General features: G+C 68.2%; 53 protein-coding genes and 2 tRNA genes (1 of these 55 only partly in view). 26 read left to right on the top strand and 29 right to left on the bottom strand.

Annotated elements, in window-relative coordinates; all coding sequences use genetic code 11:
* The 4 genes from glpX to LR948_RS17815 all read right to left on the bottom strand — a co-directional run.
* Window positions 1-377: the start of a class II fructose-bisphosphatase gene (glpX, locus tag LR948_RS17830; RefSeq protein ID WP_232755446.1), read on the bottom strand. It extends 589 nt beyond the left edge of the window; the window shows 377 of its 966 coding nt (coding positions 1-377); the start codon lies at window positions 375-377; the stop codon falls past the left edge of the window.
* A 59-nt stretch (window positions 378-436) separates the two neighbouring features.
* The gene (locus LR948_RS17825; RefSeq protein WP_232755445.1) at window positions 437-862 is read right to left on the bottom strand and encodes an NUDIX hydrolase; all 426 of its coding nucleotides are present in this window, start codon (window positions 860-862) and stop codon (window positions 437-439) included.
* Window positions 863-865: 3 nt separating this feature from the next.
* Entirely contained in the window at window positions 866-2152 is a 1287-nt protein-coding gene (locus tag LR948_RS17820) for a homoserine dehydrogenase (RefSeq protein WP_232755444.1), read from the bottom strand.
* Between the two features lie 359 nt (window positions 2153-2511).
* The gene (locus LR948_RS17815) at window positions 2512-2796 is read right to left on the bottom strand and encodes a hypothetical protein (protein ID WP_232755443.1); all 285 of its coding nucleotides are present in this window, start codon (window positions 2794-2796) and stop codon (window positions 2512-2514) included.
* Window positions 2797-2903: 107 nt separating this feature from the next.
* On the opposite strand from LR948_RS17815, the gene LR948_RS17810 reads away from it, so the two are divergent.
* Window positions 2904-3491 (top strand): TetR/AcrR family transcriptional regulator, encoded by a 588-nt coding sequence (locus LR948_RS17810; RefSeq protein ID WP_232755442.1) that lies wholly within the window; start codon window positions 2904-2906, stop codon window positions 3489-3491.
* Window positions 3492-3494: 3 nt separating this feature from the next.
* Here LR948_RS17810 and LR948_RS17805 read toward each other — a convergent pair whose 3' ends face one another.
* Window positions 3495-3965: a cytochrome c gene (locus tag LR948_RS17805; protein WP_232755441.1), complete on the bottom strand. Its 471-nt coding sequence runs from the start codon at window positions 3963-3965 to the stop codon at window positions 3495-3497.
* A gap of 810 nt (window positions 3966-4775) precedes the next feature.
* Here LR948_RS17805 and LR948_RS17800 point away from each other — a divergent pair.
* The gene (locus tag LR948_RS17800) at window positions 4776-5210 is read left to right on the top strand and encodes a DMT family transporter (protein ID WP_232755440.1); all 435 of its coding nucleotides are present in this window, start codon (window positions 4776-4778) and stop codon (window positions 5208-5210) included.
* A 13-nt stretch (window positions 5211-5223) separates the two neighbouring features.
* Here the strand turns inward: LR948_RS17800 and LR948_RS17795 are convergent, their stop codons facing one another.
* The 4 genes from LR948_RS17795 to LR948_RS17780 form a co-directional block, all read right to left on the bottom strand.
* Window positions 5224-5886 carry a DUF3047 domain-containing protein gene (locus LR948_RS17795; RefSeq protein WP_232755439.1) on the bottom strand — a complete coding sequence of 221 codons (663 nt, stop codon included), beginning with the start codon at window positions 5884-5886 and terminating at the stop codon, window positions 5224-5226.
* A 274-nt stretch (window positions 5887-6160) separates the two neighbouring features.
* Window positions 6161-6946 carry a calcium-binding protein gene (locus LR948_RS17790; protein WP_232755438.1) on the bottom strand — a complete coding sequence of 262 codons (786 nt, stop codon included), beginning with the start codon at window positions 6944-6946 and terminating at the stop codon, window positions 6161-6163.
* A 176-nt stretch (window positions 6947-7122) separates the two neighbouring features.
* Window positions 7123-7809 (bottom strand): ABC transporter ATP-binding protein, encoded by a 687-nt coding sequence (locus LR948_RS17785; RefSeq protein WP_232755437.1) that lies wholly within the window; start codon window positions 7807-7809, stop codon window positions 7123-7125.
* The gene (locus LR948_RS17780) at window positions 7802-9088 is read right to left on the bottom strand and encodes a lipoprotein-releasing ABC transporter permease subunit (protein WP_232755436.1); all 1287 of its coding nucleotides are present in this window, start codon (window positions 9086-9088) and stop codon (window positions 7802-7804) included. The genes LR948_RS17785 and LR948_RS17780 overlap by 8 nt, the downstream gene beginning before the upstream one ends.
* 122 nt (window positions 9089-9210) lie before the next feature.
* On the opposite strand from LR948_RS17780, the gene LR948_RS17775 reads away from it, so the two are divergent.
* The 4 genes from LR948_RS17775 (at window position 9211) to LR948_RS17760 (ending at window position 11685) form a co-directional block, all read left to right on the top strand.
* A complete protein-coding gene (locus tag LR948_RS17775) occupies window positions 9211-9852 on the top strand; it encodes an NAD(P)-dependent oxidoreductase (protein WP_232755435.1) in 642 nt (213 codons plus the stop codon).
* Between the two features lie 74 nt (window positions 9853-9926).
* Entirely contained in the window at window positions 9927-10253 is a 327-nt protein-coding gene (locus LR948_RS17770; RefSeq protein ID WP_232755434.1) for a DUF1992 domain-containing protein, read from the top strand.
* Between the two features lie 39 nt (window positions 10254-10292).
* Window positions 10293-11414, top strand: a complete 1122-nt coding sequence (locus LR948_RS17765) for a pyridoxal phosphate-dependent aminotransferase (RefSeq protein ID WP_232755433.1) — start codon at window positions 10293-10295, stop codon at window positions 11412-11414.
* A 91-nt stretch (window positions 11415-11505) separates the two neighbouring features.
* Window positions 11506-11685 (top strand): hypothetical protein, encoded by a 180-nt coding sequence (locus tag LR948_RS17760; protein ID WP_232755432.1) that lies wholly within the window; start codon window positions 11506-11508, stop codon window positions 11683-11685.
* Window positions 11686-11690: 5 nt separating this feature from the next.
* On the opposite strand, the gene LR948_RS17755 is transcribed toward LR948_RS17760, so the two are convergent.
* Window positions 11691-12887, bottom strand: a complete 1197-nt coding sequence (locus LR948_RS17755; RefSeq protein WP_232755431.1) for an alanine--glyoxylate aminotransferase family protein — start codon at window positions 12885-12887, stop codon at window positions 11691-11693.
* Window positions 12888-13065: 178 nt separating this feature from the next.
* Between LR948_RS17755 and LR948_RS17750 the strand changes: the two genes are divergently transcribed.
* Genes LR948_RS17750 through LR948_RS17735 form a run of 4 tightly spaced genes read left to right on the top strand, consistent with a single transcriptional unit; the run spans window position 13066 to window position 17174 of the window.
* Window positions 13066-13776 carry a tyrosine-protein phosphatase gene (locus LR948_RS17750; RefSeq protein ID WP_232755430.1) on the top strand — a complete coding sequence of 237 codons (711 nt, stop codon included), beginning with the start codon at window positions 13066-13068 and terminating at the stop codon, window positions 13774-13776.
* Entirely contained in the window at window positions 13776-15575 is a 1800-nt protein-coding gene (locus LR948_RS17745; RefSeq protein WP_232755429.1) for an ABC transporter ATP-binding protein, read from the top strand. The genes LR948_RS17750 and LR948_RS17745 overlap by 1 nt, the downstream gene beginning before the upstream one ends.
* 58 nt (window positions 15576-15633) lie before the next feature.
* Window positions 15634-16377, top strand: a complete 744-nt coding sequence (locus LR948_RS17740) for a folate-binding protein YgfZ (protein WP_232755428.1) — start codon at window positions 15634-15636, stop codon at window positions 16375-16377.
* Window positions 16374-17174, top strand: a complete 801-nt coding sequence (locus LR948_RS17735) for a fructosamine kinase family protein (protein ID WP_232755427.1) — start codon at window positions 16374-16376, stop codon at window positions 17172-17174. The genes LR948_RS17740 and LR948_RS17735 overlap by 4 nt, the downstream gene beginning before the upstream one ends.
* Before the next feature lie 478 nt (window positions 17175-17652).
* On the opposite strand, the gene efp is transcribed toward LR948_RS17735, so the two are convergent.
* Window positions 17653-18216, bottom strand: coding sequence for an elongation factor P (efp, locus tag LR948_RS17730; RefSeq protein ID WP_232755426.1), 564 nt, complete (start codon window positions 18214-18216; stop codon window positions 17653-17655).
* A gap of 214 nt (window positions 18217-18430) precedes the next feature.
* Between efp and LR948_RS17725 the strand changes: the two genes are divergently transcribed.
* Window positions 18431-18751, top strand: coding sequence for a DUF6280 family protein (locus LR948_RS17725; RefSeq protein ID WP_232755425.1), 321 nt, complete (start codon window positions 18431-18433; stop codon window positions 18749-18751).
* Between the two features lie 238 nt (window positions 18752-18989).
* On the opposite strand, the gene LR948_RS17720 is transcribed toward LR948_RS17725, so the two are convergent.
* The 6 genes from LR948_RS17720 to LR948_RS17695 all read right to left on the bottom strand — a co-directional run bounded on the left by LR948_RS17720 (window position 18990) and on the right by LR948_RS17695 (window position 24566).
* Entirely contained in the window at window positions 18990-20402 is a 1413-nt protein-coding gene (locus LR948_RS17720; RefSeq protein ID WP_232755424.1) for a hypothetical protein, read from the bottom strand.
* Window positions 20403-20474: 72 nt separating this feature from the next.
* On the bottom strand, window positions 20475-21881 hold the full coding sequence (locus LR948_RS17715; protein WP_232755423.1) for a TolC family outer membrane protein: 1407 nt from the start codon (window positions 21879-21881) through the stop codon (window positions 20475-20477).
* A gap of 57 nt (window positions 21882-21938) precedes the next feature.
* Window positions 21939-22592, bottom strand: a complete 654-nt coding sequence (locus tag LR948_RS17710; RefSeq protein ID WP_232755422.1) for a protein-L-isoaspartate O-methyltransferase — start codon at window positions 22590-22592, stop codon at window positions 21939-21941.
* A gap of 121 nt (window positions 22593-22713) precedes the next feature.
* A complete protein-coding gene (locus LR948_RS17705) occupies window positions 22714-23790 on the bottom strand; it encodes an AI-2E family transporter (RefSeq protein WP_232755421.1) in 1077 nt (358 codons plus the stop codon).
* Between the two features lie 73 nt (window positions 23791-23863).
* Window positions 23864-24205: a hypothetical protein gene (locus LR948_RS17700; protein ID WP_232755420.1), complete on the bottom strand. Its 342-nt coding sequence runs from the start codon at window positions 24203-24205 to the stop codon at window positions 23864-23866.
* A gap of 1 nt (window position 24206) precedes the next feature.
* A complete protein-coding gene (locus tag LR948_RS17695) occupies window positions 24207-24566 on the bottom strand; it encodes a YqjD family protein (RefSeq protein ID WP_232755419.1) in 360 nt (119 codons plus the stop codon).
* Window positions 24567-25138: 572 nt separating this feature from the next.
* On the opposite strand from LR948_RS17695, the gene LR948_RS17690 reads away from it, so the two are divergent.
* The 7 genes from LR948_RS17690 (at window position 25139) to LR948_RS17660 (ending at window position 32437) form a co-directional block, all read left to right on the top strand.
* Window positions 25139-26137, top strand: coding sequence for a C4-dicarboxylate ABC transporter substrate-binding protein (locus LR948_RS17690; RefSeq protein ID WP_232755418.1), 999 nt, complete (start codon window positions 25139-25141; stop codon window positions 26135-26137).
* 26 nt (window positions 26138-26163) lie between these two features.
* Window positions 26164-26670, top strand: coding sequence for a TRAP transporter small permease (locus tag LR948_RS17685; RefSeq protein ID WP_232755417.1), 507 nt, complete (start codon window positions 26164-26166; stop codon window positions 26668-26670).
* Window positions 26671-26682: 12 nt separating this feature from the next.
* The gene (locus tag LR948_RS17680) at window positions 26683-27999 is read left to right on the top strand and encodes a TRAP transporter large permease (protein WP_232755448.1); all 1317 of its coding nucleotides are present in this window, start codon (window positions 26683-26685) and stop codon (window positions 27997-27999) included.
* On the top strand, window positions 27996-30299 hold the full coding sequence (locus LR948_RS17675; protein WP_232755416.1) for a xanthine dehydrogenase family protein molybdopterin-binding subunit: 2304 nt from the start codon (window positions 27996-27998) through the stop codon (window positions 30297-30299). Before LR948_RS17680 ends, LR948_RS17675 begins: the two co-directional genes overlap by 4 nt.
* Window positions 30296-31516, top strand: coding sequence for an NAD(P)/FAD-dependent oxidoreductase (locus LR948_RS17670; RefSeq protein ID WP_232755415.1), 1221 nt, complete (start codon window positions 30296-30298; stop codon window positions 31514-31516). The genes LR948_RS17675 and LR948_RS17670 overlap by 4 nt, the downstream gene beginning before the upstream one ends.
* Window positions 31513-32262, top strand: a complete 750-nt coding sequence (locus LR948_RS17665) for an Asp/Glu racemase (RefSeq protein ID WP_232755414.1) — start codon at window positions 31513-31515, stop codon at window positions 32260-32262. Before LR948_RS17670 ends, LR948_RS17665 begins: the two co-directional genes overlap by 4 nt.
* A 101-nt stretch (window positions 32263-32363) precedes the next feature.
* Window positions 32364-32437 (top strand) — tRNA-Cys (locus LR948_RS17660).
* Window positions 32438-32665: 228 nt separating this feature from the next.
* Here LR948_RS17660 and LR948_RS17655 read toward each other — a convergent pair.
* The 4 genes from LR948_RS17655 to LR948_RS17640 form a co-directional block, all read right to left on the bottom strand.
* The gene (locus tag LR948_RS17655) at window positions 32666-34234 is read right to left on the bottom strand and encodes a GMC family oxidoreductase (RefSeq protein WP_232755413.1); all 1569 of its coding nucleotides are present in this window, start codon (window positions 34232-34234) and stop codon (window positions 32666-32668) included.
* 18 nt (window positions 34235-34252) lie between these two features.
* A complete protein-coding gene (locus LR948_RS17650) occupies window positions 34253-34777 on the bottom strand; it encodes a Twin-arginine translocation pathway signal (protein ID WP_232755412.1) in 525 nt (174 codons plus the stop codon).
* 77 nt (window positions 34778-34854) lie between these two features.
* A complete protein-coding gene (locus LR948_RS17645) occupies window positions 34855-35250 on the bottom strand; it encodes a VOC family protein (protein WP_232755411.1) in 396 nt (131 codons plus the stop codon).
* 104 nt (window positions 35251-35354) lie between these two features.
* Window positions 35355-35654 carry a ribbon-helix-helix domain-containing protein gene (locus LR948_RS17640; protein ID WP_232755410.1) on the bottom strand — a complete coding sequence of 100 codons (300 nt, stop codon included), beginning with the start codon at window positions 35652-35654 and terminating at the stop codon, window positions 35355-35357.
* 243 nt (window positions 35655-35897) lie between these two features.
* Here LR948_RS17640 and LR948_RS17635 point away from each other — a divergent pair, with 243 nt between their 5' ends.
* The 4 genes from LR948_RS17635 to rfbA all read left to right on the top strand — a co-directional run bounded on the left by LR948_RS17635 (window position 35898) and on the right by rfbA (window position 39841).
* The gene (locus tag LR948_RS17635; RefSeq protein WP_232755409.1) at window positions 35898-36992 is read left to right on the top strand and encodes a DUF1972 domain-containing protein; all 1095 of its coding nucleotides are present in this window, start codon (window positions 35898-35900) and stop codon (window positions 36990-36992) included.
* Between the two features lie 100 nt (window positions 36993-37092).
* A complete protein-coding gene (gene rfbB / locus LR948_RS17630; RefSeq protein ID WP_232755408.1) occupies window positions 37093-38133 on the top strand; it encodes a dTDP-glucose 4,6-dehydratase in 1041 nt (346 codons plus the stop codon).
* Window positions 38130-38972 carry a dTDP-4-dehydrorhamnose reductase gene (gene rfbD / locus LR948_RS17625; RefSeq protein WP_232755407.1) on the top strand — a complete coding sequence of 281 codons (843 nt, stop codon included), beginning with the start codon at window positions 38130-38132 and terminating at the stop codon, window positions 38970-38972. Before rfbB ends, rfbD begins: the two co-directional genes overlap by 4 nt.
* Entirely contained in the window at window positions 38969-39841 is an 873-nt protein-coding gene (gene rfbA / locus LR948_RS17620) for a glucose-1-phosphate thymidylyltransferase RfbA (protein WP_232755406.1), read from the top strand. The genes rfbD and rfbA overlap by 4 nt, the downstream gene beginning before the upstream one ends.
* A 166-nt stretch (window positions 39842-40007) precedes the next feature.
* Here rfbA and LR948_RS17615 read toward each other — a convergent pair whose 3' ends face one another.
* The 5 genes from LR948_RS17615 to LR948_RS17595 all read right to left on the bottom strand — a co-directional run bounded on the left by LR948_RS17615 (window position 40008) and on the right by LR948_RS17595 (window position 45448).
* Window positions 40008-41300: a M10 family metallopeptidase gene (locus LR948_RS17615; RefSeq protein ID WP_232755405.1), complete on the bottom strand. Its 1293-nt coding sequence runs from the start codon at window positions 41298-41300 to the stop codon at window positions 40008-40010.
* 127 nt (window positions 41301-41427) lie between these two features.
* A complete protein-coding gene (locus LR948_RS17610) occupies window positions 41428-42147 on the bottom strand; it encodes a peptidase (RefSeq protein ID WP_232755404.1) in 720 nt (239 codons plus the stop codon).
* A gap of 97 nt (window positions 42148-42244) precedes the next feature.
* Complete coding sequence (locus LR948_RS17605) at window positions 42245-43081, bottom strand: transglutaminase family protein (protein WP_232755403.1); 837 nt, start codon at window positions 43079-43081, stop codon at window positions 42245-42247.
* A complete protein-coding gene (locus LR948_RS17600; RefSeq protein WP_232755402.1) occupies window positions 43078-44031 on the bottom strand; it encodes an alpha-E domain-containing protein in 954 nt (317 codons plus the stop codon). Before LR948_RS17600 ends, LR948_RS17605 begins: the two co-directional genes overlap by 4 nt.
* Before the next feature lie 4 nt (window positions 44032-44035).
* Complete coding sequence (locus LR948_RS17595; protein WP_232755401.1) at window positions 44036-45448, bottom strand: circularly permuted type 2 ATP-grasp protein; 1413 nt, start codon at window positions 45446-45448, stop codon at window positions 44036-44038.
* A gap of 179 nt (window positions 45449-45627) precedes the next feature.
* Between LR948_RS17595 and selD the strand changes: the two genes are divergently transcribed.
* Window positions 45628-47841: a selenide, water dikinase SelD gene (gene selD, locus LR948_RS17590; RefSeq protein ID WP_232755400.1), complete on the top strand. Its 2214-nt coding sequence runs from the start codon at window positions 45628-45630 to the stop codon at window positions 47839-47841.
* 128 nt (window positions 47842-47969) lie between these two features.
* Here selD and mnmH read toward each other — a convergent pair whose 3' ends face one another.
* Window positions 47970-49037, bottom strand: coding sequence for a tRNA 2-selenouridine(34) synthase MnmH (mnmH, locus tag LR948_RS17585; protein WP_232755399.1), 1068 nt, complete (start codon window positions 49035-49037; stop codon window positions 47970-47972).
* A 183-nt stretch (window positions 49038-49220) separates the two neighbouring features.
* On the opposite strand from mnmH, the gene LR948_RS17580 reads away from it, so the two are divergent.
* Both LR948_RS17580 and LR948_RS17575 read left to right on the top strand, forming a co-directional pair.
* Window positions 49221-49295: transfer RNA gene (locus LR948_RS17580), tRNA-Phe, on the top strand.
* A gap of 215 nt (window positions 49296-49510) precedes the next feature.
* Complete coding sequence (locus LR948_RS17575) at window positions 49511-49999, top strand: GFA family protein (protein ID WP_232755398.1); 489 nt, start codon at window positions 49511-49513, stop codon at window positions 49997-49999.
* A 379-nt stretch (window positions 50000-50378) separates the two neighbouring features.
* Here the strand turns inward: LR948_RS17575 and LR948_RS17570 are convergent, their stop codons facing one another.
* Window positions 50379-51830 carry a P-loop ATPase, Sll1717 family gene (locus tag LR948_RS17570; RefSeq protein ID WP_232755397.1) on the bottom strand — a complete coding sequence of 484 codons (1452 nt, stop codon included), beginning with the start codon at window positions 51828-51830 and terminating at the stop codon, window positions 50379-50381.
* A gap of 444 nt (window positions 51831-52274) precedes the next feature.
* On the opposite strand from LR948_RS17570, the gene LR948_RS17565 reads away from it, so the two are divergent.
* Complete coding sequence (locus tag LR948_RS17565) at window positions 52275-53243, top strand: IS1595 family transposase (protein ID WP_232755396.1); 969 nt, start codon at window positions 52275-52277, stop codon at window positions 53241-53243.
* 1660 nt (window positions 53244-54903) lie between these two features.
* Here LR948_RS17565 and LR948_RS17560 read toward each other — a convergent pair.
* A partial coding sequence (locus tag LR948_RS17560; RefSeq protein WP_232755395.1) for a hypothetical protein occupies window positions 54904-55257 on the bottom strand: 354 nt, incomplete at its 5' end.

Genomic DNA, 55257 nt, shown 5'->3' with positions numbered 1-55257 from the left:
TAGACGTCGGGGGCGTGCAGCATGGTGCCGCGCGGGCCCATGGCGATCACGGTCAGGGCGTTGGGCATGTCCTTGGCGGTGAGCGTCGTGCCCTCGAGCGGGTCCAGCGCGATGTCCACCTCGGGGCCGTGGCCGGCGCCGACCTCCTCGCCAATGTAGAGCATCGGCGCCTCGTCGCGCTCGCCTTCGCCGATCACCACGGTGCCGCGGATGTCGAGCTTGTTGAGCTGCTCGCGCATGGCGTTGACCGCGGCCTGGTCGGCGGCCTTCTCGTCCCCCCGGCCGATATAGTCGGCCGAGGCGATGGCAGCCTGTTCGGCGACCCGGGCCAGGCCCAGGGACAGCATACGGTCATTGAAATCCTTGGGCGCGCTCATGCGGAAAGCTCCAATCCTCGGGCAATATGTTGTGCCCTCTCCTAGCAAGGGGCCGCGGCTCACCGCAAGCGCGTCTGGGCCCCCGGGCGCGCGACAAGGCCGAGATGTGCCGCCCGGAGGGTCAGCCGGTCGACATCGGCGCTCATCAAAAGGGCCCCGGCGATGACCCGGGCGATGGGGAACCAGGCGGCCTCTTCGGCGTCATCGGCGGGGCTGGCGCGGCCCGCGGCCTTTGGGCAGGCCCAGGCGTCGAGACGGTAGTCGCGCCCGGCGCGGGAAATCTCCAGCGCGCCCAGGCGCTGGCCGTCGGTCGCCGTGAGACCCGTTTCCTCGTGAAGTTCGCGCAGCGCGCAGTCGAGGGCGGTTTCACCCCGCTCGCGCTTGCCGCCGGGAAAGCCCCAGAGCCCGGCGTCGGGCCGGTGCCCGCGGCGGACCAGGAGGACGCGCCCATCGCGGATCACCACCGCGAGGGACGCCTCGATCATCGCTCAGACCTGCTCGATGCGCAGGGCGACCGGGTCGCTCGACAGGACGCCGGTGGTGCTCATGGCGCCGATCGCGCGGTCGAGCGCGTCGCGGGTGGTCTTATGGGTGACGATCAGCACCGGCGCGGTGTCCGAGGAATGGTCGTACTGGCGCATCCGGTTGATCGAGATGCCCGCCTCGCCCAGGGCCGTGGCGATCTTCGCCAGCGCGCCGGGTTTGTCGAGTAGCCGCATCCGCAGGTAATAGGGCGCGGGCGTCACCATCTTGGCGGGCTGCGCCTCGATCAGCGCGCTCGCGGGCTTGCCGAAGGTCGGGATGCGCAGCCCGCGCGCGATGTCCATGACGTCGCCCATGACCGCCGAGGCGGTCGGCCCCTCGCCGGCGCCGGGGCCGCGCAGGGTGATCTGCCCGACCATGTCGCCTTCGATCACCACCATGTTGGTGCCGCCCTCGAGCTGGCCCAGCGGCGAGGTCTGCGGCACGAGGCAGGGCGTCATGCGCTGCTCGAGCCCGCGGCCGGTCATCCGCGCCACGCCCAGGAGCTTGATCTTGTAGCCCATGTCGGCGGCCTGGCGGATGTCGTCGATCGAGACCTTGCCGATGCCCTCCATGGTGACGCCGGAGAAGGCGACCTGGGTGCCATAGGCGATGGAGGCCAGAAGCGCGAGCTTGTGGCCGGCGTCGATGCCGCCCACGTCGAGCTCGGGATCGGCCTCGAGGTAGCCCAGGTCATGGGCCTCGTCGAAGGCCTCGCGGTAGCTCAGCCCCGCCGATTCCATCCGCGTCAGGATGTAATTGCAGGTGCCGTTCATCACGCCCATGACGCGGGTGATCTCGTTGCCCGAAAGCCCCTCGGTCAGCGCCTTGATGACCGGGATGCCGCCCGCGACCGCCGCCTCGAAGCGCAGGACGGCGTCGTTTTCCTCAGCGAGGCTGGCGAGCCGCTGGCCGTGATGGGCGAGCATGGCCTTGTTGGCGGTGACCACGTCCTTGCCGGCGGCCAGCGCCGCCTCGGTCGCGGCCTTGGCGGGGCCGTCCGAGCCGCCCATGAGCTCGACCAGCACGTCGACATCGTCGCGCTTGGCCAGGGCCACCGGGTCGTCGACCCAGTCGTAATCGGAGAGCCGGACGCCGCGGTCCTTGTCGCGGTTGCGCGCCGAGACGGCGACGATCTCGATGGGGCGGCCGGTGCGGGTGGCCAGGAGGTTGGCCTTCTGCCGCACGATCTTCACCACACCCGCCCCGACGGTGCCGAGACCTGCAATACCGAGGCGCAGGGGATCAGACATGAGAGGGCGCTCCTTCCGGCGGTGATCTGTCGAGAGCCCCTCTAGCCCGTCCGGCGCCGGGCTGCAACGCGGGCTCGCGCCCTGTCGGGACGCGGGCGGGCGCGGCGTGGTTTATGTGCCGGGATGTTGGGCGCGGGGGACGGTTGGGCGGAGGTGCTGCGGGACGGGCGGAGGCCCCTGCCCTCGGCGCTTTCAATGGCGGCGGTTGTTAGCATGGCCTTCAGCCGCGTTTGCTGTGGTGCCGTGGTGCCGTGGTGCCGTGGTGCCGTGGTGCCGTGGTGCCGTGGAAATCTCGCCACCAGGTTTGCGCAGGTCCAGGCTTCGGCCACTTGCGTCCGGCAAAGCCGCCCGCGCCCGCCCTATGGCCGCGCGACCCCGCGCGCCATGCGCGCCCGGGTCTCGGCGTCGATCACCGGCCCCTGCAGCACCGCCGCCCGGGCCCGGAGGCCGGCCGCCCGAGACACCAGGCTCGCCCGCATGTCCGGCGTGGCGCGCGGCGGCGCGCCCCTCAGGATCTCGTCGAGCGGCAGAAGACGCGGGTAGTCGGCCTCGGCCACCCCCGGCGTCGCCGTGGCGTCGAGCTCGGGAAACTCGGTGCAGGCCAGCAGCGCCGTGCAGGCCAGAAGGGCTAGCGCGCGGGTCATCCGCTCTCCTTGCGGTGCGAAGCTCCCTTTGTCTTGCCCGACCCCCTGCCCCTTGGCAAGGACGAAGCCGCTTGATCTGAACATCCGTTCATATCACTCTGCCGCCCATGGCCCGCACCCGAGGATCGCATTCCGACATCACCGGCCCGCGCGTGGAACGCGCGGCGCTGGATCTCTTCGCCAAGGAGGGATTCGCCGCCGTCTCCATGCGCCGCATCGCCTCGCGGGTCGGCGTGCAAGCCGGCGCGCTCTACAACTACACGCCGGACAAGCAGACGCTGCTCTATTCGCTTCTGAAGACCCATATGGAGGACCTGCTGGCGGCCTATCACGACTGGCCGAAACCCGCCGATCCGCTGGGACGGCTCGAGGCCTTCACCCGCTTCCACATCCGCTACAACTCCGAGCGGCCGCAGGCGGTCTTCATTTCCTACATGGAGCTGCGCAACCTCACGCCCGCGCATTTCGCCGAGATCGAGGAGCTGCGCCGCAGCTACGAGGGAGCGCTGGTCGAGATCCTGCGCGAGGGCCGCGAGGCCGGGGTCTTCGGTATCGAGGACGCCCGCATCGCCGCCTTCGCGGTGATCGGCATGCTGACCCAGGTGAACACCTGGTATCGCGACGGCGGGCGGCTGAGCCTGGCCGAGGTCGAGGAGCTCTACTGGGCCATGGTCCGCCGGCTCGCCGCCGCCTGAGCCCTAGCGCGTGGCCTGGATCGAGCGCAGGTATTCCACCAGCGCGACCAGCTTGCGCGGGGTCGGCGTCGCCACCCCGTCGCCGCTGTCATAGGGCACGAGGTCGCCCGCGAGCAGCTCTCCGAACTCCGGCATCCCCGGCCCGTCGAGATCCGAACGCGCGTAGCCGTCCACGGTCGAGAGCACCCGCGCGGCGGGGAAGCTGTCGCCCGAGCGAACGGCGAGCAGCGTGAGGTTCTTCGGCGGCACCCGCATGGCCCGCGCCATGGGTCCGTCGCCCTTGCCGTCCGCACCGTGACAGGTGGCGCAATACTGGGTGTAGAGGCGCGCGCCCTCGGCGGGCCCGGGCATGGCGGCGTTCGTGGTGGTGGCGGAGGTTCCCGCGGCGGGGGTCATGGTGCTGCCGGGATCGCAGGCGGCCAGCGCCGCGAGGCTCAGACCCAGACCGAAAGTGGCGATGATAGTGCGGCGCATGGGTCCCTCCTGTGCTGTTCCGGTTCAATTCTCTGGCGCGGCGAGGTGGGCGGCGCAAGCCTCGATCGGGTTGGGTGGTGCGGATGGGTGCGGGCGTGGCCTGAGTGGGACGGTTGGGGGGGGGGCTGGATGGGCGGAGTGGGGAGGTTGGCGGAGGGACGCGGTCCGAGTGAGCGGTTGCGGCGGCGGACCCGCGATAAGTGGCACGGCTGGGAGCAATCCTGCGCAAGAGCCCTGCATCCAAGCGCACCCGGAGCCGAGCCCATCACCCAGACCACCAGCGCCCACGGAGGGCCGCAGTTTTCAACTTGTCCCGCCTCCCTCACCACCCCGCGCACCAGAGGGCGCGCGCCGGACCGGGGGCCGGCGCTGCCGTTCTCTGAGCGGGGCGCTTTATGGCAGCAAGGTCAGGGCTAGAGGCGAGTTAAGCACGCCACCCACAAGAGCGCCGGCCCATAGGGCCGGTCCGGCGCGCGCCCGGCATCTTCGATGCTATTCGGGCGCAAAGGGCGCGCGGGGTGCGGCTCGAAGTTCTCCACCCAATTTGTGCCCGGCACCTTTAGAGCTGTTCGCGCTCAATTGGTGCGCGGCGCGAGACGAGGCCGTCAACTTCTGAGCCGTTTCCGGCCAATCGGGCATGTTCCGGGGGCAAGGTTGGAGCGCGGTCCGAAGTGCATCATTGTTCTCCCGCGCAGCCCATCGGCCCATTGCTTCCGTTCAACCGCCCAGACCCAAACACCCCCCCCACCACAATCCCCCCGTGACAACCGCCCCGCCACGCGGCAGGGTCGCGCGCAAAAGGAGACCGCCATGGCCCATCACGCCGCCATCATGCTGCTCGCCGGGATCGGCATCCCGCTCCTCGCCGCGCTCAATGCCGCGCTCGGGGTGCGGATCGGCTCGCCCGCGGCGGCCGCGGCGGTGCTCTTCGTGGTGGCCTTCGGGGCCGCGGCCATGGTGACCCTGATCACCGGCCCGACAGCACTTCAGAAGCTGCCGGGCACGCCGAGGCACCTCTTCCTCGCCGGGCTCCTCGTGGCCTTCTACGTGCTCTCGATCACCTATATCGCGCCGCAGTTCGGGGTCGGGAACGCGGTCTTCTTCGTGCTGATCGGTCAGCTGATCTCGGCGGCGCTGATCGACCAGTTCGGGCTCTTCGGCGCGCGGCCCTCGCCGCTCACGCTGACGCGGGCGACGGGGATCGCGGTCATGGCGCTCGGCGTCTGGATCACCCAGCGCGCCTGAGCACCCTGCCCTCTCAGTTCACCGTCAGACCGCTGACATCGGCGCGGATCATGCTGTCGGTATCGTCGCTGTCGCCCGAGACCGCGATGCCCACCAGCGCCTCGGGGCTGCCGCCGAAGGCGCGGGCGTAATCCGCCGCGAGATCGACGTTTTCGCGGTGCGAGCCGGTGCCCGCCGGGCGCAGCACCACGGTCTTGCCGCGCGCGCCGAGGTAGGGGCTCGGCAGCACAGCACCACGGGCGTGATCGCCGCCCCAGACGTAGACCAGCGCGCGGATGTCGTCCTCGTTCAGAAGCCGGGTGATCGAGGCGCCCTTCAGCTCCTCGGCGCGGGCCTCGGGCAGGAAGACGAAGTAAAGCGCCAGGTTGCGGTCGTCGCCGCCCTTCTGGGTCAGATCCGTCGCCGGGACGCCCTGCGAGACCGACCAGGACCAGCCGGCGCTCTCAGCGCCCCAGGCGCCTTCGGAGAGCGGGCGGTAGGCGATCGAGACGGTGCCGTCCGAGGCCACCGACAGGCTGTCGCCGCCGAAGCCGTAGTCGTTGCCCGAGAAGAGCGAGAAGCGCTGCACCTTCCAGCTGTCGTTGAAGGGCACCTGCGCGGCCTGAAGCGGCGCGGCAAGGCCCAGGACGGCCAGAAGGCCCGCGAGGGCCGGGATGCGGGAGATGTGGGTCGGCATGATGCTCCTCCAGTTCGGTGACGCGCAGGAGCTTAGGGCCGCAAGCTGTTTCAGCGAGGAACGATTGAGTGAGAAGCTTTGGCTTGGGCGGAGAGGCGCTCGGGATGAGCCGCGGCGGGCCGGTGCGAAGCCCGCCCCTCGGCGGGCGGCTGCGGGCAAAGACCCGTGCCTGCGGGTCAGAGCGTGTGACAGCCCACCGTCCGCAGGCCCGAGACACAGAAAAGCCCGCCATGGGCGGGCCGATGGGTAAGCAAGTTCGCCTCCGGGCCGGCGCTCAGAGCGCCTCGGCGCCCTCGGGCCCCATGAAGGCGATCCGGTCGAGCGGCACCTCTTCGGTCAGACCGTCGAGCGTGATCGTCGTTCCGTCCGAGAGGTTCAGCACCACGCCCTGCGAGGTCACCTGCTGGCTCTCGACCTCGGGCGCGGGCTCCATGTCGTAGCGGATGACCAGCTGGTCCTCCTCGGCGTCGAAGTCGGTGATCGCGGCGGAGCCGTCGACCGCGAAGGTGTCGACGCCGTCGCCGCCGGTGCCGCTGTCGCCGGCGCCCATGTAGAGGAGGTCATCGCCCTCGCCGCCCTCGAGCGTGTCGGCGTCCTCGTCGCTGTCGCGGCCCGCGCCGTCGCCCAGCACGTCGTTGCCCGCGCCGCCCGAGAGGAGGTCCGCGCCGCTGCCGCCGGCGATCGTGTCGTCGCCGAGCGCGCCGAAGATCTCGTCGTCGCCCTCTTCGCCGTAAAGCAGATCGTCGCCTTCGCCGCCCTCGATGGTGTCGTCGCCAAGGCCGCCCAGGATCGAGTCGTCACCCCCCAGCGCGTCGATGAAATCGTCGTCGGCTAGGAGGTTGGCGATCTCCTGGTCGTCGGTGCCTTCAAGGGAATCCGCCTCGTCGGTGCCCTCGAGGTTGATGTCGAGCATGCCCACGTCCTGGAAGGTGTCGCTCTCGGGTTCCATATCGCCCGAGAAGTCCTCTTCCTCCTCGCCGCCGTCGCCAATGCCCAAGAGCCCCGTTCCCAGGGCCAGGGGCGTGAGAGCCACCAGTGCAAAGATCAGTTCAAGCGACATATCTCGCCCTCGCAGGTGTCGTGCCCCCTGTTTATCCGGTTTGAATATGGCCGAACTTTGCCCAGTTCGGGCCGATGCGAAGGAATGTTTCGGGTTTACAGCAATTTGCGCGGGCCAATGAAAGAACCCCGCGCAAGTGGCGCGGGGTCCTCGATAATTCGCCGCGACGGGTCGGTTCAGGCGAAGGCGCCGAGCCGCCCCTGGTCGAGCCGGACCTGCCGGTCCATGCGCCGCGCCAGCGTGTGGTTGTGGGTGGCGATCAGCGCCGAGAGGCCGGTCTCGCGCACCAGATGCATGAGCGCGTCGAAGACCTTGTCGGAGGTCTCGGGGTCGAGGTTGCCGGTCGGCTCGTCCGCCAGAAGCAGGCGCGGGCCATTGGCCATGGCGCGGCAGAAGGCGACGCGCTGCTGCTCGCCGCCCGACAGCGCCGCCGGGCGGTGATCGGCCCGCGCGCCGATGCCGACGCTGTCGAGAAGGCTGCGCGCGCGGTCCTGCGCCGCGCTGCGTTCGGTGCCATTGGCGAGCTGCGGCAGGATCACGTTCTCGGCGGCGGTGAACTCGGGCAAGAGGTGATGGAACTGGTAGACGAAGCCCACCGCCTCGCGGCGCATCCGGGTGCGCGCGCGGTCGCTGGCGCCGGTCATATCCGCCCCGCCGATGGCGACCCGGCCCGCGTCGGGCGTGTCGAGAAGCCCCGCCATATGCAGAAGCGTGGACTTGCCCGCGCCCGAGGGCGCGACCAGCGCCACGACCTCGCCGGGGGCGACACTCAGGTCGACCTCGCGCAGGACCTGCACCTCGCCCGGCAGGCCCTTGTTGTAGGTCTTGACGATGCCCTCAAGGCTCAGCGTCGGCTCACTCATAGCGCAGGGCCTCCACCGGGTTCATGCGCGCCGCCCGGCGCGCGGGGAAGATCGTGACCACGAAGGACAGCCCCAGCGACAGCGCCACTGCGGAAAGCACGTCGCCCGCCTCGAGCTTGGCGGGCAGCTGGTAGAGCCCGCGCACCGAGGGGTCCCAGACCCCGCCGCCGGCCAAGTAGTTCACCGCTGAGAAGATCGGGTCGATGTAGACTGCGAAAAGACAGCCGAGGATCACCCCGGCCACCGTGCCGATGATCCCGGTGAAGGCGCCGCAGATGAAGAAGACCCGCAGCACCGCGCCCTCGGTCAGGCCCATGGTGCGCAAGATGCCGATGTCGCGGCCCTTGTTCTTGACCAGCATGATCAGCCCCGAGGTGATGTTCATCGCCGCGATCAGCACCAGGATCGAGAGGATCACGAACATCACGTTGTCCTCGACCTCGAGCGCCGAGAGGAAGCCGCCCGAGGCGTCCTCCCAGGTCCAGAGGTAGGTGCCCGCGCCCGCGGCGGCCTGGATCGCCGGGCGGTAGGCGGCGGCCTCCTCGGGGTCGGCGAGCATGACCTCGATCTCGTCGGCCTGGCCCTCGCGGTTGAAGTAGAGCTGCGCCTCAGAGAAGGGCATGTAGACCCGCGTGCGGTCGATGTCGTAGCGCCCGGCCGAGAAGATGTAGACCACGTCGTAGGACTTCACCCGCGGGCTCTGGCCGAAGGCGGTCTTCACCCCGTCGGGCGAGATCAGCTTGACCTGGTCGCCGAGGTCGACGCCCAGCTCGCGGGCCACGCCCGAGCCGATGGCGATGCCGCTCTCGTAGTCGGAAATGTCCCCGCGCCCGGTCTCGGGATCGACGATCCGGGGCAGCGATTGCAGGTCCTCGGCGCGCATCCCGAAGACCTCGACGCCGGAGTTGCGCCCGCCGGCATTGGCCATGACCTGGCCGCGCACGATCGGGGCGGCATGGATGACACCCTCGACCTCGGCCACCCGTGCGGCGCGGTCGTCGAACTCCGCGAAGGTGCGGCTGGCGTTGCCGGCCTCGTCGATCTCGCCCTGGGTGTAGACCGTGACATGGGCATTGGCGCCCAGGATCGTGTCGACGAACTCGGCCCGGAAACCCGAGCGCACCGCCAGCGTGGCGATCAGCGCGAAGACCGCGAGCGTGATGCCGACAAGGCTGATCCAGGTCATCACGCTGACCCCGCCTTCGGCGCGTTTGGCGCGCAGATAGCGCCAGGCGATCATCCATTCGAAGCCCGCGAAGGGCGCGGTGCGTCGGGCCATGGCACTCCACTCCTGCCGTTCGGGCCTAGGTGATCGCTAAACCCACGAGGGTCAAGCGCGCCCCCGCCTTTTCTTCGGCGCCCGCGCGCTTAGCTTTGGGGCAAGCGACGAAGAGGCAGGACATGACGCGGATTCTGGTGATCGGCGCCACCAAGGGCATCGGCTTCGAGGTGGTGAAATACGCCCTGGAGCGGGGCCACGAGGTGCGCGCCTTCGCGCGCGGCGCGGGCGAGATGACCTATGAGCACGAGCGGCTCCTGCCCTGGGCGGGCGATGCCACCTCGGCGGAGGACCTGGCGCCCGCGCTCGAAGGCGTCGACGCGGTGGTCAGCGCGCTCGGCATCAAGGAGAGCCTCTCGATGCTCTGGAAGCCGGTCAGCCTGTTCTCGCGGGCGACCGAGGCGCTTCTGCCGCTGATGCGCGAGGCCGGGCCAAAGCGGCTCTTGATCGTGACCGGCATCGGCGCCGGGCGCTCGATCTCGGCGCTGTCCACGCTGGAGCGGATGGGCCATTCCTTCCTTCTGGGCGAGCCCTACAAGGACAAGACCCGCCAGGAAGAGATGGTCACTGCCACGGATCTCGACTGGACCATCGCCCGCCCGGTGATCCTGACCAAGCGCCCGATGACCGGGCGCTACAAGGTGCTCTCGCGCCCCGAGGACTGGCGCATGGGGCTGATCTCGCGCGCCGATGTGGCGCATTTCCTGGTGCATGCCATCGAGGACGGCAGCCACATCCGCGAAGACCCGGTTCTGGCCCGTTGAGCGGGCGGTGCGGATCGCGCTAGGCTGAGGCGCGGCCCGACGGACCGCCCTCTCGAGACAAGGACACCCCCCGCATGTCGCTTTTCCCGCGCATCGCCGAACAGAAGATGCTCGACGCGCTCGAGGACGGGGCCTTCGACAACCTGCCCGGCGCGGGCCGGCCGATCGCCGATCTCAACACCTCGGACGGGCTCGACCCGGTGACCCGCGCGGGCTATCGCATCATGTCCGAGGCCGGCGCCCTGCCCGAGGAGCTGCAGCTGCGCAATCTGTTGCGCGACGCGCGGGCGGACCTGGCGCGCGCCACCGACCCCGAAGAGCGTGCCCGGCTGGGCGCCCGGGTCGCCGACCTGGGCCTGCGCCACGCCATGGCGCAGGAGGCGCGGCTGCGCGGGCGCTGACCCCTTGCCGCCCCGGCGCGGGACTGCATACTCGCGCGCATGACCGGACCCAGATTCACCCGCCTCGCCGAGACCCTGCCCACCGATGTGCCCTTCGTGGGCCCCGAGGCGCAGGAACGAAAGATGGGCCAGCCCTTCCGCGCCCGCATCGGCGCCAACGAGTCGGTCTTCGGCCCTTCGCCCCGCGCGGTCGAGGCGCTCAAGGCCGAGGCGGCGGAGGTCTGGAAATACGCCGATTCGGCCAATCACGACCTGATCCGCGCGCTCGCAGAGGATATGGGTGCCCGGCCCGAGAACATCGTGGTCGGCCCCGGCATCGACGGGCTTCTGGGCGTGCTGGTGCGGCTCCTGATCGAGCCGGGCGACCCGGTGGTGACCACCCTCGGCGCCTATCCGACCTTCAACTACCATGTGAACGGCTTCGGCGGGACGCTGCACAAGGTGCCTTTCGCCGCCGACGAGCGCGAGGATCTGCCCGCGCTTCTCGACCGCGCGCGGGAGACCGGCGCGAAGCTGGTCTATTTCGCCAATCCCGACAATCCGATGGGCAGCTGGTGGTCCGGCGAGGAGATCGCCGCCCAGCTCGACCGCATCCCCGAAGGCACGCTGCTGCTGCTCGACGAGGCCTACGTGGAGTTCGGCCCCGCGGGCACCGCGCCCGCCATCGACCCCGACGACCCGCGGGTAATCCGCATGCGGACCTTCTCCAAGGCGCATGGGCTGGCGGGGCTCAGGGTCGGCTATGCCTGCGGCGCGCCGGGGCTGATCCGGGCCTTCGACAAGGTGCGCGACCACTTCGGCATGAACCGCCCCGCGCAGGTGGCGGCACTGGCCTCGCTCAACGACCGGGTCTGGCTCGAGGAGGTGCGCGCCGGGGTCGCCAAGGCCAAGGAGCGGATCGCCAAGATCGCCGCGGCCAACGGGCTGACCGCCCTGCCCTCGGCGACGAATTTCGTCACCATCGACTGCGGCGGCGACGGCGCCTTCGCCAAGGCGGTGCTGGATGCACTGGTGGCGCGCGGGGTCTTCGTGCGGATGCCCTTCGACGCGCCGCAGAACCGCTGCATCCGGGTGAGCTGCGGCACGCCCGAGGATCTCGACGTGCTGGCCGAGATGCTGCCCTTGGCGCTGGCCGACGTGCGGGAGACGGCGGAGGGCTGAAGCGCCTTAAGCGCGGTCCGGGGGCAGACCGCCCCCTTCCCAAATTCCGCCGTGGCGTTATCGTTTCCCCGTCGAGACGCGGGAGAGAGCGATGCGCGACAGGCCGCCCGGCCGGGCACCGGATTACACCACCGCGGCGCTCATCATGGGCGGGATCAACCTGTTCTGGATCTTCGCCGTGGTGCAGGTTGTCTTCGGCCTGCCGGTGGTGCTGCTGCTGGGCTGGCTTCTGAACCTCGGGGTCTCACGGCTGGCCGCCCGCCGCGCCTGAGCGCCTCAGCCCCCCGCGATCACCCGCGCCGCCGCCGAGACGCCGCCCGGCCCATGCGGCACGCCAAGCGCCGAAAGCCCGGCCTCGACCGTGCCCAGGAGCCCCAGGATCATATGGGCGTTCACATGGCCCATGTGGCCGAAGCGGAAGAAGCCCTCGCCCTTGGGGTCGCCCTCCTCGGACATGCCGAGCCCGATGCCCAGCGTCACGCCCGCCTGTTCCGCCGTCCAGGCCCGGAGCCGCGCGCCATGCGGCGCCCCGAGCCGCAGCGCGGTAACCGCGTGGCTGCGATGCGCGGGATCGGGAATGTTGAGCCGCAGGGGCCCCTCTTCGCCCCAGACCTCGGCCGCGGCCCAGATCGCGCGGGCCAGGACCGCGTGGCGCGCCCAGACCGCCTCGAGCCCCTCGTCGTGGATCAGGTCCAGCGCGGCGCGCAGCCCGTAGAGGTGATGCGTCGGCGCGGTGCCGCCGAAATACTGGTAGAACATCTCGGGCGCGGCGCGCTCGCTCCAGTCCCAGTAGCGCGAGACCCGCGGCATGGCGCGACGCACCTCGGCGGCGCGGTCGTTGAAGAAGACAAAGCCCAGGCCCGGCGGCACCATGAGCCCCTTCTGCGAGGCGGTGATGGTCACATCCGCGCCCCAGAGGTCCATCTCGTAGCGGTCGCAGCCCAGCGAGGCGATGCAATCCACCATGAGAAGCGCCGGATGGCCGACCTCCTCGAGCACCCGCCGGCATTCGGCGATGTCCGAGCGCGCCGAGCTGGAGGTGTCGGTATGGACCGTCAGGACCGCCTTGATCTCCTGGCCCGCGTCCTTGGCCAGCCGGGCCTTCAGCGCCTCGGGGTCGATCGGCGCCTGGCGGCCGAACTCGAGGATCTCGGCCTCGATGCCCATGCGCTCGGCCATCTCGGCCCAGCCGTGGCCGAAGCGCCCGGTGGCGCAGACCAGCACCCGCTCGCCGGGCATGGCGACATTGGCCAGCGCCGCCTCCCAGGTACCGTGGCCATTGGCGATATAGATCGCCACATGGCCTTCGGTGCAGGCCACCCGCTTGAGGTCCGGCGCGATGCCCGCGACCATCTCGACCAGCTCGCCCTCGTAGATATTGGGCGAGGCGCGATGCATGGCCTGCAGCACCGCATCGGGCATGACCGAGGGGCCGGGGATGGCAAGATAGGGGCGGCCGTGGGCAAGCGACATCCGGGGGGGGGTTCCTTTCCTCTCCCGCCTGCCACTTGCAGAGGGGTCGGGCGGAGACTAGCTACCGGGTCTGCCGCGTCAACGCCCGAGCGGGGCAAATCGCCCAAGGCCCGGGGAAAGGCTTTCCCCCCGGGGCGTAAGCCGGTAGACCCCCGCACGCAGGATGAAGTCGGACGTCATGATCAAGACCCTCTGGACCCGGATCGGCGAGGCCGAACGCCGCCTCATGCGCTCCTTCGGGCGGGATATCTCGACCCCGATGCAGCGCGCGCTGGCGCATGTGCATTTCTCGCTCTTCGATCACGCGATCCTGCGCGGCTTCTGGACCAATTTCTACGAGATCGCGCCGGGGGTCTTCCGCTCGAACCATCCCACCCACCGCCGCTTCCGCCGCTTCCGCCAACGCGGCATCAAGACGGTGGTGAACCTGCGCGGCCCGGACAAATATTCCTTCTACCTCTTCGAGAAGGAAATCTGCGACGAGCTTGGCCTGAAGCTGATCGACGCCAAGCTCTGGGCCCGCCAGGCCTCGAGCCGCGAACGCTTCCTGACCGCCATCGCCGCGCTGCGCGAGGCCGAGAAGCCGGTGGTCTTCCACTGCAAGTCCGGCGCCGACCGCACCGGGATCATGAGCGCGGTCTACCTGCTGGTCTTCGAGGGCGCCTCGATCGCCGAGGCCCGCAAGCAGCTGGGCCTGCGCTACGTGCACCTGAAGTCCACCAAGACCGGCATCCAGGACTACATCCTCGACGTCTTCGAGGCCCGCCAGGCCAAGGGCGTGATCGGCTTCGAGGACTGGATCGCCACGGAATACCACGCGAAAACCATGCAGGCCGAGTTCGACGCGGGCCGCCCGCCCGCGGAGGCCACGGCGGCGAAGGGAAGTTGATGCAGACCAAGGGCCCGCTCCGCTCGACCGAGGACGACATCACCCCGGAGGACAACACCTTCGGCGAACGCCTGGCACTGGTGCGCTGGATCGGCCGCGACTACCTGGCCAAGCACTGGGCCTGGTTCATCGCGGCCTTCTTCTTCATGTCGATCGAGGGCGCCATGTTCGGCGCGCTCTCCTACATGATGAAGCCGATGTTCGACCGGGTCTTCGTCGGCGGCGAGGCCAATATGATCGGCCTCGTGGGGCTGATCTTCTTCGGCATCTTCACCATCCGCGCCATCGCCGGCATCGCCCAGAAGACGATCCTCGGCCGGGTCTCGCAGATCAGCGTGAACGAGCTGCGCGAGGACCTTCTGCGCCACGTCATGCGGCTCGACGGCAGCTTCCACCAGACCTACGGGCCGGGCTACCTGATGCAGCGGCTGAGCGGCGACGTGAACACCATCAACTCGGTCTGGAAGGCGGTGCTGACCGGCGCGGGCCGCGACGCGGTGGCGCTGATCTCGCTTTTCGGCGTGGCCTTCGCGATCGACTGGCAGTGGACGCTGGTGGCGCTCGTCGGCGCGCCGGTGCTGATACTGCCCGCCTTCGCGATCCAGCGTTTCCTGCGCGGCACCTCGCGGCGGGCGCGCGACATGCAGGCGGGCCTCTCGACCCGTCTGAACGAGATCTTCACCGGCATCGTGCCGATCAAGCTCAACACGCTGGAAGACTACCAGGCGGGCCGCTTCCGGGCCCTGGCCGACCGGCTGCTCTGGGTGAAGATCCGCAGCTCCGCGGCCTCGGCGGCGGTGCCCGGCCTCATCGACATCATGTCCGGCATGGGTTTCGCCGCGGTCCTCTATTTCGGCGGCTCCGAGATCATGTCGGGCGACAAGACGGTCGGCGATTTCGTCGCCTTCTTCACCGCCATAGGCCTGGCCTTCGAGCCGCTGCGCCGGCTCGGCGCGCTTTCGGGCACGCTGCAGCCCGCGCTGGCGGGGCTGGAGCGGCTGCGCGAGCTCTTCGACCTCGAGCCCGAGGTGCGCGACCCCGCCCGGCCGAAGCCCGCGCCCGCCTCCATGCCCGAGGTCCGGCTCGAGGCGGTCACCGCGGGCTACGGCGACACCGCCGTCCTGCGCGGCGCCAGTTTCACCGCCGAGGCCGGCAAGGTCACCGCGCTGGTCGGCCCGTCCGGGGCGGGCAAATCGACGGTCTTCAACCTCCTCACGCGGCTCATCGACCCCAAAAACGGCGCGGTCACGCTCGACGGCGTGCCGACCCACGAGATGAAGCTCGGCGACCTGCGCGCGCTCTACTCGGTGGTCTCGCAGGATGCGCTGCTCTTCGACGAATCGCTCCGCGACAACATCCTGCTCGGCCGCGAGGACATCTCCGAGGAGCGCCTGCAGGCCGCGCTCGACGCCGCCCATGTGACAAGCTTCCTGCCCGACATCGAGGGCGGGCTCGACGCGCCGGTCGGCCCGCGCGGCTCCAAGCTCTCGGGCGGGCAGCGCCAGCGCGTGGCCATCGCCCGCGCGATCCTGCGCGACACGCCCGTGCTGCTTCTGGACGAGGCAACCTCCGCGCTCGACGCCCGCGTCGAGGCCGAGGTGCAGGAGGCGCTCGACCGGCTCGCCCGCGGCCGCACCAGCCTGGTCATCGCGCATCGGCTCTCGACCATCCGCGACGCCGACCGCATCGTGGTCCTGCAGGAAGGCCGGGTCGCGCAGGAGGGCACCCATGAAAGCCTGCTCGCAGAGGGCGGGCTTTACGCCGATCTGCACCGCCTGCAGGTCGACAGCTCCCGCTAGCCCGGTTGCGAGCCCGCCGCCACAAAGGCTACAGTTCCCCCGACAACACGAGGCAGACATGAGCGAGACGGACCGCAGGGTCTTCCGCATCTCCGGCGCGGAGGCCCATCACTTCCTTCAGAACCTGGTGACCAACGACCTCGACCGCCTGCACGAAGGGCCGGTCTATGCGGCGCTTCTGACGCCGCAGGGCAAGTATCGCGCCGATTTCATGCTGGTCTCCGACGGCGAGGCGGGCATCCTGCTCGACGTGGCCGCGCCCCTGGCCGACGACCTCGAGAAGGCGCTGGCGCTCTACAATCTGCGCGCCAAGGTCACCATCGAGCGCACCGAGATCGCGGTCGCCCGCGGCACCGGCCCCGCGCCCGAGGGCGCCTTCGCCGACCCGCGCGACCCGCGCATGGGCTGGCGCGCCTACGACGGCCGCCCCTCCGAAGAGGGCGTCGACTGGGACGCGCTGCGCGTCCAGGCCCGCGTGCCCGCCTCGGGCGTCGAGCTGACGCCTGACAGCTACATCCTCGAGATGGGCTTCGAGCGGCTGAACGGCGTCGACTTCCGCAAGGGCTGCTTCGTCGGCCAGGAGGTCACCGCCCGGATGAAGCACAAGACCGAGCTTAAGAAGGGCCTCGCGCTCGTGGAGGTCGCGGGCAGCGCCGAGCCCGGCACCGAGATCACCCGCGACGGCAAGCCCGCGGGCACGCTCTTCACCCAGGCCGGCGGCGCCGGGCTGGCCTTCCTGCGCTTTGCCCGCGCGGGCGGCGAGATGGAGGCCGGCGCGGCCCGGGTCAAGGTGCAGGCATGAGCCTTCCCCAGGCGCTCCTCGACACCTACGGCAGCCATGTGGTGCGCCACGAGCCGCTGCACGGCGGCGATCTCTCCGAGGTGGCGCTGGTCACCCTCGACGACGGCCAGCGGCTGGTCGCCAAGCGCGGCCCGCTGGTCGATGCCGAGGCGCGGATGCTCTCGACCATGGCGATGCTCTACGCGCCGGTGCCCGAGGTGCTGCACGCCGAACACGGGCTGATCTGCCTGGAATACCTCGAGGAGGCCGCCCCGGGCCCGCGCCGCTGGTCGGACTTCGGCCAGGCGCTGGCGCGGATGCACTCCTGGGACGGCCAGGGCTACGGCTGGGGCGAGGACTACGCCTTCGGCAGCCTGCGCATCCCCAACGAGACCCTGCCGACCTGGCCCGAGTTCTGGGCCGAGCGCCGGCTCCTGCCCTTCCTGCCCTATCTGCCCGCCGGGCTCGGCAGCCGGATCGAGGCGCTCTGCGCGGGCCTGGGCGAGCACCTGCCGCGCGCGCCGAAGCCCGCGCTGCTGCACGGCGATCTCTGGACCGGGAACCTCATTTTCACCGCCGAGCGCGCGGTGATGATCGACCCCGCCGCCTATTACGGCCACTCCGAGGTCGACCTGGCGATGCTCTCGCTCTTCGGCGAGCCCGACCCCGCCTTCTGGCGCGGCTACGGCAAGCTCGAGCCCGGCTATTCCGAGCGCGACCCGATCTACAAGCTCTGGCCCGCGCTGGTGCACCTGCGCCTCTTCGGCGAGAGCTATGCGCCTTTGGTCGACCGCCTGCTCACCGAAGCCGGCGCCTGAGCGCCACGGAGGGGCGCGCGGGCCGCTCGCACCGCAGAGCGGGCCCTGAGGCGCCCGCCTTCAGCCATGGCGGCACCGCCCGACACGATCCCCGCACAGCGCGCCCTCACAATGAGCGCACCAACCGACACACACTCGGCCCCGCTCACCCGCGCGCCAGCAATCCCCCAAAAACCGCGCCCCCGGCCCACACGGCGCACAGCCCTCACCACAGGCGCCCCACACAACAACTCCAAACACGCCCCGCCCCCGGCGCGCAGCACCCCAACATGCACCACCCCCACAGGCTTCAGCTTGGCAAAAATACCTCGGGGGTGATTGCGGGCCGACAAGGCCCGCAGAGGGGGCAGCGCCCCCTGACACGCAAAACCCCCGCCCAATCGGGCGGGGGTTTTGCCAAAGATGCCCGTGCGGGGTCCCACCCCGCGCGGTCTATCGGATCAGGCGCCCCGGGTCCCCCCGACGCGCCCGGATAACCTCACGCCCGCTCGGCGTATTCCATCGTCTCGGTGTTCACCACGATGGCCTCGTCCTGGCCGACGAAGGGCGGCACCTGGACCTTCACGCCGTTGTCGAGGACGGCAGGCTTGAAGGAGTTCGCCGCGGTCTGGCCCTTCACCACCGGCTCGGTCTCGACGACCGTGCAGGTGACCTTCTGGGGCAGCGTCGCGTTCAGCGCCTCGCTTTCGTAGAATTCCACCACGATGGTCATGCCGTCCTGCAGGAAGGGCCGGCGCTCGCCGAGGATCTCGGCGTCGAGCGTCACCTGGTCGAAGGTCTCGGCATCCATGAAGGTCAGCTGGCCGTCGGCCTCGAAGAGGAACTGCATGTCGCGCTGTTCGAGCCGCACGCGTTCGACCTTGTCGGCCGAGCGGAAGCGTTCGTTCAGCTTCGAGCCGTTGCGCAGATTGCGCAGCTCGACCTGGGCGAAGGCCCCGCCCTTGCCGGGCTTCACGTGGTCGACCTTGACCGCGGCCCAGAGGCCTCCGGCGTGCTCCAGGACGTTCCCGGGGCGGATTTCGTTTCCGTTGATCTTGGGCATGGCAAAACCGTGGCAAAAGGTTGATCGGTGCTTGGCCGACCCTATATCTGGCCATCAGCACGCCTGCAACCTCACCAGATCCTGTGACGGGCGCGCCAGAGATATGCACCGGATGCAAGCGAGCTATGCGTTTATGCTGTATCCGAATCGAACCAAATACGCCATAAGGCCCCCTACGCCCGAAACACAAGAGCAATAATTTAAAGGACGACCCATGCGAGATTTCGTTGACGCAACGGCCTTCAATTCCGAGCAGGGCAACCGTGCCCGCAAGCTCTTCGCTGCCGTTGTGCTTGCTGCGCTCGACGATGCCATCGCCGATGACAAGAAATACGGCAACGGTCCCGAGCAGATCGCCCGCTGGGCGCGCTCGCGGGATGGTCGTGAGGTGCTGAGCTGCGCCGGGATCGACCCCAACGAGCGTGTTGTCGAAGGTCTGATGGAATTCGTCGGCAAAGGCGTGCGCACCTCGGTGGCGCTGTCGCGCGAGGAAAGCGAACGGCGCAACGCCGCGCTTCAGGCGGAAGCCGCCTGAGCGCATCCAGTCAAGAGTTCAGATTTGGCGCGTCCTGCGGGGCGCGCCTTTTTTGTTGGTGGCTGGCGCGGGGTGGCGTTTTGAGGCGCGTCGGGTCGCGGAGGAGAGCGCCCCTCTCCTAAGGGGCCGGTCAGAGGCTCTCACAGGCGCACACAGGCTTTCCCTGCCCTGCACTGACCACGGAGCCCCCAAGGAAGCCCCTGCCCGTCTGCGGCCCGCCTGAGCGGCCCCTCGGGCCTTACTCGAAGTCCTGGCTCGCCAGCGTGCGCTGGATCTCGCGGCGCACGAGCTTGCGGACGTTGCGGGTGATGCGCTCGCCGAGGACACCCTGCAGCTCCTTGCGGATCACCTCGGCCACCAGCTCGCGCAGCGCCGCCTCGTCCATGGCGGGCAGCGCCTGGGGCGCGGGCTCCTCGGGCAGGTCGCTGCCCAGGTCCTCGGCCATGCGGGCGAGCTTGCCCGCGCGGCGCGACTGGAAGAGCGCGCTGCCGTAGGGCGAATCCTCCCATTCGAGCGGCTCGGCGGGCACGCCTTGCACGGCGGCCTCCGGGCCCACGCTGGCGGCGGGCGCGGCCTCTTCGGGCGCGGTCTCGGGCGCAGTCTCAGTGGATGCACCCTCCCCCCAACCCTGGGCCTTGCCGCCGATCATGGTCTCGAGCTCGGCGATCTTCTCCTCGAGGCTGAGACCCGTCGGGCGGGGGCGGTCGAAACGCGCCATCTCCTCGGCCTCGGCGGCACTGGGCGCCTCGGTCGGGCGGCCCGCGGCGGGGGTCTCGGAGACCTCGGGCGCCGCGCGGCGCTGGCCGGGCATGGTCGAAGGGCTGGGGTCGGCCTCGGATTCGGTCGCCGGGTCCTCGGCGGGCGAAAGCGCGCGCAGCATCTCGGCCGCGCTGCGCGCCGCGGCGCCGGTGCGGGCGGCTCCCAGCGCGGGGTCGGGGCGGAAGGTGGCGGCGGGTTCGGCGGCCTCGGTGTCCGCCTCGCGTGCCTCCTGCGGCTCGGCTGCGGAGGAGGAATGGGCGGCCAGAAGCGCGGCCAGCTCGTCCTGCACCACGCGGGTCAGCGCATCGGCGTCGAGATCGGCGGGGCTCTCCTCGCGGGGCGCGGTGGCGTCCTCGGCGGTCTCGGAGGCCTGCGGCGCGTCGGGCTCCGCTTGGGCCCTGCCCGCCTCACGTGCCGCTTTGGTCTCGGCCTCGAAGTTCTCGGAAGGCTGCTCCACGGGTGCGACCTCGGAAAGCTCCTCGGCGTCGGCCTCGGGCGCAACCTCGGCCTCAAGCGCCTCCTCCTCCTCCACCGCATCTTCCAGATCCGCGGAGAGGTCCACCTCGGGTGCCTCGGCCAGTTCCGGCGCGGGATCGGTGAGCAGGATCGGCCCGGCCTCTTCCGCAGCCTCGGGCGAGGCGGCGCTTTCGGCGGCTTCGGGCACGCGCTGTGCGGGGGTCAGGATCAGCCGGTCGGGCCGTGCGGGGGCCTCGCCCCCGGCAGGCAGGGTCGCGCGCTCGGGCGCGGCCTCCAGTGCCGGCTCCTGCACCGCATTCACCGCCCCAGTAGACGCCCCAGCCGGCGCGCCGGGCCGGCGTCCGTCATCGGCCACCAGCCGGCGAATCGACGCCAGCACATCCTCGATTTCCACGTTCGAGACTGGTTTTGACATGTTCTTCACCGCTCTGCCTCAGGCGGGAAGTGTAGCCGCGCGCCGGGGTCCGCACAACAGACCGGAACAACCTTAGTCTTTTCCGATCGCACGCAGGACACGGTCGAGCTGTTCGCCCTGCGAGGACAGCGCCGGGGCGTCCTTGACCAGGTTGTAATAGGCGGAAGGGTCGTACTGCTGGACCGGCAGGCCCAGCTCGCCCACGGTCAGCCGGCCCATGGCCGAGATCACGTTGTAGGCGGCGACATATTCGTCGACCCGGGCCGAGATCAGCAGCGTGCGCGCGTCCAGAAGGTCCTGCTCGGCGTTCAGCACGTCGAGCGTGGTGCGCGCGCCCAGCTGGGCCTCCTCGCGGACGCCGTTGAAGGCGACCTGGGCGGCCTCGACCTGGCGCTGGCTCGATTCGATGGCCGAGCGGGCGACCTGGAGGTTCACATAGGCATTGGCGACGTTCTGGCGGACCTGCTCCGAGGCGACATGCAGGTTGGCGCGGTTCTGGTCGCGGTTGGCGACCGACTGGCGCAGCGCCGAGGTCAGCGCGCCGCCGCGGTAGATCGGCCCGGAGGCGCCGAGCGAGATCGAGCCGCCCTGCTGGTAGTTGTCGTGATCCTCGAGATCCTGGGTCACGCCGTAGTTGCCCGACAGCTCGACCCGGGGCTTCAGCGTAGCGCGGGCGATGGCGATGTTCAGCTCGGCCAGCGCCACCTGGTGCTGAGCCGCGGCGAGGTCGGGATGGGTGCGCAGCGCGATGCTCGTCGCGGTCTCGAGCGAAGAGGGGATCGCGGGCACCCGGGCGGGCATGTTCACCCCGCCCGGCTGGCGCCCGGTGGCGCGCAGGTATTCCTGCTTGGCGGTGGCGACATCGCCTTCGGCCACGGCGAGCTGGCTGCGGGCCTCGGCCAGGCGCGCCTCGGCCAGGGCCACGTCGGTGCGGGTGACCTCGCCGACCTCGAAGCGGTCGCGGGCGGCGCGCAGCTCGCGGCTGATGACGTTGAGGTTGCTCTGCCGCAGGCGCAGGGTCTGCTGGGCGCGCTCGAGGCTGAAGAAGGCCTGGGCGGCGCGCAGGAGCACCTGCTGCTCGATCGAGACCAGCTGCGAGCGGGTCGCCAGCACCGCCTCCTTGGCGGCGTCGACACCCAGCCGGGTGCGGCCGAAGTCATAGACCAGGAGCGAGGCGGTGAGCCCGATCGAGGCTTCCTCGGTCACGCGGTTGACCACCTGCCCGAAACTGCTGGAGGTGCGGCTCTCGCTGAAGCTGCGGGTCACATCGGCGGACCAGTTCAGCACCGGGCGCAGCGCCGAGACCGCCTGGGCGACATCCTCGTCGGCGGCGCGCAGCACCGCGCGGTTCTGCTCGAGCAGGCCGCTGGTGTTATAGGCGCCGACCATCGCGTCGGCGAGCGTGTCGGCCTGGGCCACCGCGCCCGAAACCAGCGTCGCGGCCAGAGCCGCGGCCTTGAAGATGACACCTGTGCGCATGGCGGTCCCTGCCCTGTCCCTGTTGTCTCGCGGGCCGCCCCGGGCCCTGCCTCGCGCTTACAGCGCGAAGGCCCGTTCGGTCGCGAAGCCCGGCAGCACCGGCGCGCTGGCGTTGAAGGAGTAGCGCCAGTTCAGATGGCCGTCGATCTTGTGACCGACGCGCACCGTGCCGAGCCGTCCCTCGACGAAGAGGCAGACGATGCGCCCGCCCTCCTTGAGTTGCGCCTCGAGCCCCTCGGGCAGCTCCTCGATGCCGCCCTCGACCATGATCGCGTCATAGGGGCCGTGTTCGGCGGCGCCCTCGGTCAGCGGGCCCTGGTGCAGGACGACGTTGTCGGCGTGATGATCCGACAGAAGCTGCGCGATCTCGGGGGTGACCTCCTCGAGGTCCTCCACCGCGACGACCGCCTCTGCGATATGCGCCAGCACCGCCGCCGAGTAGCCGTAGCCGCAGCCGATATCGAGCACCAGCATGTCCGAGGTCACGTTCAGCGCCTCGAGCATCTTGGCGAAGGTGCGCGGCGCCAGCACCGTGCGGTCGGGCGTCAGCGCGACATGTTCGGAGGCATAGGCGACCTCGGCCTTGTCGTTGGGCAGGAAGGCTTCGCGCGGGACGGTGAGCATGGCCTGGATGATCGGAAACTTGGTGACATCCGAGGGGCGGACCTGAGTGTCCACCATCACCCGGCGGAGGGTCGCGTAGTCTTGCATCCGCTAAACTCTTTCGTTCAGTAAATCACCTCCGGTTCTGCCACAGCTTACCGGAGGCGGCAACAAACCGAACCGCCTAAATCGCCGCTCGGGGCGGATGCCGATCACTTCGTTGTCAGGATCACACGTCCCGGGGCTCGGGCGGGCGGCCGATGCCGCGGGTCTGGTTGTAGCGGGCGATGATCTTGTCGTCGGCCATGGCCAGCCCGCAAACCAGGACGGGAATCGCCACGATGCCGCCGATCGGGCCCCAGAACCACAGCCCGAAGACCAGCGAGAGGAAGACCACCAGCGGGTTGAGCTTCACGTGCCGCCCGACGAAGGCCGGGGTGACGAACTGCGCCTCGATCATGTTGAGCGTCAGGAAGGCGGCGGCGGGGGCGGCGACCATGATGCCCTCGAAGTTGACGAGGCCTGCGACCAGCAGGAGCACCACCATGAGCGCAGGCCCGAGGTAGAGTACGTAGTTCATGATCGCCACCGCGAAGCCCCAGACGTAAGGCAGCGGCATGCCGAAGGCGGTCATCACCGCGGTCGTGGCGAAGCCCAGGCCGAAGTTCACGATGGTGATGGCGATGAAATAGCGCGAGACGAGGTATTCCGCGACGCGGAAGCGGGTCTTGATGGTCTCGCCCTCGCCTGCCGCGCTGAGCCGCCCGGCCAGGAAGGAATAGACCGAGAGCCGGTTGACCAGGAAGAAGTAGAAGGTGCCGGCGAAGATCAGGAACTGGGTGAAGACCGCGGGCGCGGCAAAGAGCGCGTCGGTCAGGCTGGGGACCGCGGCCTCTTCCTCCTCGCCGCCGCCCGAGGCGCCGCCGGGGCCGCCGCCGAGGGCTTCCTTCACCTCCTCGTTGACGTTGCCGAGGCTCTGCAGCGTGTCGCGGAACAGGAAGACGATCTCTTCGATCTCGCGCCGGATCGCGGGCACCGCATCGACGAAGCGCCAGAACACCGGCTCGAGCGAGACCACCGCCGTGGCCAGCGCGCCGAGGGTGAACAGAAGGATCAGCGCCGCGCCGAGGCCCTTTGGCAGGCCCATCCGGTCGAAGGCCTCCATCACCGGGGCGAAAATGATGCCGGTGATGATCGCCAGCGTCATCGGCGCCGCGATGTCCTGCGAGACATAAAGCACCCCGGCGACCAGGATGCTGGCCACGATCACCAGCGCGGTCGCCATGCCGTCCTTGCGTTGCCTCACGAAAGCCTCCAGCCCGGCAGCGGGGCCGGTCAGTCAGATGAACAGACGCCCCGGCCCGCCGTCCGGCGCGGGATTAACGGCGGCGCGAGCGGCGCCCGGCCTCGAGCCCCACCACGAAGCCCTCGATCAGCTGCGCGATGGGCAGCGCGGCGGCCGCCCCGCCGACCGGTGCCACGTAGCGCGGGCGGCGCGAGATGATCTTGCCGATGCCCAGGAAGATCAGCCCGAAGGCAAAGAGCCCGCCGCCGATGACCTGCGTGGCAAACAGCGTGTCGCGCAGCTCGGCCAGCACGATGAAAAGTGCGACGCAAAGAAAGCCGGCGCCCGCCAGGATCAGCAGCACGCCGACGATGGAAAAGGCGGCGCCGCGCAGCTTGCGCCGCGCGGCCAGTTCGAATTGCGGGATCAGCGCCATGTCACTTCCGGCTGGTCAGGAGGCCCGCGAAGAAGCCCGCCGCCACGGCGATGCCGAGCGCGGTGACCGGCTGGCGGCGCACCGCCTCGAGCGCCTGGTCCTGCGCCTCCTGGGCGCGGTCGCGGGCGTCCTCATACATGCGCTCGCCGTCCCGGCGGGCGGAATCGTAGCGCTTGCGGGCCGCCTCGACGGTCTCGTCCTTCCGACGTGCGCCGATGTCGCCCAGAAGTTCCGTGATCGAGGCCAGATCCGCCTTCAGCGAGTCGATCTGCGCCTTGAGCGCCTCGGTGTCGCTGCCGGTCGAGCGCGCGGCCTGGGACTCGACGTCCTTGATGTTCGCGTTGGACTGGCTTTGGGCCATTTTCGAGCGTCTCCTTCTGTGGGTCGCGGTGAAAACGCCGCGCCCCCGCCGGAGGTTCCCGGGACCGGACGGGCTTTCGGGCGTCGATGCTGCGGAGCGGCACGGGCGGATCGGGGGCTGCGCGGCGGGTCTGGCGGGGTGGTGCGAGGGGGCCGAGAGGGGCGATTTTGTATCCCAAATCGGAGGCGCTGATTGAGCGCCCAAATTTTCCGCATCCACGCTGGGGAATTTTGCGCGCCGAACGAGGCTCTGAAGAACGCGCCGCAAGCCACAGAAATAATGTGATTTATCGTAAGACCGCCCTGACCCGTCACAAAAAATCCGCCACACCCACCCCGCGAAACATTCCTGCGCCCGCGCGATCTCTGACCGAAAATCCTTGCGCGAATCGCAAACGCCCGGAAATTTAGTATACATTGAGGCCGCGCAACTCGGCGCGGGCTCGCCCACATCCGGAGGCAGGAGTGCTGCGGTCAGGGCGAGGCTTGTCCGACCCGTCGGACCGGCCGCCGCCGCGCGCCCTCTCGGCCCTGACTTCGCTCCGTCACGCCAGCAGGAGGCAAGGACTCACTATGTCGTTTATCACTCGCATGAAGGCGGGGGCCGCCGCGCTTGTCGTCACCGCCGGGATCGCCAGCGCCGAAGAGGCGACCATCTCGGCGGTCTATTCGCTGCCCTCCACCAACGACCTGATGAAGAGCTACCTGGCCTTCGTGGAGGACGTGAACGCCAATGGCGAAGGTGTGCTGCAGATCGATCTGCGCGGCGGCACCGAGATCATCCCGCGCAACGAGCAGATGAACGCCGTCTCGCGCGGGATCATCGACATGTACATGGGCCCGGCGGGTTACTACCAGCGCCAGATCCCCGAGCTGACGCCGCTCGACGCGGCCTCGGTGCCCGCCGACAAGCTGCGCGCCGCGGGCCTGCACGAGGCCATCGACGCCGCCTCGCGCGAACGCGCGGGCGTGGCCTTCCTCGGCGCCATGGGCACCGGCTACGCCTTCCAGTTCTACACCACCGAGAAGCCCGAGATCGCCGAGGACGGCACCATCGCGCTGGCCGACATGAAGATCCGCGGCGGCTCGAGCTACGATCCGATGTATTCCGCGCTCGACATCGCCCGCGTCGATATTCCGGCGGGCGACATCTACACCGCGCTCGAGCGCGGCCTGGTCGAGGGCATCGGCTTCACCACCATCGGCGTCAGCTCGGGCGGCTGGCAGGAGTTCCTGAAGTACCGCATCTTCCCGACCTGGCGGCAGGGCAACACGATCCTGGCGATGAACGCCGCCAGCTTCGACGGGCTCACCGAGGCCCAGCGCAACTATCTCATGGAGATGGTGATGAAGCACGAGATGCTGGCCTATGAGGCGGCGCAGAACCTCGAGAAGGTGGACAGCGCCGCACTGGCCGAGGCCGGGGTCGAGGACATCGTGCTCGAGGGCGCGGGCGAGGCGCAGATCACCAATGCCTTCCAGGAGACCTTCTGGGAAAGCGTCTCCGAGACGCTCGGCGCAGAGCGCGCCGCGGAGTTCCGCAAGATCGTCGACGCGGCCAACGCCAGCTGACGGGCGCCAGCCCCCGGGAGACTTCCATGCAGACCTTCTGGTCCCTATTCGACCGGGTGCTGAACGCCTTGGCCCTGATCGCGGCGGCGATCCTTCCCTTCGTCTTCGCCGCGATCATCTACGACGTCACCACGCGCAGCCTGCGCATGTTCCAGATCAACTGGGCGGTGGCGATCACCGAATACGCGCTTCTCTATATCGCGGCGCTCGGCACGCCCTGGCTCCTGCGCGAAAAGGGCCATGTCTCGATGGAGGCCTTCCGCGCCATGCTGCCCGCAAGGGTCAACCGGGTGATCGAGGTCCTGGTGATCCTGCTTTGCGTGACCGCCTGCCTGGTGGTCGCCTGGGCCGCCGTGCCGGTCACGCTGCAGAACATCGGCGTGGTCGACATCCGCGCCAACTTCCTGACCCGCTGGCTGCTCTACGCCCCGATCGTGCTGTGCTTCGGCCTCTCGGCGGTGCAATTCGCCCGCTTCCTGATCACCCGAGAGTCGCTCTACCGCGGCATCGACCCCGACGCAGAGAGCCTCTGAGCCATGGTGATGATGGAATGGTGGGAAGCGGCCTTCGTCATGCTCGGCATGGTGATCGGCCTCATGGCGCTCTGCGTGCCGGTGGCCTTCGCCTTCCTGATCGCGAACCTGATCGGGGCCTATATCTTCATGGGCGGCTGGATCGGCATCGAGCAGCTCGCCGCCAATACCGGCGAGGCGGTCACCAGCTTCGTGCTGGTCACCGTGCCGATGTTCGTCCTGATGGGGAACCTCTTCTTCCACTCGGGCATCGCGCTGAAGATCATCGAGACGCTGGACAAGTCGCTGCGCAAGGCGCCGGGGCGGCTGAGCTACATCTCGGTGCTCTGCGGGACGATCTTCGCGGCGCTCTCGGGCTCGAACATGGCCAATACGGCGATGATGGGCAGCCTGCTCCTGCCGCAGATGGAAAAGCGCAACTACCGCCGGCACATGTCGATCGGGCCGATCATCGGCTCGGGCGGGCTGGCGCTGCTGATCCCGCCCTCGACGCTGGCGGTGCTTCTGGGCTCGATCGCGCAGATCAGCATCGCCGACCTGCTGCTGGCGGGCGTGCTGCCGGGCTTGGTGCTGGCGCTGCTCTACCTCGCGACGATCTGGCTGCAACTGCGCCGCGGCGGGCCCGAGATCGCCCCGGCCTATGACGTCGAGACGGTGAACACGCTGGAGAAGCTGCGCCTGGTCTGCGTCTACATCCTGCCGATGTCGCTGGTGGTCTTCTCGGTCGTCGGGCTGATCCTTCTGGGCATCACCACGCCCTCCGAGGCCGCCGCCTTCGGGGTGCTCTCGGTGCTCTTCCTCTCGGCCTGTTACGGACGGCTCAACGTCGCGATGATCGTGAAATCGCTCGACGGAACGCTGCGCGTCACGGTCATGGTGTTCTTCATCATCATCGCCTCCAAGACCTTCTCGCAGGTGCTGGCCTTTTCGGGGGCGACCTCGGGCCTGATCCGCTGGGCCACGGGGTTCGAGCTCGATGCGATCACCATGCTTTTGATCATGTTCGCGGTGCTTCTGGTGCTGGGGATGTTCGTCGACGCGATCTCGATGATGCTGCTGACCATCCCGATCTTCTTCCCCATCGCGCAGGCCATCGGCTTCGATCCGATCTGGTTCGGGCTGGTGATGCTGCTCGCCATCGAGATGAGCGGCACCACCCCGCCCTTCGGGCTCTTGCTGTTCGTCATGCAGGGGGTGGCGCCGCCGGGCACCAGCTACTGGACCATCGCCCGGGCGGCGGCGCCCTACCTGCTGTGTGATCTGATCCTCCTGATCCTGCTGATCGCGGTGCCCGCGCTGGCGCTCTGGCTGCCCGAGGTGCGGCTGTGAGCGGGCCGCGGCCCGCCGGCTGGCGGCGGATCGGCCGGGCCGAGACCCGGCCCGCCGACGACAGGCTGCTGCGCGGCGCGGGGCTTTACGCCGATGACGCCGCCGAGGAGGGCGCGCTCTGGCTGCATGTCCTGCGCAGCGACCATGCCGCCGGGCGGATCGCGGCGCTCGACCTCGACGAGGCGCGCGCGGCACCGGGCGTGCGGCTGATCCTGACCGGCGAGGACATGGCGGAGCTCGCGCCCTTCGCGCTGCGCTACGTGCCGCCGGGCTGCGAGGTGGCGCCCACGCCCTTTTACCCGCTCGCCCGGGGTGCCGTCCGCTGGGCCGGAGAGCCCATCGCGGCAGTGATTGCCGACAGCGAGGCCGAGGCGCTCGACGCCGCCGAGCTGATCCTCGCCGAGATCGAGGATGCCCCGGCGGTGACCGAGCCCCGCGCCGCCTCCGACCCCGCGGCCCCGCGCGTCTGGGCCGACCGGCCCAACCTCGCCTTCACGCAGGAGCTGGGCGACCCAGGAGCCTGGCAAGCGGTCTTGGACGAGGCGCATCACGTCGTCACCGCCCGGCTCGAGATCAGCCGCGTCGCGGCGGTGGCGCTCGAGCCGCGGAACGCGCTGGCCCGCCCCCTGCCCGACGGGCGGCTGGCGCTGCGCACCGGCACCCAGGCCCCGCACCGCGTGCGCGGCGAGCTGGCGCATGTCCTGGGCCTCGCGCCCGAAGACCTGCGCATCGAGGTCTCCGAGACCGGCGGCAGCTTCGGGATGCGCAACGGCGCCTACCCCGAGGATGCGCTGGTCCTCTTGGCCGCGCGCAGGACCGGCCGCCCGGTGCGCTGGCGCGCGACCCGCTCGGACAGTTTCCTGTCGGACACCCAGTCACGCGAGATGTCGGTCGACGCCACGCTGGCGCTTGATGCCGAGGGGCATTTCCTCGGGCTCGGGGTCGACGGCTACGCCCCGGTCGGCGCGCAGCTCGGGCAGATGTCCATGCATCCGATGACCTCGAACCTGCCGGGGCTCGCCGGGGTCTACCGCACGCCGGTCCTGCACACGGTGATGCGCGGCGTCTTCGTGAACACCATGCATATGGCGCCCTATCGCGGCGCCGGGCGGCCCGAGGCGATCTATATCGTCGAGCGCATGGTCGACATCGCCGCCGCGCGGCTGGGCCTCGACCCCGCCGATCTGCGCCGCCGCAACATGATCGGCCCCGAGGAGATGCCCTATGCCACGCCGCTCGGCTATCTCTACGACAGCGGCGATTTCCCGGCGGCGCTGGAGCTGGCGCTGAGGGCCGGAGACCGCGCGGGCTTTGCCCAGCGGCGCGCGGGCTCCGAGGCGCTGGGGCGCTTGCGCGGCCTCGGCATCGCCGCGGCGATCGAACCGGCGGGCGGCGGGCCCAAGGGCGCGCAGCTACCCGAGTTCGCCCGGCTCGAGATCGGCGCCGAGAGTGGCGCGCGGCTCTCCATCGGCTCGGGCGACGCAGGCCAGGGCCATGCCACCGCCTACCGCCAGATCCTGCACGACCTTCTGGGCTGGTCCGGCGCCTTCGAGGTCACCGCCGGGAACACCGACGCGGTGCGGCTCGGCACCGGCACCTTCGGCTCGCGCACCATGTCCTCGGCCGGCCACGCCATGGCGAAGGCCGCGCGCGACATCCTGAGCGCCGCCCGCGCCGATGCGGCGGGCTTTCTCGAAGCCCCTGAGGACAAGGTGCAATTCCGCGAGGGCAGCTTCCACGCCCAGGGCGGCAACCGCTTCGTCACCCTCGAGGAGCTCTGCCGCGCCACCGGACGCGCCTATGCCGCCGAGGCCTTCGAGGCGACCGAGGCGGGCACCTTCCCCAACGGCGTGCACCTGGCCGAGGTCGAGATCGACCCCGAGACCGGCGCCGTCTCGGTGCTCTCCTACCGGGTCGCCGACGACCTGGGCACGGTGATCAACCCGCTTCTCGCCGCGGGCCAGATGCATGGCGGCATCGCCCAGGGGCTGGGCCAGGCGCTCTGCGAACGGATGGTCTTCGACCGAGCCTCCGGCGCGCTTCTGAGCGGCTCCTTCATGGATTACGCCCTGCCCCGCGCAAACGACCTGCCCTTCCTCGGGCTCACCCCCTGCCCGACGCCCACCACCGCCAATGCGCTGGGGGCCAAGGGCGCGGGCGAAAGCGGCACGGTCGGCGCGCTGCCGGCGGTGATGAACGCGGTCAACAACGCCCTGGCCTCGGCCGGCGCGGGGCCCATCGACATGCCCGCTGCCCCGGCGCGGGTCTGGCAGGCCCTCAACCAAAAGGAGACGCCATGACATCCTGCGCCGTCATCGGGGCCGGCCCCGTGGGCACCAGCATGGCGCTGGCGCTGCTGCGCCAAGGCTTCGAGGTCACGCTCTACGAGCGCGAGGCCAGCCTGCCCGCCGATCCCCGCGCCGCGACGCTGCAACCCCCGACGCTGGAGATGCTCTCCGAGCTCGGCACCGGGGCGGAGATCATCGCGAAGGGGCTGAAGGCGCCGGTCTTCCAGTTCCGCGACCGCGCCTCGGACGAGATCCTCGCCGAATACGACTACGGGCGGCTCGAAGGCGCGACGCCCTACCCCTTTGCGGTGCAATGCGAGCAGTTCAAGGTCGCCGACACCAATGCCCGCGCCATCGAGGCGCTCCGCCCCGGCACGCTGCGCCTCGCGACCGAGGTGACGGGATTCACCCAGGACGCCCAGGGCGTGACGCTCACCGCCCGGGGGCCAGACGGGTCGCACAAGCAGCGCGTCGACTACCTGGTCGGCTGCGACGGCGGGCGCAGCGCCACCCGCAAGACCCTAGGCATCGCCTTCGAAGGCTTCACCTACGAGGAACGCTTTCTCGTGCTGACCACCCCGCGCGACTTCTTCGACCGGGGCTTCCGGGTGCGGAATTACGTGCTGGATCCGACCCAGTGGTGCGCGCTCTTCAAGGTGCCGCACGAGGGGCCGCCGGGGCTCTGGCGCATCGTCTTTCCCGCGCCCGCCGCCGATGCAGGGCTGGACCCGACCTCGGACGACTACGTCCGCGCGCAGATCCAGGGGCTCGACAGCACGCTCGACCTGCCCGACATCGCCCATCGCAACATCTACGCGGTCAACCAGCGCGTGGCCGCGGCCTTCCGCAAGGGCCGGGTCTTCCTGGCCGGGGATGCGGCGCATGTAAACAACCCGCTCGGCGGGCTGGGCATGAACTCGGGCATCCACGACGCGATCAACCTCGCGGAAAAGCTGGTCGCCGCCCGCGCCGCGCCGGGTGACGCCGAGGCGCTTTTCGAGGCCTACGACCGCGAGCGGCGCGGCATGGCCGACCGCTACGTGCAGGCCCAGACCATCCAGAACAAGAAACGCCTCGAGGCGCGCACCCCCGAGGCCCGCCGCGCCGCCGCCGAGGAGCTGCGCGCCACCTGCGCCGACCCCGAGCGCCACCGCGCCTGGGTGATGAACGCCTCGCTGATCGCCGGCCTCGCCGCGCTGTCCGACACAGAAAGGAGCCCTGCCCGATGACCTCCGGAACCGACGCCCTGGGATATCGCCAGAAGATCGGCGTGGTGGTGCCCTCCACCAACACCATCGTGCAGCCCGAGACCGACGCCCTGCGGCTGCCCGGGGTGACCTATCACCTCGGCCGCATCCCGATCAGCAACAAGCCGATCTCCTCGGACAACTTTCTCGATCACGTCGCCGCAATGCGGGCGGGCATCGAGACCGCGGCTTCGCAGGTGATGACCGCCGGGGTCGACCGGCTGATCATGGGCGTGGCGCTCGAGGCCTTCTGGGGCGGGCTCGAGGGCTCGCGGGACCTTTCCGCCAAGCTCGAGGCGCACGCCGGCGTGCCGGTGGTCCTGGGCTCCGAGGCGGTGGCCGCCGGGCTCCGGGCCTTCGGCGCGACAAAGATCGCCGTGCTGACCCCGCATATGCCCAAGGGCGACGAGCAGGTCCGCACATGGCTCGAGGAAGCAGGCTTCGAGGTGCTGGCCCTGACCGGGCTCGAATGCGCGAGCCCGCGGGCCATCGCCGAGGTGCCCGAGGCGCGGATCCGGAGCGCCCTGCGCGCCCTCGACGCCCCCGAGGTCGAGGCACTGGTGCAGGTCGGCACCAATCTCGCCGGTGCCGCGGTCGCCGCCGAGGCCGAACGCTGGCTCGAGAAACCGGTGATCTCGATCAACACGGTCAGCGCCTGGCACGCCCTCCGCGGCGCCGGCATCACCGACCAGCTGCGCGGCCGCGGGCGGATCTTCGAGGAGCACTGAAGGGCCCTTTCGGGCCCGCGCCACCGGGCCGCAATTAACCGCGCAGAGGCCCCTTGCGGGCAGCCGAGGAAGCCGTTAAGCCCTCTCCAGCACGAAGCGACGGCGAGTTGGCGGAGTGGTTACGCAGCGGATTGCAAATCCGTGTACACCGGTTCGATTCCGGTACTCGCCTCCACCTTCCCCCCCGGAAAATCAGTGGCTTTGTCGCGCGCCTTCGGTGCGCTCAGTGGCGCTGCGCGGGAGATGCGCGCGCGGCGAACTTTGCGCCGGTCTGAGCCAGCAGCGAATTTGGTTCGGGTGGCCAAGCGCGCCGCTTAGCTGACACCCCAACCACCTTCCCAAACCCCAAAAAAACGGCGCGGAGAGCCCTCCTCCGCGCCGCTAAGCGAACCTCCTCGGGTGCTCAGAGGTTCTGCGCCGACATCTCCCGGGCGATGTGGTCGGCCTGGCGGATCGCCAGCGCCACGATGGTCAGCGTCGGGTTCTCGGCAGCCCCGGTGGTGAACTGCGAGCCGTCGGAGACAAAGAGGTTCTCGATGTCGTGGCTCTGCCCCCAGCGGTTGACCACCCCGTCCTCGGGCCGTTCGGACATCCGGTTGGTGCCGAGGTTATGGGTCGAGGGATAGGGCGGCGTCGGGAAGGTCCGGGTCGCGCCCACCGCGTCGTAGACCTTGGCGCCCTGGGCATAGGCGTGGTTGCGCATCGCGACGTCGTTGGGGTGATCGTCGAAATGCACGTTGGCGACCTTGAGCCCGTATTGGTCCTCGGCCTCCGAAAGGGTGACGCCATTGCCCTCCTGCGGCATGTCCTCGCCGACGATCCACATGCCGGCCATGTTCTCGTAGGCGTCGAGCGCGGTGGTGAACTCGCGCCCCCAGCCGCCGGGATCGAGGAAGGCCGCCATGAAGGGCAGGCCCAGCGACAGCGTCTCGAGCTCGTAACCGCCGACGAAGCCGCGCGAGGGGTCGTGCCGCGCCTCGTCCTGGATGATCCCGGCCATGGTGGTGCCGCGCCACATCCGCACCGGCTCCTCGAAGACGCCGTAGACCGAGCCGGTCATGTGCCGCATGTAGTTGCGCCCGACCTGCCCGGAGGAATTGCCCAGCCCCTCGGGGAACATCGAGGAGGCCGAGTTCAAGAGGAGCCGCGGGCTCTCGAAGGAGTTGCCGGCGACGCAGACCACCCGGGCGCGCTGCATCTGCAGATTCCCCTCGGCATCGAAATACTCGACCCCCGTCACCTTGCCGCTGTCGTCGTGCAGGATGCGCGCCACATGGGCCTTCTCGCGCACCTCGAGGTTGCCCGTCGCCTCGCCGCGCGGGATGTCGGTATAGGCCGCCGACCACTTGGCACCCCATTTGCAGCCCTGGAAGCAGAAGCCGGTCTGCTGGCAGGCCATGCGGCCGTCATACTCCTGGCTGTTGATCGCCATCCGGCCGGTGTGGACCTCCTTGTAGCCGAGCTTCTTCGCCCCGGCCTCGAAGACCTTGTAGTTGTTGCAGCCCGGCAGGCCCTCGAGCCCGTTGGTGCGCGTCACCCCGAGCTTCTTCTCGGCGAGGTCGTACCAGGGCGCCATCTCACTGCCGTCGATCGGCCAGTCGAGCAGGTTCGCGCCCTCCACCGCGCCGTAGTTCGTCAGCGCCTTCCACTCGTGCTCCTGGAAGCGGATCGAGGCGCCGGCCCAATGGGTCGTGGTGCCGCCCACCGCCTTCACGATCCAGGCGGGCAGGTTCGGGAAGTCGTCCGAGACCCGCCAGCTGCCCGAGGTGGTGCGCGTGTCGAGCCAGGCAAGCTGGCCGAAACTGTCCCATTCGTCGTTGATGTAATCCTCGGGCAGGTAGCGCCCGCCAGCCTCGAGGGCGACGACGCTCACGCCCTTCTGGGCCAGTTCGTTGGCCAGGACGCCGCCGCCGGCGCCCGTGCCGATGATGACGACGACGTTGTCGTCGCTCATGTCAAAAGGTGCAGCCATGGTTCTTCTCCCCCTGCCTCAGATCCACGCGATGTCGTCGAAGCCGCGGTACATGTAGCCGCCCTTGGAATAGGACTCGCCCTCGTAGCCGAAGATCGGCCAGACCGCCTTCTGGTTATAAAGCCCGGTCACCAGCCCGCCGCGGATGCGCTGGAAGAAGGCCGTGTCCTCCATGGCGCGCAGCACGTCGACGCGGTCGCGCTCCCAGCCGATGGCGAGGTAGCCCGCGTGGCCCCGTGCCTGCGCCGCCTCGTCGAGCGCCAGGATCCCGGCCTCGGTGAACTCGGCCTCCTCGGGGACGTCGTAACCCTTGACCGCGGCGGCGTAATATTCGTCGCCGACCTTGTCGTGAGGGTAGATGTCGCGCGCCATCTGAATGAGCGTCGCCATGGTTTCCGGCTTGAGCGCGTTCATCTCGGTCGCCCAGGCGGCAGTGCGACCGGCGACGAAGCCCGAGCCGACGACCAGCCCCGCCCCCGCCGCAACGCCGCGCGACAGAAGCTGACGGCGTGTCATCTTCCGGATGTGAATGGTCTCGGTCATGAGTTCTCCTCCCTCTGATGGACCGAATGGAAGGCGTGGGCCGCGGCCTCAGGCGCGCCCCGCACCACTGTCTCAGCTCACGTGAAGCGGCCCGAGCGTTCGAGCACCTCGATCTGGTAGCCGTCGGGATCGGCCACGAAGAAGAACCGCCCGACCAGCGTGCCGCCGGGCGCAAATTCCACCAGTTTCCGGGGGTTGAGGCCCTGGGCCTCGAAGCGGGCGTGTTCGGCATCGAGATCGGCGACCGAGACCGCCAGGTGTCCGTAGCCGTCGCCCAGGTCATAAGGCGCGGTGCGCCCCTTGTTCACCGTCAGCTCGACCTCGAAATCGCTCTCGGCGTTCCTGAGGTAGACCAGGGTGAAATCGTCGAAGTCGAGCCGGTCGGCGACCTCGAGCCCGAAGGCGGTGTTGTAGAATGCGATCGACCGCGCCTCGTCGAGAACGCGGATCATGCTGTGAATGGCTTTGGCCATGCCTGCTCCCCGTGGTGATCGTGTCGGGAAGAGGATCGGCCGGATCCACGGGCGGCGGGTAGTAAACCCTTACTACAGGGCCGATGGGCGGCCCGGGCGGGGGTTCATTCCGCCGCGATGGTCCTGTCGCCCGGCCCTTCAGCGGCGGTCTGGCCCACGAAGATCAGCGCCGTCGTGCGCAGGAGCGACGAGAAGTTCTCGGGCTCGCCCCGGGTCTCGAGCACCTCGGCATGCAGCTGCGACAGGAAGTGCGGCGTGGAGACGCCGTCGCGCTCGGCGATGCGGTCGAGGATGTCCCAGAAGGCGTTCTCGAGCCGGATGCTGGTGCTTTGCCCGTTGAGCCGCAGCCGCCGGGTCGCGGATTTGTAGCGCTGCGGGTCCTGGCCCGCGAATACCTGGCACATGACGGTCCTCCCTGTCGTATTCTTGTTTATGCATGTCACCGCTGGGTGGTTCATCCTAATACGGATCGCGTCTCCGGGGAGCGCGACGCTCTACGACTTTGGTCGCGCGCGAGGATCATCTGTGCGTGAGGTGGGGGGCTGCGCCGGGCCTTGCGGGTTGGCTGCGCTTCACCGCCGTTAACCAAACCCACATCCCTTGGCGCGAGGATGGGCCCTCTGACCCATGTCCCGAGGGGCCCCGCCATGCGCGCCGCCAGCTATGCCATCGTCGGCACCGTCGGCATTCCCGCCTGTTACGGCGGCTTCGAGACGCTGGCCGAGGCCTTAGCGCGGCACCATGCGGCGCGGCGCGGCAATGCGGCGCTGGCGGTCTATTGTTCGGCACGCCAGATGCCCCGGCGCGCGGAGTGCGAAGGCGCCCGGCTGCGCTACCTGCCGCTGCGGGCCAATGGCGCGGAATCGGTGCTTTACGATGCGCTGGCGCTTCTCGACGCGGCGCGGCGGGGGGACGACGCGGTGTTGCTGCTGGGTGTCTCGGGCGCCTGGGCCCTGCCCTTGGTGCGGCGACTGAGCGATGCGCGCATCGTCACCAATGTCGACGGCTGCGAATGGCGGCGGGCGAAATGGGGGCCGCTCGCGCGCATCGTCCTGCGGCTTTCCGAGGCGGCGGCGGTGCGCTGGTCGGATGCCCTCGTGGCCGACAACCCGGCGGTGGCCGAGGGCCTTCTGACCCGCTACGGGCGCGCGCCGCAGGTGCTGGCCTATGGCGGCGACCAGGCGCTGGCCCATCCGCCCGAGCCGCTGCCGGGGGTGACCCTCCCCGAAGATTACGCGCTGGCGATCTGCCGGGCCGAGCCCGAGAACAACCTCGCCCTGATCCTCGAGACCTGGCCCGGGGCCAGCGATCTGCCCCTGGTGGTGGTCTCGAACTGGCAGGACACGGCCCATGGCCGCGCGCTCCTGGCGCGGTATCGGGAGGACCCGCGGCTGCACCTTCTGCCCGCCACCTATGCGCCGGGCCCGCTGCGCTGGATCCGCGAGGGCGCGCGGGCCTATCTGCACGGCCATTCCGCCGGGGGCACCAATCCCTCGCTGGTCGAGATGATGTTCTTCGGGGTGCCGGTCCTGGCCTGCGACACGCCCTCGAACCGGCAGACCACGGCGGGGCGGGCCTTCTACTTCGAGGACGGCGCGAGCCTCGCCGCCCAGGCCCCGCGCCTTCTGGCTCCCGAGGGCGCCGACCAGGGCCGGGCCCTCGCGGCGCTGGCGCGGGCCCGCTACCGCTGGGCCGAGATCGCCGAGGGCTATTTCGACCTGCTCGCCCCGCGCAGCGATTAGGCCACAACCGCACCGCGCGCGCCCCGCGCTCAATGGTCTTGCGCGCATATTCCCGCTAACGCTGAGGCGCGGGAGCGCGCGACAGAAGGAGGCGGACGGCATGAAGATTCTCGTCACCGGCGGCGCGGGGTTCATCGGCTCGGCGGTGGTGCGGCTGGCCATCGCGCGCGGGCATGAGGTGGTGAACCTCGACGCGCTGACCTATGCGGCCTGCCTCGCCAATGTCGCCGAGGTCGCCGAGAACCCGCGTTATGCCTTCGAGAAGGCCGACATCCGAGACCGCGCGACGCTCGACCGGGTCTTCGCCGCGCATGTCCCCGATGCCGTCATGCACCTGGCCGCCGAAAGCCATGTCGACCGCTCGATCGACGGGCCCGCGGCCTTCATGGAGACCAATGTCACCGGCACCTTCCACCTGCTCGAGGCCGCGCGGGATTACTGGGTCTCCCGCGGCCGGCCCGACGACTTCCGGTTCCACCACGTCTCCACCGACGAGGTCTTCGGCTCACTCGGCCCGACCGGGCATTTCACCGAGGACACGGCTTACGACCCGCGCTCGCCCTATTCCGCCTCCAAGGCCGCCTCGGACCACCTGGTGCGCGCCTGGGGCGAGACCTACGGGCTGCCGGTGGTGCTCTCGAACTGCTCGAACAACTACGGGCCCTATCACTTCCCCGAAAAGCTGATCCCCGTGGTGATCCTGAACGCCCTGCACGGCGCGCCGATCCCGGTCTACGGCGCGGGCGCCAATGTGCGCGACTGGCTTTATGTCGAGGATCACGCCGAGGCGCTGCTGACCGTGCTGATGCGCGGCGCACAGGGACGCAGCTATGCCATCGGCGGCAACAACGAGCGCAGCAATATCGAGCTGGTGCGCGAGATCTGCGCGCTGCTCGATGCCCGCCGTCCGGGGGGCGCGCCCCATGCCGATCTGATCACCTTCGTGGCCGACCGCCCCGGCCACGACCTGCGCTATGCGATCGACGCCAGCCGCATCCGCGAGGAGCTGGGCTGGCAGCCCTCGGTCACGCTGTCCGAGGGGCTGGCCCGCACCGTCGACTGGTATCTCGCGCATGAGGACTGGTGGCGCCCGCTGCTGACCCGCGGGGGCGTGGGCGAACGGCTGGGGACGCGGGCATGAGCCTTCTGGTGTTCGGAGAGACCGGCCAGGTCGCCACGGCGCTCGCCCGCCATCCCGGCGTGGTGACGCGCGGACGGGCGGCCTGCGACGTGACCGAAGCGGGCGCGCTGGAGGCGACGCTCGACGCCGTGGCTCCGCGCGCAGTGATCAACGCCGCCGCCTACACCGCGGTCGACCGCGCCGAGGAGGAGCCCGAGGCCGCCTTCGCCCTCAACGCCGAGGCCCCGGGCCGGATCGCGGCGCTTTGTGCCGCCAGGGGCCTGCCGCTGGTGCATATCTCCACCGATTACGTCTTCGACGGCAGCGGCAGCGCGCCTTTCGGCCCCGGCGATCCCACCGGACCGCTCAATGTCTACGGCCAAAGCAAGCTCGCCGGCGAAGAGGCGCTGCGCGCCGCCGGCGGGGTGCATGTGATCCTGCGCACCTCCTGGGTCTTCTCGGCGACCGGCGCGAATTTCGTGAAGACCATGCTGCGGCTCGGGGCCGAGCGCGAGGCGCTGAACATCGTCGCGGACCAGGTCGGCGGGCCGACCCCGGCGGCGGCCATCGCGGAGGCCTGCCTGGGCATCGCCGAGACGTTGATCGCTTCGCCGGAGACCGCCGGTACCTACCATTTCGCGGGCGCACCCGACGTGAGCTGGGCCGATTTCGCCCGCGCTATCTTCACCGAGGCCGGGCTCGACTGCAGGGTCAGCGACATCCCGACCAGCGCCTATCCGACCCCGGCGCGGCGGCCCGCCAACTCGCGGCTCGACACCAGCGCGACCGAGGCGACCTTCGGCCTCTCCCGGCCCGATTGGCGCCACCATCTGAGCCTTATCCTGAAGGAGATGACATGACCCAGCGCAAGGGCATCATCCTCGCCGGCGGCAGCGGCACGCGGCTCTACCCGATCACTATGGGGGTCTCGAAGCAGCTCCTGCCGGTCTACGACAAGCCGATGATCTACTACCCGCTCTCGGTGCTGATGCTGGCGGGCATCCGCGAGATCTGCGTGATCACCACGCCGCAGGACCAGGACCAGTTCCGCCGGACGTTGGGCGACGGCGCGCAATGGGGGCTGTCCCTGAGCTACGTCGAACAGCCCGCGCCCGAGGGGCTGGCCCAGGCTTATCTGCTGGCCGAGGAGTTCCTCGACGGCGCGCCCTCGGCCATGGTCCTGGGCGACAACGTCTTCTTCGGCCACGGGCTGCCGGAGCTTCTGGCCGAGGCCGACGGGCGGACCACGGGCGGCACGGTCTTCGGCTACCAGGTCTCGGACCCCGAGCGCTACGGCGTGGTCGCCTATGACGCTCAGGGCCGGGTCACCGAGATCGTCGAGAAACCCGAGGTCGCGCCCTCGCGCTACGCAGTGACGGGGCTCTATTTCCTCGACGGCACGGCGCCCGAGCGCGCCCGCGCGGTCACCCCCTCGGCCCGGGGCGAGCTGGAGATCACCACGCTGCTCGAGAGCTATCTGCACGAAGGCCAGCTCGAGGTGCGGCGCATGGGGCGGGGCTATGCCTGGCTCGACACCGGCACCCATGGCTCGCTTCTCGACGCGGGCAACTTCGTCCGCACGCTGGTCGAGCGGCAGGGGCTGCAGATCGGCAATCCCGACGAGATCGCCTATATGGCCGGCTGGGTGGATGCCACGCAGGTGGCGGCGCGGGCGGAGTCCTTCGGGAAGAATGACTACGGACGGTATCTGAAACGGCTGATTGATTGAGGGGGTGGCGCCGGTGAGACGGCGCGGCTTACCCTTTTAATCAATGCCTTAGAAGGTGCAGTTGATGTACCGCGCGACCCTCGCACGGCCGCCGCAGCGTGAGCCCAAGCCCGCGCCCAGGATCACTCCACCGCCGGACAGACCGACACACCAACCAGCCCCCGCCTCAGACCAGATACTCCGCCTCCGCCGCGGTGGTCGAAGCGCCGATGCCCTCGAAGAGGATCGTCTGGTCGAAGAAGCTCAGCTCGAAGCCTTCCGGCGTGCGGTCGAAGGAGAAGTTGCGCAGCCCGATCCGCCCGTAGTCCGACAGGTCGAGCTGGTCGTCGCCGTTGCCCCAGTCGGTGATCGTGTCGTAGCCACCCTGCCCTTCGACGAAGATGAAGGTGTCGTCCCCCGCCCCGCCGGTCAGCACGTTGTCGGCGGCATTGCCCACGAGCGCGTCATCGCCCGAGCCGCCGGTGGCATTCTCGATCACCACGCCGTTGGCGATGGTGTAGCCGCCGTAGATGCCCTCGGCGTAGGAAATCCAGCCGCCGCCGCCCTCCTCGACTTCGAGCGTGGCGGGCCGCAGGTCCAGCACCGCGTCGGCGCTGCCGTCGTAGCGCAGCTCATCGGTGCCGCCCGCGTCCCAGATGCAGCTGTAGAAGGTGCCCGGCGCGTTCACATCGGCCAGTGTATAGGTGTCGTCGCCCGTGGCATGGTCCATGTTGGCGCCGTATTTGTCCTGCAGGACCGCGATGTCCAGCGCCATGGGCGTGCCCTGGTAGCCGTAGTCCGCCGTCACCACCGGCGAGAGCGCCCCGTCGGGGTTGGTCGCCCAGCCGTCGATATAGGACATCATCGTGTAGACGCCCTGGTTGAGGTCGAAAAGCCCGGTGTCCGCGCTAGAGGAGACCCCCGGCAGGACCGAGGAGCCGCCGCCGGTGTCATGCGGATGCGCCAGCCCCAGCCCGTGGCCGAACTCGTGGATCAGGATGCCGAAGCTGAAGCCGCCCTGCTCGAGCGCGCCGGGGTCGTTCCAGCCGATGCCGGTGCTGCTGAAGCCCGCGTCGCCTTCGTTGAAAAGGCCGGGCGGGTTCATCACGCCGAGAAAGAGGTCTCTCGCATCAAACTTGTGCAGTTCGAACTCGGCGTCACCGGGGTTGGTGGTCTCGACGAATTCGACGTCGAGGAAGACCTCGAAGGTGTCGAAGGCGGCCTCTACCTGGGCCTTCTCGTAGTCGGTCCATTCCTCGCAGGTGAAGAAGCCGAAGCGCTCGCCCTCGGGGGCGAAGTAATAGTCGATGACCATGTCGCCGTCGCCGTTCACCTGCCCCGAGGTCACCTGGGTGCCCCAGTCGATGGCGTCGGTGTAGGTGGTCGGCAGCGGCGAGGTCGCGGCCAGCCCGGCCCAGCCCCCCGCGCCCGTGTTGGTCTCGGCATTGATGGCGGCGGACTTGTCGCAGTAGATACACATGGGAAAAGACGTGCCTCACGCTGGGGCTGCGGCGAACCGACAGGATCGCAAGAATCTTATCCACATGCCCCCGCGTCGGGCAATCACGTTGATGCCCGGCTCCGCAGTTTTTCCGTAATGGAAACGCTCAGGCCGCGTCGATCTCCTGGAAGGCGCGGCGCAGCGCCTCGGACCAGGCCTGGCTCATCTGCTGGAACGAGGGATCCTCGGCTTCGATCCGCCGCGCGCGGGTGATCTCCAGCGCATCGTTGCCGATCACCACGAGGTCGAGCGGCATGCCCACCGAGAGGTTCGAGCGCAGCGTCGAATCCATCGACAGAAGCACCGCCTTCTCGGCATCCGCCAGCGAGGTCTCGGGCGTGATTACCCGGTCGAGGATCGGCTTGCCGTACTTGTGCTCGCCGATCTGCAGGTAAGGCGTCTCGGCGGTGGCCTCGATGAAATTGCCCTGCGAGTAGATCAGGAAAAGCCGCATCCCGCCGTCGCGGCGCTGGCCGGCCACCAGCATGGAGGCCGAGACGCTGTCCTGGCGCTGCATCTTGCCGCGCACCTCGTGGGTGACCTCGCCGAGCGTGGTGCCGACGATCTCGGCCACGCCCAGCATCGAAGGCGCATGCATGATCGAGCGGCTTTCGTCCTGGGTCTCGATCGCCTCGGTCAGCCGCGCGATGGTGGTCTGGGTGACCGAGAGGCTGCCCGCGGTCATGATCGCCACGACCCGGTCGCCCGGCGCCTCGAAGGTGAACATCTTGCGGTAGGTCGAGATGTTGTCGAGCCCCGCGTTGGTGCGCGTGTCGGCCAGGAGCACCATGCCTTCGTTCAGCAGGAGACCCACGCAATAGGTCATCGAATCATTCCTATTCCAGCAGCCGTCGAGGGATACTGCCAAGCCGCCCCCGGGCGCAATGCCGCCGCCACGGCAGCCCGCCCCGGGGGCCCCTGTCCTACTGCTGCTGTTGCTCGCTGGCCGCGATGTCGCGCACCTTCACGCTGACGTCGAGCCGCTCGCCCGCCCCGCCCGAGACCACGCCCCGGATCGGGGCCGCGTCCTGGGAATCGTAGCCCGAGCCCAGGCGGATGTAGCGGTCATCCGGGCAGACCCGGTTCGAGGGGTCGAAGCCGACCCAGCCCAGGTCATCCACGTAAAGCTCCGCCCAGGCGTGGCTCGCCTCGGAGATATGGTCGGGCATGGCACTGAAGAGATAGCCCGTGACGTAGCGCGCCGGCACGCCGGACATCTGCGCCACGGCCATCAGCACATGGGTCTGGTCCTGGCAGACACCCTTGCCGCCTTCCAGGGCCTCGGCCGCGGTGGTCAGGCTCTCGGTCTCGCCGGGGACGTATTCCACCGCATCGGCCACGGCGTTCGAGAGCGCGTGGGCGCGTTCGATCGCCGGCCGCCCGTCGAGCGGGGCCAAAGTGTCCTCGGCCAGCTCGCGCAGCGGCTGGCTCGGCCAGGTCCGCGCGGTGGGCGTCAGATAGGCCGAGGGCGGCACCTTCTCGCGGTGGTCGCGCAGGACGCCGGCGAAATCCTCGGTCTCGATCTCGCCGGTGACCTCGATCTCGAAGGCATCGAGCGGCCCGTCGACGCTGACCGTCTCGGTCCAGTCGCCGGCGCCGTCGCGGAAGGCCGCGCCGCGCACCGCCTTCAGCATGTTGACCTCCCAGGAGATCACCCGCTGGTTGGCGCAGCGCGAGGGCGTGAGCCGGTGCGACTGGATCAACCGCGTGACCGGGGTCTCGAAGACGTAGCGGGTGACATGGCTGACGCTGAGTTTCATTCCGGCACCCCCACAAGATAGCTCGATTGCACGGCCTGGGCGATTTCCCCGTTGCGGCCCATGAAGCGCAGGAGGAACTGGTGCAGGCCCTCGTCGAAGATGTCCTCGACATGGGCCTCGGCCAGTTCGCCCAGGTGCCCGCGCGCCAGCGAGGTCGCCTTGGGCGTGATCCCGTAGCCGCGCGCCAGCGCGTCGAGGTGGTCCACCGTCGCCTGGGTCGCCGAGAGGAGCGAGCGCGGGAACTGCCGGTTCAGGATCAGCAGATGCGCGATCTTGGCGGCGGTGATCTCGCCCTTGTAGGTCCAGACGAAGGCGCGATGCGCATGCATCGAGCGCAGAAGCGTCGCCCATTGCGACTGGTCGAGCGCCGAGCCGACGTAGGAGAGGCTGGGCAGCAGCACGTAATACTTCACGTCGAGCAGCCGCGCGGTGTTGTCGCCGCGCTCGATCGAATGGCCGAGCCCCATGAAGCGGAAGCCGTCGTTGCGCAGCTGCGTGCTTTCGATGGCGCCGCGGATCAGCGCGCCCGAGCGCAGCGTCCAGTCGGCCAGCTCGTTCACGATCAGCTTGGAGCGCTCCATCCGGTGCAGCGCCTGCATCTCCTGGAAGGTGGTGTTGATCGCGTCCCAGACCTGGCTCGTCAGCGCGGTGCGGACCACCCGCCCGTTCTCGCGCGCCGCCGAGAAGCAGGACATGACCGAGGCCGGGTTCGAGGCGTCGAAGAACAGGAAGGTCTCGACGTTGCGCTGCACGGGGTCGCCGTATTTCTCGCGGAAGGCCTCGAGCTGGCCAAGCGCCTGGAGGACGGCCTCCCAGTCGTTGCGGAAGCCCCCGCCGATGTCCGGCAGAAGCGCGTTTCTTGCGCCCATCTGCAACAGCCGCGCCGTGGTCTCGGCGCGTTCGATGTAGCGGGCCATCCAGTAAAGGTGTGATGCGGTGCGGCTCAGCATGATGTCACTCCGCCAGGACCCAGGTGTCCTTGACGCCGCCGCCCTGGCTCGAGTTCACGACAAGCGATCCCTCGTTCAGGGCCACGCGGGTCAGGCCGCCGGGCACGAGTTCGATACGTTCGCCGACCAGGCAATAGGGGCGCAGGTCGACATGGCGCGGCGCCACGCCTTCTTCCACGAAGGTCGGACAGGCCGAGAGCGCCAGCGTCGGCTGGGCGATGTAGTTCCAGGGCTTCTCGGTGATCTTGTGGCGGAAGGCCTCGATCTGGCTCTGGTCGGCCTTGGGCCCGACGAGCATGCCGTAGCCGCCCGAGCCGTGCACCTCCTTGACCACCAGCTCCGAGAGATGTTCGAGCACGTATTTGCACTCGTCGGGCTTGGCGCATTGCCAGGTCGGCACGTTCTCGAGGATCGGCGCCTCGCCCAAGTAGAACCGGATCATGTCGGGCACGAAGGTGTAGATCGCCTTGTCGTCGGCGACACCCGCACCCGGGGCCGAGCAGATCGACACCCCGCCCGAGCGGTAGACGTTCATCAGCCCCGGCACACCCAGCATCGAGTCCGGCCGGAAGCACAGCGGATCGAGGAAGGCGTCGTCGATCCGGCGGTAGATCACGTCGACCTTCTTCGGCCCCTCGGTGGTGCGCATCCAGCAGAAGTCGCCCTCCACGAAGAGGTCCTGCCCTTCGACCAGCTCGACCCCCATGAGGTCCGCGAGGAAGGAATGTTCGTAATAGGCCGAGTTGAACTGCCCCGGCGTGAGGATCACCACCGTCGGATCGCCGTCGCATTTCTTCGGCGCGACCGAGGCCAGCGTGTGGCGCAGCGCATCGGCATAGCCGTCGACCGGCGCGATGCGGTTCTCCACGAAGAGATGCGGGAACATCCGCATCATGATCTCGCGGTTCTGCAGCATGTAGGAGACGCCCGAGGGCGTGCGGCAGTTGTCCTCGAGCACGTAGAACTGGTCGGGCCCGGTGCGCACCAGGTCGACGCCGACGATATGGCTCCAGACGTTGCGCGGCGGGCGCATGCCCACCACGGCGCGTTCGAAGGCCTCGTTATGGGTGACGAGATGTTCGGGGATCTTGCCCGCGCGGATGATCTCGCGCTGGTCGTAGACATCGGCCAGGAAGGCGTTGAGCGCCGCCGCCCGCTGCCTGATCCCGCGTTCCAGCTTGCGCCATTCGCCAGCCGTGAAGACCCGCGGGAACATGTCGAAGGGGATGAGCCGCTCGGGGTCGCCGCCCTCGCCGTAGACCGCGAAGGTGATCCCCACCCGGCGGAACAGCGCCTCGGCCTCGCTTTGTTTCATCTGCCTCAGGTCGGCGGGCATCTCGTTCTGCCACCGCTCCAGGCTTTGGTAGGCCGGGCGCACCTGCCCGCCGTCGATCATCTCGTTGAAGGTCTCTGGCATTCGAACTCCTCACTGCCCCGTCAGGACACACGCTGCGGGCCGGAAAGGCAATGCTTTCGGCGTGGCGCCGGGTCTCGCAGCCGAACATCCGGGTCGCAAGGCCCGAAATTTGCGGTCCAATTGCGCTTGCCGTAAGGCGGCGCAACCCGCAGGCTCCGCCGTCAGGAGGTCGACCCGAGATGCATCAGCCGCCGCTGCCGAAGACCCGTGACCTCGTCCTGGTGGGCGGCGGGCACACCCATGCGCTGGTGCTGCGCAAATGGGCCATGGACCCGCTGCCGGGCGCGCGGCTGACGCTGATCGACCCGGGCCCCGTGACCGCCTATTCGGGCATGCTTCCGGGCCATGTGGCGGGCCATTACACCCGCGAGGCGCTGGACATCGACCTGGTGCGGCTGGCGCGCGCCGCGGGCGCCCGGCTGATCCTCGGTGCGGCCACCGCGGTCTCGCCCGCGGCGCGAGAGGTGACCGTGCCGGGCCGCCCGCCGGTCGGCTACGACGTCTTGTCCCTCGACGTGGGCGTGACTTCGGCCATGCCCGGGCTCAAGGGCTTCGGAGAGCACGCGGTGGGCGCCAAGCCGCTCGGTCCCTTCGCCGACCGCTGGCGCCGGTTCCTCGCCGAGACCGAGACCGGCCGCCCGCGCGCCGCCGACCGCGAGAGCTGGCAGCGCTTCCTGGCCGAAAGCGGCCCGGCCCGGGTGGTGGTGATCGGCGGCGGGGTCGCGGGCGTCGAGCTGGCGCTGGCCATGGCCCATGCCCTGCGCCAGAGGCCCGCCGAGGTGGTGCTGCTCGAACGCGAGACGCTGCTCGCGGGGCTCTCGCGCCGGGCCCGCGCGCGGCTTCGCGCGGCACTTGAGGACTACCGCATAAGGGTTTCGGAATACGCGGATATCTCCGAAATCACGCCGCAAAGCGTGGTCTTCTCGGACGGCCGCGAACTGCCTGCCGCGCTGGTCGTGGGCGCCGCCGGGGCCCGGCCGCACCCTTGGGTGGCCGAGATGGGCCTGCCGCACGACCAGGGGTTCCTCTCGGTCTCCGAACACCTGCAAAGCGGCGATCCGGCGATCTTCGCAGCGGGCGATTGCGCGCATCTGGCCTTCGCCCCGCGCCCCAAGGCAGGCGTCTACGCGGTGCGCGCCGCGCCGGTCCTTTACGACAACCTGCGCGCCACGCTCGGCGCCGGGGAGATGCGCCCCTACCGCCCGCAGCGCGACTACCTGAAGCTCGTCTCGCTGGGCCGTCAGGCGGCCATGGGCGAGCGCTTCGGGCTGACCTTCTCGGGCGCCTGGGTCTGGCGCTGGAAGACCAACATCGACCTGAAGTTCATGCAACGCTTCCGCGAGCTGCCCGCCATGCCGCTCGCCGCGCCGCCGAAGATCCGCGCCGCGGGACTCGAGGAGGCGCTTGGCGACAAGCCGCTCTGCGGCGGCTGCGGCGCCAAGGTCGGGCAATCCACGCTGTCGCGCGCGCTCTCGGTCCTGGGCCCGCCCCGGCGCGGGGATGTGACCGCCCTGCCCGGCGACGACGCGGCGCTTCTGGAGACCGGCGGCACCCGGCAGGTGCTCTCGACCGACCACCTGCGCGCCTTCGTCGAGGACCCGGTCCTGATGACCCGCATCGCCGCGCATCACGCCCTGGGCGACATCCTCGCCATGGGCGCCGCGCCGCAGGCCGCGACATTGAACCTGGTGCTGCCGCGCGCCTCGGACGCGCTGACCGGGCGCACGCTCTCCGAGATCGCCGCCGCCGCCGCCGAGGTCATCACCGCCGCCGGGGCCGAGGTCGTGGGCGGCCATTCCTCGATCGGCGACGAGCTGACGGTGGGCTTCTCGGTCACGGGCCTTCTGGAGCGCGCGCCGATCACGCTGAGCGGGGCCCGGCCCGGCGACCGGCTGGTGCTGACCAAGCCCATCGGCTCGGGCACGATCCTCGCCGCCGAGATGTTAAGCGCCGCGCCGGGCCGCGCCGTGGCGCAGTGCTGGCAGATGATGTGCCGCGAGCAATGGAGCGCCGCCGCCTGCCTGGGCGAGGCCCGTGCGATGACCGATGTGACGGGCTTCGGTCTGATCGGCCACGCGGTGAATATCTCCGCCGCCTCGGGCTGCGGGCTGCGGCTGGAACTGGCCTCGGTGCCGCTCATGCCCGGGGCCGAGGCGCTGGCGCAGGCGGGTCATCACTCCTCGCTCTACCGCGAGAACCGCCGCGTCGCGCCACATCTGCCCGAGAGCCCGCGCCACGCGCTGCTCTTCGATCCGCAGACCGCCGGAGGGATGCTCGCCGCCCTGCCGCCCGAGGCCACCGGCCCGGCCCTCGCCGCGCTGCGCGAGGCGGGCTATCCCGCGGAAGAGATCGGCACGCTGACCGAGAGCGTCGGGCGCGTGGACGTGGTGTGAGGTGGGGGCGGTGGCCCGCTGGTGGATGGTTGAGGCTTGCCGCAATGGATGAGCTCCACCCCGCAATCCACTGAATTAAAATAATAAATGCGCCGTTTGGAAAGACAGGCGCAACCAGCCCGCCGGCCCTAAGCCCAGACCTTCGGCATCCGCTCCAGCGCCGCCGCGATATCGCCCGCCGCCCTCTCCAGCGCCTCCGGGTCCAGCCGCGCCATCTCGATCCGCGCCGCAATTTCCGGTGCCATGGCCTTCATCGACTTGTCGTAGGCCGGGTCGTAATGCGCGGTCATCAGGCTTTCGACGAGGCCCGGTTGGTCGCCCTCGGTGATGCGCTCGAACCAGGTCTCGATCAGCGCCCGCCCCCGGTGCCGCTGCAGCGGCGCAAGCTTGTCGCGCAGGCGCTCGGGGTCGGCCAGCACGTCCTCGTAGGCCTCGACCAGGTAATGCGTGCGCGCCGAGACCGGCGCCGAAACCTCGATCCAGGGCGCGGCCTTCATCGCGGCCCAGAGCGCCGGCGGCAGGATCACCTGACCGATCTTGCTCGATTCCGCCTCGACCACCACTGGCCGCGCCGGATCGAGCGCCAGGAGCTCGCGCGCCAGCGCGCTCTCGAAGGCCTTTTGGCTCGGCTGCCCGCCCGGCCGGTCGCCGAGGAGCGAGCCCCGGTGCCGCGCCAGCCCCTCGAGGTCGATGACCTGCACGCCCCGCGCCGCGAGCCGGTGCAGAAGGTCGGTCTTGGCGGTGCCGGTATAGCCGCCGAGCTGCACCAGCCGCAGCCCCAGCCCCTGGTCGTAGAGCCGCGCCGTCACCAGCCGCCGGTAGGTCTTGTAACCGCCCTGGATCACCTCCGAGCGCCAGCCGATCTCTTTCAGCATCCAGGCCAGCGAGCCCGAACGCTGCCCGCCGCGCCAGCAATAGACCAACGGACGCCAGCCGCCCTCGTGGCCGGCCAACGGCCCCTCGATGTGCCGCGCGGCGTTCTTGAAGACCAGCGCCGCGCCGATCTTGCGCGCCTTGAAGGGCGACTCCTGCTTGTAGATCGTGCCCACCCGCGCGCGCTCGGCGTTGTCGAGCACCGGCAGGTTGATCGCGCCCGGCACGTGGTCCTCGGCGAATTCGGCGGGCGAGCGCACGTCGATCACCGTGTCGAAACCATGGTCGAGAAGCGCCGGAAGGCTGTCGGGTGCGATGGGCATGATCCCCGATCTAGCCCCTTGCCCGTTGGAGGGAAAGCCTCTTGCCCGCGGGGCGCGGGCGCCCTGCCCTCGGGTCTTCCGCGGCGGATGCCGCGACGGCGGAATTTTTTGCCCCGGAGCCTCTGGACACCCGTGCGCCCTTTGGCTAGACCCCGCCTCACCCGAGGGTCAGCCCTCACCCGTGCCCGGGTAGCTCAGGGGTAGAGCAGTGGATTGAAAATCCTCGTGTCGGTGGTTCGATTCCGCCCCCGGGCACCATTTTACCGATATGATATATTGTGTCCTAACGCAGTGGGCGCTTTCGGCCGTTGGATCGCCTTTGGCGGGGACCAGACATTCTCTGCGGGTGCGCACCCTCAATAGAGAATGTTGAGAAGCTGCCGTTCATCCCGCTCTTTGTATTGCCGATACAGGTCTTTCCGTTCCAATATTGATCTCGATCTATCTGATCCGCGCGGGCAAGGGAGGGAAACATGTCTGCTGGACACGAGGGCCGCTGTCTTTGCGGCAAAATCAGCTACGACACTGGTAATGACCCGCTTTGGATCACTGTTTGCTATTGCCGGTTCTGCCAGCGCGCCACGGGATCGGACCGGATGATCGAGCCGATCTTCGAGCGCTCGTCATTCGCATTCAAGAACGCAATGCCCGCTGTTTTTACCCTCCCCTCGGAGGGAAGCGGCAAAGAAATAAGCGTGCATTTCTGCTCTGACTGCGGCACCAAGCTGGCCTTGACCTTCGAGCGCTGGCCCGATCGGATCGGCATATACGCAGGGACGCTGGATATGCCTTCGGCTGTGTCGGCAACAACGGAAAACACTAAACATATCTTCGTCTCCGAGGCGCAGCCAGGGACGATCTTGCCGACAGGATTCAAGACCTTCGACCGCCATGCGACCGAGAACGACGGAACTCCGCTCGAACCAACCACACACGCTTCACCTCACATTGTGGGCGGCTGACGCGGTTAGGAGCGACCGGGCACCGGATGCCATTGCCACGAAACCGAATTGGATCGAATGTTCCGCAGTAGCCCTGTCTGGTTCCCAGTCACTAAAGCGAGTAGCCTATGCGTGTTACGTCAAGGTCTGCATTGAGCTGGGGACTGCAGCATCCTTAAGACCGATTTAGGGTCCGCTCCAGGCCGATCATCACATACCTGCCCATGCTGCAACTGCGAAGCTTTCCGCCACCAGAACGGTCGTTTTGGGCGGAAAGCAGAAATTCGCTGCGAAGGGGCGCCGAGAGAGCGGTTCGCTTTGTAGCAGACAGTGGTAACCTCCCTGGTAGGGAAACTTGAACGTCGAACGGGCCCGTGTCGGTGGGCAGAGGGCAGAGCGGTTACCTACGCTCCTCACGCAACCCAGCGTGCTCCTTCAGTCCGGGATGCACCTTGAACTGAGTTGCATGCGCGTCCCAACCGCGATCAGGTTCTTCATACATGAACGCCCAACTTGATCCGCCGTAGCCACTGCGTTTCAAGTAGCCAATCACCGAGAACCTGTGCAGCAACCTCAGCGCTTCCCCAGCGTCGCAAGGATTCCCCGCCGACTTTTTGCGTGGGTATTCCTCCCCAAAACCCTCGGCACTGAAGGTCTCCGTAGCAATGGCTGAAAGAGTCTGAAGCGCTTCCTCCCATCGGCGCCAGTGGGGCAAGATCTCGTCGTCCAGTTCCCGCTTCAGGTAGGCTGAGTAATCGGTCCTCGACTCCACAATGTCGCGATTACTGAATATGAGTTCGGCATCGTCTCGCCTCTTGGCAACACGCAGAGCGACGTTCAAGAAATGAATGACATCTCGCGGCCGCCGCAAGGTCCGAGCGACGATATGGTTCCATTTCGGCTGCGATCCTCGCATCAGATCTTCGTCGATGATATTTCCCCACGCGACATCATCGCCGAGCTTCGACCGGAGGCGCACGTTGACCAGATCCTTCAGCTGATCCGGGGTCCACTCAATCAAAACAGATTGCCCTTGAGTGATCTTGTTCTTGTCTGAGAAGGTTAGATCGTCCCACAGGTCTGTTCGTAGGTAGAGAACCGGCTTGGCTTCGGCCTCCAGAGCCACCATTTCGCGCCGCATCCCTCGGATCGCCAAGATGAGACCGATCAGCATTTGCTTCCGCGTCTCGTTCACCTCTTCGAGCCCAGCATCCAGTTCATCGAAGTGCAGGTAGAACGCTCCAAGCCGGCACTCCCGCATAACGGCAACAGCACTTTGGAGTAATGCTTGCGTCAGCGCCTCGAGCTCCATTCCGAGGTTATGATCGCCCTCACCGCGTTCAAGATCGACAGATCCAAGCGCGTTGCCCAGGACCTGAGGCGCAACATTGAACCCTCGAACTCGCAGCTTGGCTGGTCGAATGATGTCAGACAGCTTTGGTCGGGGCCCGCCATAGTTTGCCTCGAGAAATTCCCTCAAAGGGCGCTGGTTGTCATTGAATGTTGCTTGGGAATTCTCGAGGGCCCAAGCAGCAATCTGGACGGCGATCAAGTATCTCCACGAAGCGACATATGCATCCACAGCATCCGCACCACGATCTATGCGCGATGCATGGACATTCCACGGATAGTTGCGAAGGTTCAGCGCCCGTGATCGGTCCCTTTCATTGCCTTCTGTAAAGTAGCGAACAATTGCAGTCTTGCCCGCTCCTTTTCGACCAATAACAAGAAATGCGCCTCCTTCTTCGACCCGTTGGACAGTATCGGTTGAAAGGAAGTAGTTTAGTAGGATGGCGTCATCTTCTGCCGCTACTTCACCGAAACTGTCCAGATCGCGCAGGTTTGCAGGCATACGTAAAAGATCCTTTCACAACCCTGCTGATGGTGCCGATTTCTGGGCGGCTGTAAAGGGCCGTGAGCGGCACGCGCGCCAACTGGCGAGGCGCGCAGCCTTGCGGCAGCGCCCCATGACCGCCCCGAGCATCGAAATACAAAATGCTGAAAGCTAGTTAGGTAATCCGTTGCTTGAGCTTGGCAGGTTCGGCCCCGTCGGTCGGCACCAAGATCGCTTACATCCAGCGTGCCCCTTCCTTTCTTTGAGGAATACGACTTTCTAATTTTATCTCAAACCATTACCCGCTTATCCACGAGAAAAAGCAGCTAATAGCGCAAGGCGCTGACCTGGCTTAGCTTTTCCGCCATCTCGCCGCATTTTGCGCGATTTTCCAGATTTCTTCTTCGCTGAACACCCGCCGGGCCAACATTGCTCGGTTGGCGGAACGAGCGGAGAGCCCTGATGATCACTGAACTGAAGTCGATCCCTGACATCTGGAAGCGGATGCCGAGCGAGATGCACGCGCGCCGCTTCCTGGAGGGTATCATATGGTCGACCGGCAGGCACTGTCCGCATTGCGGGTCAGTGGACTCTTCGGCGCTGCGCGGCCGGAGCTGCCGACCGGGGCTCTACCAGTGCCGAGACTGTCGCCGCCAGTTCACGGTCACCACGCTGACCCCGATGCACGGCACCAAGCTCGACTTGCGTATATGGATCTGCGCGATGTTCCTGGTGCTCACATCGAGCAAAGGTATCTCCTCGGTCGTGATGGCGCGGCTGCTCGGCGCGAACCAAAAGACCGCGTGGAAGATGGGGCATGCCATCCGGGAAATGATGGACGACCGGAACGCGGAGCTGCTGCCGCTGGAGGACATCGTCGAGGTGGATGAGGCCTATGTCGGCGGAGCCCCTAAATCCCTCTCGGGGGCCTACAATCCAAGGGGTAAGGGCACCGGAAAGCCGATGATCTTCGTAGCGGCCTCTCGCGACGGACAGGCGCGCGCCAAGGTTGTTTCCGATGACCAGCGCGCCTCGCTGGAGACAATCATTGCGGGCCGGATTGGCTCCAAGGACATCACGCTCATGACGGATGGGAGCACGAGCTACCTCGGCATTGGCGCGACGATGGAGGAGCACCATCGTGTAATCCACAGCCAGCACGAATACGCCAACCCGGAGACCGGCGCCCATGTCAACACGGCCGAAGCAGTCATCTCACAGGTGCAGCGCGCTCTGGTCGAGGTTTACCACAACTTCGGTCGACAACACCTTCAGCGATACCTCGACGAGATTGTCTGGCGGTGGAACCATCGCGACCCGGTTCGGGAAGTGGTCAAGCAATGGACTACAAAGGCCGGTTTCGACCGGGAGAATTCGACGACGATCTGGAAGCCGATCCCGGTGGTCGACCAGATGCGCGTGTTGCTTTAAGGTGCGGTCGGAAAGCAAGTCCGCCACTCGAAGGAATATGGGCTATGCTGGCCGTAACGCCGCTGCTTTCTTCGGTGGATAAGCGGGAACCATTAAGGAGCTTCATATCCTTAGGCAAATGTGCAATAAAACGGTTTCAATGGGTGCTGTCACCTTTCATAGGCTCGCAATAAAGATTGCAGCCAAGGCGAAGCAAGCCACAAGCATAGCCCAAAATGACCGCGCCGACGCACGTTCTTCCCGCGCGAAATCCTTGGTTCGCTTCTCCGTCGGGTGCCAAGTTTCACGGCTGGGCGTTTGCCGCCACTTCGCTTGGCCTGTGTCACCGCGACCGTGCCCGTTCTCGCCCTGGTCACAGGTCGAGCCTGCCTTGCGCTTCATCGCCACCCCCAGCGTAGATTTACAAGCAACGGCGCAACGAGCTGCGCCCGCACTGAAAGACTTCAAATTTTTCGATGTCGGAACTAGATTGAGGCTACGTCGGGTCAACCTAGTCCTCGAATGCCTCTTGCCTCGCAGTGTTCAATTTTCGTGTTGCTAGCAAGAACGCCAATGTTGGTGAACGCAAAGGCTCGGCTGTGAGTTCCCAAAAGGAAAACGGGCTTTCCCGAGGCCTCATGCTGTGCGACGATAAGGCACCATGGTTCGATGGTGCACTAGTGGCGCGACCGGCTCCTAGTCCTCTTCAGGTCGGGCGCGCCACTTTTTGGCGACAGGTCACCTATAAAGTCTATTCCTCCGAATCTTGTCCTGCGGTAAGCGTGGCCGCCGGTCCGGCCGCACGAGCCTATGCGTTCGAAGGGTCATTGTTGGGCCAGTCAGACTTTCAACCTCAGCGTGTGCCCCCTAAAACAACTGCCTCTCATCTCTTAGTTGCAGACACACGATCACCCCCTGAACGCTTCAAACACTGAACAGTAGCGCCAAAGCCGGAGCGCGCGGAAGTGGCACGGGCTTCGGCACCTTGCAATTAGCCAACTGAAGCATGCAGTCGCTCGAAACGCTCCGGGCGGATCCAGCTAGTTCTTGTTGGACGCCGATGAGATCGATGACCCGATATTAACCAAGAAGCTTGAGACGCTGGATCGCGAGGAACGGTTTTTCGCAAATGTCATCCGCGTTTGGGTGTAGCTTGCGGTTGCATTTATCTTTGGGATCGCCCTGCTGTCGCCACCATTCGGTATACATGTATCCCAACAAGTAGCAGTGAACCATATAGCCATGCCAATATTTCCATCTTTATTTGTGGGTTCGATTGTGTGAGGGTCATCCACGGGTAACGACACGACCCAGGGTGGCGCGTGACTTGTGGTTTTTGCACTCAACCTCATGTTGGCGCGCCACCCATCGCTCGGAGTTGACGCTTTGGCTTCGGAGCAGAATTTCCAGATACCTTGGAACTGTTGATGCGATCATAGCATGCCTATGCGTGCTGTCTAAGGTCAGCTGCGTCACGCGCCATGGCTAAATAAGTGTATCTCGATGATTCGGACGCGGCGCTTTGGATATCTTACCGCGGCTGCAACATTGGCCAACCTCATCTTCTGAGAAGATCAGCGCCTGTCAACGCACGCATCAATCCGCTTAGGTTGTATGTCGTGTCTCGGAAGGAAGGCGAGCAAGCGACTCCGTCTGTCGGCTGCGCCGGATATCCAGTGCGCTACAAATAGAAGACTGCGTAGAAGGCCGATGCTGTAACCAAAATCGCCAGAACGGCGATCCCAACCACCAGAACGCGCTGAGTAAGGACCAGTTGCTCTGACGTTGGAGACTTCTCCGATGCGACATCCCGCCTATCAACCTCGCCAACACGTCGAGCCCCGCCACCAACTCCCGAGCGTCGGACCGGCTTTGGTGGTCTCAATGATCCTGGAAAACAAACCATCTTTTTCCTCAAGCTATTCTCCTTACGTGGCTCGGCATGCTGTAGTGTCCAGAACGCGCTTGATGGCTCGGCATAATTCTGCTGGTCGGAAAGGAAAAAAGCGCGGGACACTGCGATGTCACGAAAGGG

This window comes from Roseivivax sp. GX 12232 (assembly GCF_021272185.1).
Taxonomy (GTDB): Bacteria; Pseudomonadota; Alphaproteobacteria; order Rhodobacterales; family Rhodobacteraceae; genus Roseivivax.
Note: the sequence above shows the minus strand (reverse complement) of the source record. Positions and strands in the feature narration are given on the sequence as shown.

Excerpts from the sequence above, each read along its gene's own strand:
- LR948_RS17825 (WP_232755445.1), bottom strand. The coding sequence starts at position 862 with ATGATCGAGGCGTCCCTCGCGGTGGTGATCCGCGATGGGCGCGTCCTC.
- LR948_RS17645 (WP_232755411.1), bottom strand. The coding sequence starts at position 35,250 with ATGGCCAAAGCCATTCACAGCATGATCCGCGTTCTCGACGAGGCGCGG.
- rfbD (WP_232755407.1), top strand. The coding sequence starts at position 38,130 with ATGAGCCTTCTGGTGTTCGGAGAGACCGGCCAGGTCGCCACGGCGCTC.
- LR948_RS17820 (WP_232755444.1), bottom strand. The coding sequence starts at position 2,152 with ATGTCTGATCCCCTGCGCCTCGGTATTGCAGGTCTCGGCACCGTCGGG.
- LR948_RS17815 (WP_232755443.1), bottom strand. The coding sequence starts at position 2,796 with ATGACCCGCGCGCTAGCCCTTCTGGCCTGCACGGCGCTGCTGGCCTGC.
- LR948_RS17615 (WP_232755405.1), bottom strand. The coding sequence starts at position 41,300 with ATGTGTATCTACTGCGACAAGTCCGCCGCCATCAATGCCGAGACCAAC.
- LR948_RS17755 (WP_232755431.1), bottom strand. The coding sequence starts at position 12,887 with ATGTCGCTTGCCCACGGCCGCCCCTATCTTGCCATCCCCGGCCCCTCG.
- LR948_RS17715 (WP_232755423.1), bottom strand. The coding sequence starts at position 21,881 with ATGCGCACAGGTGTCATCTTCAAGGCCGCGGCTCTGGCCGCGACGCTG.
- LR948_RS17680 (WP_232755448.1), top strand. The coding sequence starts at position 26,683 with ATGGAATGGTGGGAAGCGGCCTTCGTCATGCTCGGCATGGTGATCGGC.
- LR948_RS17595 (WP_232755401.1), bottom strand. The coding sequence starts at position 45,448 with ATGCCAGAGACCTTCAACGAGATGATCGACGGCGGGCAGGTGCGCCCG.
- LR948_RS17600 (WP_232755402.1), bottom strand. The coding sequence starts at position 44,031 with ATGCTGAGCCGCACCGCATCACACCTTTACTGGATGGCCCGCTACATC.
- LR948_RS17780 (WP_232755436.1), bottom strand. The coding sequence starts at position 9,088 with ATGGCCCGACGCACCGCGCCCTTCGCGGGCTTCGAATGGATGATCGCC.
- LR948_RS17690 (WP_232755418.1), top strand. The coding sequence starts at position 25,139 with ATGTCGTTTATCACTCGCATGAAGGCGGGGGCCGCCGCGCTTGTCGTC.
- LR948_RS17650 (WP_232755412.1), bottom strand. The coding sequence starts at position 34,777 with ATGACCGAGACCATTCACATCCGGAAGATGACACGCCGTCAGCTTCTG.
- LR948_RS17575 (WP_232755398.1), top strand. The coding sequence starts at position 49,511 with ATGTCTGCTGGACACGAGGGCCGCTGTCTTTGCGGCAAAATCAGCTAC.
- LR948_RS17810 (WP_232755442.1), top strand. The coding sequence starts at position 2,904 with ATGGCCCGCACCCGAGGATCGCATTCCGACATCACCGGCCCGCGCGTG.
- LR948_RS17700 (WP_232755420.1), bottom strand. The coding sequence starts at position 24,205 with ATGGCGCTGATCCCGCAATTCGAACTGGCCGCGCGGCGCAAGCTGCGC.
- mnmH (WP_232755399.1), bottom strand. The coding sequence starts at position 49,037 with ATGCCCATCGCACCCGACAGCCTTCCGGCGCTTCTCGACCATGGTTTC.
- LR948_RS17790 (WP_232755438.1), bottom strand. The coding sequence starts at position 6,946 with ATGTCGCTTGAACTGATCTTTGCACTGGTGGCTCTCACGCCCCTGGCC.
- LR948_RS17570 (WP_232755397.1), bottom strand. The coding sequence starts at position 51,830 with ATGCCTGCAAACCTGCGCGATCTGGACAGTTTCGGTGAAGTAGCGGCA.
- LR948_RS17655 (WP_232755413.1), bottom strand. The coding sequence starts at position 34,234 with ATGGCTGCACCTTTTGACATGAGCGACGACAACGTCGTCGTCATCATC.
- LR948_RS17750 (WP_232755430.1), top strand. The coding sequence starts at position 13,066 with ATGATCAAGACCCTCTGGACCCGGATCGGCGAGGCCGAACGCCGCCTC.
- LR948_RS17770 (WP_232755434.1), top strand. The coding sequence starts at position 9,927 with ATGTCGCTTTTCCCGCGCATCGCCGAACAGAAGATGCTCGACGCGCTC.
- LR948_RS17565 (WP_232755396.1), top strand. The coding sequence starts at position 52,275 with ATGATCACTGAACTGAAGTCGATCCCTGACATCTGGAAGCGGATGCCG.
- LR948_RS17610 (WP_232755404.1), bottom strand. The coding sequence starts at position 42,147 with ATGACCTATTGCGTGGGTCTCCTGCTGAACGAAGGCATGGTGCTCCTG.
- LR948_RS17725 (WP_232755425.1), top strand. The coding sequence starts at position 18,431 with ATGCGAGATTTCGTTGACGCAACGGCCTTCAATTCCGAGCAGGGCAAC.
- LR948_RS17605 (WP_232755403.1), bottom strand. The coding sequence starts at position 43,081 with ATGAAACTCAGCGTCAGCCATGTCACCCGCTACGTCTTCGAGACCCCG.
- LR948_RS17785 (WP_232755437.1), bottom strand. The coding sequence starts at position 7,809 with ATGAGTGAGCCGACGCTGAGCCTTGAGGGCATCGTCAAGACCTACAAC.
- LR948_RS17745 (WP_232755429.1), top strand. The coding sequence starts at position 13,776 with ATGCAGACCAAGGGCCCGCTCCGCTCGACCGAGGACGACATCACCCCG.
- LR948_RS17635 (WP_232755409.1), top strand. The coding sequence starts at position 35,898 with ATGCGCGCCGCCAGCTATGCCATCGTCGGCACCGTCGGCATTCCCGCC.
- rfbA (WP_232755406.1), top strand. The coding sequence starts at position 38,969 with ATGACCCAGCGCAAGGGCATCATCCTCGCCGGCGGCAGCGGCACGCGG.
- selD (WP_232755400.1), top strand. The coding sequence starts at position 45,628 with ATGCATCAGCCGCCGCTGCCGAAGACCCGTGACCTCGTCCTGGTGGGC.
- LR948_RS17695 (WP_232755419.1), bottom strand. The coding sequence starts at position 24,566 with ATGGCCCAAAGCCAGTCCAACGCGAACATCAAGGACGTCGAGTCCCAG.
- LR948_RS17640 (WP_232755410.1), bottom strand. The coding sequence starts at position 35,654 with ATGTGCCAGGTATTCGCGGGCCAGGACCCGCAGCGCTACAAATCCGCG.
- LR948_RS17760 (WP_232755432.1), top strand. The coding sequence starts at position 11,506 with ATGCGCGACAGGCCGCCCGGCCGGGCACCGGATTACACCACCGCGGCG.
- LR948_RS17710 (WP_232755422.1), bottom strand. The coding sequence starts at position 22,592 with ATGCAAGACTACGCGACCCTCCGCCGGGTGATGGTGGACACTCAGGTC.
- LR948_RS17670 (WP_232755415.1), top strand. The coding sequence starts at position 30,296 with ATGACATCCTGCGCCGTCATCGGGGCCGGCCCCGTGGGCACCAGCATG.
- LR948_RS17775 (WP_232755435.1), top strand. The coding sequence starts at position 9,211 with ATGACGCGGATTCTGGTGATCGGCGCCACCAAGGGCATCGGCTTCGAG.
- LR948_RS17795 (WP_232755439.1), bottom strand. The coding sequence starts at position 5,886 with ATGCCGACCCACATCTCCCGCATCCCGGCCCTCGCGGGCCTTCTGGCC.
- LR948_RS17805 (WP_232755441.1), bottom strand. The coding sequence starts at position 3,965 with ATGCGCCGCACTATCATCGCCACTTTCGGTCTGGGTCTGAGCCTCGCG.
- efp (WP_232755426.1), bottom strand. The coding sequence starts at position 18,216 with ATGCCCAAGATCAACGGAAACGAAATCCGCCCCGGGAACGTCCTGGAG.
- LR948_RS17765 (WP_232755433.1), top strand. The coding sequence starts at position 10,293 with ATGACCGGACCCAGATTCACCCGCCTCGCCGAGACCCTGCCCACCGAT.
- rfbB (WP_232755408.1), top strand. The coding sequence starts at position 37,093 with ATGAAGATTCTCGTCACCGGCGGCGCGGGGTTCATCGGCTCGGCGGTG.
- LR948_RS17685 (WP_232755417.1), top strand. The coding sequence starts at position 26,164 with ATGCAGACCTTCTGGTCCCTATTCGACCGGGTGCTGAACGCCTTGGCC.
- LR948_RS17665 (WP_232755414.1), top strand. The coding sequence starts at position 31,513 with ATGACCTCCGGAACCGACGCCCTGGGATATCGCCAGAAGATCGGCGTG.
- LR948_RS17740 (WP_232755428.1), top strand. The coding sequence starts at position 15,634 with ATGAGCGAGACGGACCGCAGGGTCTTCCGCATCTCCGGCGCGGAGGCC.
- LR948_RS17735 (WP_232755427.1), top strand. The coding sequence starts at position 16,374 with ATGAGCCTTCCCCAGGCGCTCCTCGACACCTACGGCAGCCATGTGGTG.
- LR948_RS17720 (WP_232755424.1), bottom strand. The coding sequence starts at position 20,402 with ATGTCAAAACCAGTCTCGAACGTGGAAATCGAGGATGTGCTGGCGTCG.
- LR948_RS17800 (WP_232755440.1), top strand. The coding sequence starts at position 4,776 with ATGGCCCATCACGCCGCCATCATGCTGCTCGCCGGGATCGGCATCCCG.